The sequence below is a fragment of the [Clostridium] polysaccharolyticum genome (assembly GCF_900111595.1).
Taxonomy (GTDB): Bacteria; Bacillota; Clostridia; order Lachnospirales; family Lachnospiraceae; genus Clostridium_AI; species Clostridium_AI polysaccharolyticum.
Genome location: NZ_FOHN01000018.1, coordinates 1 through 57671, shown reverse-complemented (window position 1 = coordinate 57671; position 57671 = coordinate 1). Strand labels below are relative to the sequence as shown.

The following is a 57671-nucleotide window of genomic DNA, read 5'->3' as shown; positions in this document are numbered from 1 at the left end:
GAATGCAGATATTCAGATGATATGTCTAAAAAGAAATGTGGATCAGGAATTTGAGCAAAGAACAGGCAGTAAAGTAATGACTTGTGATATTACTAACCAGGCAGAAGTGCTAAAAGTTTTTTCATCCATTCGTGAAATGGGTGAAATTAAGGGTGTTGTAATGACGGCTGGAATTATTAAGGATGCTATGCTTCGAGATAAGATATTAGAAGATGCACAAAAAGTAGTCAATACTAAAGTTCAAGGTGTTGAAAATTTAAATATGGCAGTGAAGGATGATAAGATTCAATGCTTCTTTATTCTTTCTTCTATTGCTGGAATTATCGGAAATGTTGGACAAAGTGATTATGCATATGCTAATTCTTATTTGAGTTTTTTTGCAGAAGAGAGAAATAAAAAGGTAATGCAGGGAATAGGGTATGGAGAAACGAAAGCTCTATGCATTCCGCTTATCTCTAATAGTGGCATGTCGATGGAACAGAAGGTAAAAACAAGGGTAGAAAAGAAAACAGGATTGAAAGAGATAAGCAGAAAACTTTTTGAGCAAATTGTGAAAACTGTTTTAAAACAGCATGAAAATAATATGATTGTATGTTATGGTGAAGCGTCGCGCTACGAACAGTTATTTACACTGTTAAAGAGTCAGAAGGAAAAAGGAAAGGGTGTTATGAATCAGAGGAAAAACCACAACATTGAACAGGAAATAAAAGAATTGATAGCTAATATCATTGAAATACCCGTATCAGAAATTGATAATGCTGAAAATCTATTTACATATGGTGTAGATTCTGTTACAGCTTTAGATATTGCAGAAGCGATTGAAGAAAAATATGAACTTGATATTTCTGCGACATTTTTATTTGAGGAGAAATCAGTAAACGAAATCAGTAACTATGTTAGAGAACATATACAGTCTGAGGGAGAGGAAGAAATTGGGAGCCGAGTGAATGAAGCAGTTGTAACGGAAGAACGAAGAATAGAGAAGATTGAAGATGTGCCAACTAATGTTTTATCGGGCAACAAAGATGATATTGCCATTATTGGAGTGTCAGGCAATTATCCGCTTGCAGAAGATGTATACAAGTTAGGAGAGCTTTTAAAAAATGGCATAGATGCCGTTACAAAGATACCAGAAGAACGTTGGAATAACGAGAAATATTATGCAGAAATAAAAGGAGAAGATGGAAAATATTATAGTCAGTATGGAAGTTTTCTGCATAATTATAAACAGTTTGATGCACCATTTTTTAATATATCGTCAGAAGAAGCTTCCAGAATGGATCCACAGGAAAGACTGATGCTGCAAGAATCTTGGAAGTGTATTGAAGATGCGGGATACAAAGTAAGCAGTTTATCGAAAAGCAAAGTTGGTGTATTTATCGGTGCCATGTGGACGATGTATCAGCTTTATGGCTATGAAAATTATAAGCAAGGAGTATATAAATATTCAGATTCTTCACTAGCTTCCATTGCCAATCGAGTTTCCTATCAGTTTAATCTGCAAGGACCAAGTATGACATTGGATACCATGTGCTCTTCTACATTATCAGCATTATATTTAGCCTGTCAGAATCTGATGCTAGGAGAATGCGAATACTGTTTAGTGGGAAGTGTAAACCTTGCATTGCACCCATATAAGTATCTTCAGCTATGCGATAAACAATTCTTATCGGCAGATGGAAAATGCAGAAGCTTTGGTAACGGTGGTGAAGGATATGTTCCAGGAGAAGGTGTAGGAGCGATTCTTTTGAAACCATTGAAAAAGGCTAAGGCTGATGGAGACCATATATATGGTGTTGTAAAGGGGGTTGCACTCAATCATGGAGGTTTTAGTGGAGGTTTCACAGTTCCTAACCCAGAGGCACAGATAAAAGTTATTAAAGAAGCTCTGGAGAAGTCAAAGTTATCGGCAGAACAAGTCAGCTACATAGAAACACATGGAACAGGAACTGCCATTGGCGATCCAATTGAAATAAAAGCACTTGAAAAAGTATATGGAAATAGAGAAAAGGCTTGTTCAATTGGTTCAGTAAAATCCAATTTAGGACATTTAGAGGCAGCAGCTGGCATTTTAAGTATTACAAAAGTACTCCTACAGTTCCAAAATAAGAGTTTGTATCCTTCGCTTCATTCGAAGGAGAAAAATCCACTTATTAATTGGAATAAAATAAAGTTTACAGTACAGCAGGATTGTGAACCATGGAATACAGATGGCAACATTCCAAGGACGGCAGGAATTAGTTCTTTTGGAGCTGGTGGTTCAAATGCACATTTGATATTAGAAGAATATCCACAGACCATAAAACCGCAGCAGATGAATCAGGAAAATCTGATTTTGATATCTGCAAAAACAGAGGAGTCATTGAAAGCCTGGTGTCAGAAATTCCAGACATTCCTAGAAGAAGAAAGAAATCCGATGCTTTCACTAGAGCAAATAGCATATACTTTGCAGACTGGGCGTGAAAGTTGCAGATATAAAATAGCTTTCCTAGTGTCTGATAAGGAAGAACTGAAAGAAAAAATTGAAAAATACTTAAAAAAAGATGAAGTTTCTTATCGCTCCAATGGGCAGCAGGACAATAATATCTGTCAGCTAATGAATGAGGAAGATGCTAGTGAATTTATTAGAAAATTAACAGAAAAGAAGAAATATGAACAGCTCATTATGCTTTGGTTCAATGGGGTCGATATTAATTGGAAACACTTATATAGTGATAGAATCATACAGAAAGCAAGCCTTCCAGCTTATGAATTTGAGAAGAAAGAGTATTGGATTGTGAATGAGGAAACCAGCAAAGAGAAAGCAAGTAAAGAAGTTCAAGAAAATAAGATACAGATAAATGAAAAAACAGAAGAAAAATCTGATTCAGAATTTAGTAAAACAGTGCTAAAAACTATTAATGAATTGCTTGGCACAGAAGAAACTTCAAATGAACTGCTAGAATATACTCTTCTTGAAAATGGATTTAGTTCCATATATGCATTAAAATTGCTAAATCAGATAAATAAGGATTTCCATGTGGAAATAAAATTATTTGAGGTTAAATATGATCCATCAAAGAAAATGAGAGCATTTATAGATGGAATTAATGAGGTATTAGTTCAAAAGACAGGGGATACAAAGAGTCTGGAAAATGTGAAGAAAAACTTAAACTTTACGGGAACTCTATTTCCTGAAAAAGAAAAGAATGAAATGAGGCAAGAAACAGTATTGCTGACAGGTGCAACTGGCAATCTTGGTACTGGAATTTTATATTACTATCTGAAAGAAACAGATAAAAACGTGATTTGCCTTGTAAGAGGAAAAGACCCTGAAGATGGAAAAAACAGAATTCGTGAAGCTATGTCCTGTTACGGTGAGTGTGACGAAGAAGAATGGTCTCGAGTAAAAGTATGTATTGGTGATATTGTGAAAAAAGGTGCTGGATTAGCAAAGGAAGATATGGATTATATTGTAGAGCATACGGATTTAGTATTACATAGTGCAGCATCCACCAATTTAAGCGGAGATTATGAGGAAGTAAAAGAAGTCAATAATACAGGAACTGAGAATATGATTGAACTGTCTTTACAGACAAAAAATAAGTACATGGTATTTTTATCAACCCATATGGTAATTGGAAATCAGTGGTATGAAGAGGAGGATCTTTTCTTTGATGAGCAGATGCTTAATAATGGGCAAAGTTATAAAAATTTCGGTTACCAGAAATCAAAGACTGAATCAGAGATTATGGTTCGTAATGCCTGTGAAAAAGGCTTAAAGTGGATTGTTATGCGAATGGGAAATATCATGGGCAGAAGTACAGATGGAGCATTTCCGCTAAATAGAGGAACTTGCTTATATTATGATATATTGAAGACAGCTGTAAAAATGAAAGCTGCTCTAGATACGGATCTTTTATTTGATGTAACTCCTGTAGATTATGCATGTAGAAGTATTCTTGCTCTTGCAGAATATGGTGATATCTATGATACCTATCATATAAAAAATAAAGATGCTGTTACAATGAATCGGTTATACAAGATGATTGAACATACTGGAAGAACGGTTGAAATTTTAGACGAGGAAAGCTATCAGAAAAAGATTAATAGTGTGACAGACTTTACGTCTATATTTATGGAACTTTCAAAATATAATCCGATATACGGAAAAACTATTAGAACAAGCAGTTTGATTGATAATGATTATACATTGTGCAGATTAGAGGAATATGGAATAGAAAGTCCAGAATTAAATGAAGAGTTAATTAAGACTTATTTAGATTATTGTGATAGCCAGAATTATTTAAAATAAATAAAATGTACTGACTGGAGGTGAATTTTAAAGTACTATTGGCAAAAAAACAACATTAAAATAATTTGAAAAAACATACTAGGAGGAAAAAATGAAAAAATTAAAATTAATATCACCATGTGCTCATAGATTTACAGATAAGGGAAGTGCTAAGTTTCATTTTCCACCATTGAGTCTTGCTGTCTTAGCGGCTAATACGCCAGAAGAATTTGATATTGAGATACTAGATGAAAACTATCAGGATTTAGATTTTAATGACTATTTAGATGCAGATATCATAGGTATCACTTCTATGACTGCTACTGTAAAGAGAGGATATGAAATTGCCGATTTATTTGTAAAACATAATATTCCGGTAATTATGGGTGGACATCATGTATCTGCTTTGCCAGAGGAAGCACTTCAGCATTGTACAACAGTTATTGTTGGTGAAGGAGATTATCTTTGGAGACAAGTTATGGAAGAATTTCTTGCTGGTAAGAATTTAAGAGGTATTTACCAGAGTGATGAAGTAGTTCAATTGGAAAACCTGTCTATACCAAGAGAAGATTTGTATCCAAAGGAAGCAAAATATCTGATTCGTGCCAATACTTATATGACAAGAGGATGTCCTAATAATTGCGTATTCTGTTCTGTTACTTCATTCTCACCAAAATTCAGAAAGCGTCCAGTAGATGAAGTGATTGAGGAAATGAAATATTTAAAAGAACATTTTGTGGATGAAACAAACCGTATTGTATTTAATGACGATAACCCAACGCTTGACCATAATTATGCTAAGGAATTATTTACAAAAATGATACCTTTGGGTTTGAAATGGCAATGCTTTGCAGGTATTGATATTGCTTTTGATGATGAGTTACTGGATTTAATGAAAAAAGCAGGATGTACAGGAGCATTAATTGGATTTGATGCTATGAATATGAAAGATATTGAAAGTATGCATAAATATAGGAACAGAGATGTAAATTATGCACAAATTGTTAAAAAAATTCAAGGGGAATATGGTATTCCAGTAATTGCTGGTGTTGTAGCTGGATTTGATAATGATACAGTAGATACTTTCCAGCATATTATTAATTTCTTAGATGAAACTTTGTGTGCAAACTTAACTTTCAATGTATTGTATCCTTATCCAGGAACACAGTTATATGAACAGTTTAAGAAAGAAAACAGAATTACTTCTTTTGATTGGGATAACTACGTGCTAGATGGTATCAATTTCATACCAAAGAATATGACTCAGGAACAGCTTCATGAGGGATATTTAAAAGTTCTGGAATGGTATTCATCGGACGAACACTTAGAAAGAAAACTGGAGTACGCTAGAAAAACACAGATGGGTGAGATCGGTGCCCTTATGATTAAAGACTGGCACGAAGGTGTTAAGAGAGCATATGAAGAATGTTTACGTGGAGATAATAAAATTAGAAGTTAGGAGAAATGAACATGCGGGAAAAAATTAAAGCATTTATAGAAGAAAATGTCATTTTAGAAGATGTTGAGATTAAAGACTCTGATAATATTTTTGAACTTGGGATTGTAAGTTCATTATTTTCCATGAAACTGATAACATTTCTTGAAAATGAATTTCAGGCAACAATTGAGTATGAAGATATGAAGTTGGAGAATTTTAATTCCATTGATAATATTATTTCATATCTCCAGTCAAAGGAGTCTTGATATGTCAAATGTTGCAATAATGTTTCCAGGGGTTGGAAGCCAGTACAATAATATGGGTAAAGAAATTATAGAGAATCCAATTGCCAAAAATGTTTTTCTTGAAGCTGAGGAAGCTATCGGCTATCCACTTATTGAACTCATAAAAGATGGACAGATTAGCCAGATCAAAGATTCGCAAATACTTCAGCCCCTGTTAATTACATATGGAATTGCATCTTTTAGATTATTACAGGAATATGTTGAGCCCAACATATTCCTGGGACATAGTCTGGGAGAAATAACTGCACTGGTTGCAGCAGGGTATCTGGATTTTAGTCAGGCGGTTATGTATGCAGTTCGTCGAGGACGCTACTATGATAAAGCAAAAGACAAAGGTGAAGTGGCAATTGTACTAGATATAGAAAATGAGGAATTATTAGAATTAGTAAAACAGGCAGGTGCAAATACGGAATTGTATGTTACTGGATATAATACACAAAGACAGTTTCTAGTAGCAGGAACTAAAAAGGGGATTGTACTGTTAGGAAGGCTGTTGTCTAAAACAAAAGCTATGTTTGTTCCTTATAGAGTATTGCCTATGAAAGAAAATATACCAGTTCACTGTAATTTGATGAAAGCGAAAGACGAAGATGTTGTGAAATATGAAGGTGAAATTATGCTTACAGACAAAACAGTAATTTCAAGCGTTAATGCGAAGCCTTATACAAGTACTGAAGAGGTAAGAAATCATTTAGTAATACAGTTATTTCATCCGGTTTTATGGTATCAGGCTATGCAGACAATGGAGGAATTTGAACCTGAATTTATTATAGAGGCAGGTCCTCAGAGGACGTTAAAAGATTTCTATCTTGAAATGAATGTACTGGGAAAAGAACGTGTATTTGCAATGGATATTAATGACGATTTTGAAAACCTGAAGAGTTATCTTAGGTAGTTAGGAGGTTATATGACAGAAATAGGAGTTATTGGTGCAGGTGTAATGGGCTGCGGTATTACCTCTGCGTTTATGAATAATGGATATCATGTGTATTTGATTGAAAAGGATAAGGAAAAATATAAAGATATCGAAGCTAGAATTAAGCAGAATAATGTTTTATTCCGCTTTAATAAAAAAGACATAAAGCCAGGAAAATATGAATTTGTAGAATCTATTGAGGAATTAGCATCTTGCAGCTTTATTATTGAAGCAGTGTCAGAGAAAATGGATGAAAAAGAAAGTGTATACAAAGCTCTTTCTGCAATAAAGAATCAAGAACAGATTATTATATCCAATACATCTTGTGTTCCTATTACAAAGTTAGGGGAAATCTACGGGGCCGCTGAAAAAGTAGTCGGAATTCATTTTATGAATCCAGTGGTCTTAATTGATGCTGTAGAAGTTATTCGAGGGAAAGGGACTTCAGAAGATACATTGGAAAAAGTAAAAGCTTTAATTTCAGATATAAAGAAAGAGTATTTCATTGTAAATGACTGTGCGGGATTTGTATCGAATCGAATTTCACATTTGTATATGAACGAAGCTGCCCATCTTTTTGAAGAAGGAATTGCAGATGCTAGAAGTATTGATGGTGTTTTCAAGAAGTGTTATGGACATAAGAGTGGACCATTAGAAACAGCAGATATTATTGGAATAGATGTTGTTGCGGATTCTCTTGATATTTTATATGAAAATTATAAACAAGATAAATTTAAATGTGCACAGATTCTTAGAAAAATGGTTTTGGAAGGAAAATTAGGAAGAAAATCTGGACAAGGATTTTATAAATATTAAATAGCTATTTTAGAAAACAGGAGAGGAGAAGTTATGGAAAGCTGGAAAGAGAAAGCAAAACTATTCGTAGACGATAACATTATTCCAATAGCACAAAAAATTGATCAAGATGCAAAGATTCCAGAAAAATTAATTGAGAAGCTGGCAAAAGAGGGTTTTCTAGGAATTAATATTAAAGAAGAAAATGGTGGACAAGGATGTACGTATGCTGATATAGCAAGGATAAATGAAGAATTTGGACGTGGATGTTCTTCTGTAAGGACAATTCTTACCGTACATGGGATGGTTGCAGCAGCTTTGGAACGGTGGGGTTCTAAGCAATGTAAAGAAAAGTATCTTCGTGATTTGGCAGAAGGCAAGAAAATTGCAGCGTTTTGTCTAACAGAGCCTGATGCGGGAAGTGATACAGGATCCATTACTAGTATTGCAGAAAAAACAGAAGGCGGATATATTATAAATGCTCATAAAAAATGGATTAGCATGGGTCAACGTGCAGATGTATATTTAGTATTCTGTAAAGTAGGGAAAGCACCTGTAGCATTTCTTGTTGATAGAAAAATTACTAGTGGAATAGATATAAAACCAATTGACAACCTTAACTGCATGCGAGGTGGAGCAATTGCGGAATTGACATTTACGGATTGTTTTGTACCAGAAGAAAATCTGCTTGGTGGCATTGGGTTAGGATTAACACATGTATCCTTAGATAGCCTTCTCTATGGAAGATTTACCATAGCAAGTGGCTGTGTTGGTGCTGCACAGCAATGTCTTGATTTATCATTAAAATACTCAAAAAAACGGAAACAGTTCGGGCAACGTTTATTTCAACATGAATTAGTAAAAAAACTGATTACGGAAATGGTTGTTGATATTCATGCGGCCAGAGCTTTGTGTTATGAAGTTGGAGAAAAAATGGATCAAAAATCTCAAGATGCTGCCATCAATGCATTTATTGCCAAATATTATTGCTCTAAGATGATTATGCGTGTCATTCATAATGCAACACAGGTTTATGGAGCCAATGGACTGGTTTCTGAGAATACAATGGAACGTTTTGCAAGAGACATGCGAGCTGTAGAAATTATTGAAGGAACAAGTGAAATTCATGAAATTATTCTTGCTAATAATGAAATTATGCGTAGGGTGTAAATATGGAAAGTAGAAGTATAAAATGTGTAGTCTGGGATTTGGATAATACTATATGGGATGGAATACTCTTAGAAGACCATAATGTAACATTGAAGGAAAAGATGGTAGAAACGATTAAGGAACTTGATCGAAGAGGAATACTGAATGCAATTGCGAGCCGGAATTTTTATGAAGAAGCATGGGAAAAATTACAGCAGTTTAAAATTGCCCATTATTTTGTTTGTGCAGAAATTAGCATGGAAGGTGCTAAATCACAATCAGTTGCTAATATATCGAAACAGTTAAATCTGGCATTGGATGCATTTGCTTTTATTGACGATCAGGATTTTGAGATAGAAGAAGTAAAAACAGGCTGTCCAGAGGTATTGTGCCTTAAAGCAGATAATCAGCTTTCAATTCTAGACAAAAAAGAATTTATTCCAAGATTTGTTACAGAAGATTCAGCAATGCGTAGAGTTTATTACCAGAATGATGTAAAACGTCAGGAATATGAAAAAGGATTTAAGCGAAATGTTGAGTTTTTACAGAGTCTAAATATGAAAATGATTATTAAAGAAGCAGAGGAAGAGGATTTAAAAAGGGTGGAAGAGTTAACAATTCGAACACATCAGCTGAATTCTACAGGAATTACATATGACTATAATGAATTGATTTCTTTCATTCAGGATGAGAATTATTTACTTCTGGTTTCAGAAATGGAAGATAAGTTTGGAGCGTATGGAAAGATTGGTGTTACACTTATTGAAAAAGGTGAACAGTCATGGCATATAAAGCTTCATCTCATGTCTTGCCGTGTTATGTCAAGAGGTGTTGGAAATGCTGTGTTATGTAATATCATTGAGTATACCAAGAAAAATAACCTAAAACTTTATGCTGATTTCAAAAAAACCAGCAGAAATAAAAACATGTATTTTGCGTATAAACTTCTTGGATTTACAGAAGCACAAGAAAAAGATGATTATGTAAAATTCTATTTTGAATCAAAAGAGACACCACAGATACCTGCTTTTGTAGAAATTGAGTCTGATTTGTAAGTATAGATTTTTGGTAACTAGGAGGGATAAAGTGAAAATATTGTTACTTGGCGGGGCGGGTTTTGTAGGAACTTGTCTTACTCAAAAACTAATTGAAACAGGAGATGATGTCTCAGTAATAGATCTGCAGGCAGATAAGAAGATAGAGGGGACAAAGTATTATGTGTTTGATTGTATGGAACAAGACAGGTTTGTTGAGGTTATAGAAAACACAAAATACGATGTTGTAGTAGACTTTTGCTGTATGGATGTTGCACATATGGAGATGATTCTGCCAATATTGAATGAGACATCCCTTCATTACATTCTGTGTAGTACAGTTTCTGTTTATGACTTCGAAAAGGAATTGATTTATCCGATCAATGAGGATGCAGTAAAAAAGGATAGAGACAGTTTGGAATATGGTGCAGAAAAAGCACAATGTGAAGATATACTGATTGAAGGAGCCAAATCATTCAATTACACCATTATCAGACCGTGTTATATTTACGGGCTTGACTGTCAGAATAATCGTTTTGAATTTATTATTGATAAAATTGTTAAGGAAGAGCCAGTTGTTTTATCACATGAGCCAGAAAGTGTATTTCCATTGCTTCATGTAGAGGATTTGGCAAATGCAATTATCAAGATGAGAAAAAACGAGAATGTCTTTGAACAAGTTGTAAATATTTGTCCAGATGAATTAATTAGTTTGAAAAAATTTGTAAAACTTATTGCATCATATGAAAATAAGAATTATGAACTCATTTTTGATAAAGAGAAGAAGACATTTATTAATAAACTATATGATTTTAGTATTTGTTTTTCTAATGAGAAGTTGAAATGTCTCATTGGCTGGAAACCAGAAATAAAACTATATGATGGTTTTAAACAAGTCTACGAAAGCAGAAAAGATATCATAGGAGAGTGAGAAATGGAAAAAATATGTCAGTGTTTGAAATGTGGATTAAAGAATTGGCATGTTGGTAATAAACCAAAGCTGAAAATAGAACAAGGTGTTTGCGAAATTTGTTCTCAGTCTGGAAACCGTACAATTAGCCAGAGAGATACTAGACCTTTAGATAAATTTTTTCAAAGAAATAAAGGAAAATATGACTATGATTGTATCGTATTATTTACAGGGGGAAGAGACAGCAGTTATAGCCTGAAGTTCTTGAAGGAGCATTATGACTTGAAAATTCTAGCATTGACTTGGGATAATGGTTTTTTTTCTGAAGAACATAGGCGCAATATTGAACAGGTAACAAGAAAACTTGAGATCGATCATCAGTATCTAGATGTTGACTGGCGGTTAATCAGAGAGATTTATCAGAATCGTTTACGCAATTTAGGTCGTTTTTGCAATTGTGTTCCTCTTGTATTCTTGTTTGCGGCCCCATTTATTTTACAGAAAAAAGCACCTGCAGTTGTGTTTTCTACTTCAGTAGCACAGACCATTACTGCTATTACAAAAGAATTTGGCAGTGACTGCAGTGATGAGGTGCTTGCTGAACAATTAGCAATTTGGGGAATTTCCAGTATAGATACATTAGCACAGCAGATGTATGAAATTCTTTGTATAGATCTCCTTGCAGGCGAATATGATAAGGAAATTTTAGATATGCTGAAACCATTTGTACAAGCTTTAGTGCAGTTAAAAAAGAAAGAAGATATTTCTGTAATTACGCCATCCTGCTTTTTTGAATGGAAAGAGAAAGAAATCTGTGATTCATTGGAGGAACTTGGTTGGAAAATTGGAGGTAATAGGGATAGTTTTAATCATTCCAGTTGCATGGCAGAAGAAGTCAAATCATATTTATCCTTTAAGCAGCAGCAAATCAACATGGATGTTTTAGAATTTTCTTATTTACGAAGAAATCAGATTATAACAGAAGAACAGCTTAATAGTCTGCTTATGAAAAGTGGATATACCGATCAGGTGCCAGCTTACTGGAAGGAATTTTTAAAGAAAGTTCAAATATCACAAGAGGAAATGAATGAAATTCTTCAGAGTAAGATTGGTACACGAGGCTACATCGAATTAAATTTAGATACTGCAGAATATTTAGGGTTTGATCATGTGGAAGAATTACAGGAACGAGTAAAGCATCTAATCCAGACGCGGATTTTGATTTAATTAAAAAGGATGAGAATATGGAAAAAGTTACGTTTCATGAAATAAAAGAATTGTTAGAGATTGAGCGGAAAAAGCTAAAGCAGCAGAATTGCGATATATCGGATGTTTTAAAACTGAATTTTGCATTTCCAGCAATGCTCTTTAAAAGTAAGAATATGCAGATTGACAAGGTTTTTCTTCAGAAAATAATTGTTTCTGGTGTGCCTTGTCAAATCATAAGGCATCCAGAAGCTGATTCAAAACGTAAAATTTTATATTTGCATGGAGGTGCATTTGTTTGCGGAAATATAGAAGATTATTTGCATTTCTGTTCAGAGTTAAGCAAACGTACAAAATGTGAAATCGTATTTCCTGAATACAGGCTTGCACCGCAGAATCCATTTCCAGCGGCATCAGATGATTGTTTCGCTGTTTATAACGGGCTGGTACAAAACTGCTCAAATGAAGAAAAGTTATACATTGCGGGTGATTCGGCAGGTGCAACATTGAGTCTGGTTACATTGTTTCAAGTTATGGAACAAAATATAAAGAAACCCGATGCAGTAGTAACCATTTGTGTAAGTGTCGACGAGGAGCGAAATGCAGCATCATGGAAAACAAATCGAGATGTAGATTTTACTTTGGGGATTTTTGCACAGCATTTAGTGCAAGATAAAGGAAGACATTCGGTTTATTTGCAAGGATATTCTCCTAAAGATAAAATGGCTTCTCCTATTCATGGAAATTTCAAAGATTTTCCACCAGTATTAATACAAGTGAGCAATAAAGAGTGTTTAAGAGATGATTCGCTTCTTCTGTATTTGAAAATGTGTGATGCTTTAGTTGATGTGGAACTTGAAGTTTATGATAATGTGCCTCATGTTTGGCATTTGTATACACCGTTTTTGGAGGAAGCAACTGTAGCAATAGATAAGATAGGTGAATTTTTACAGAAAAGAGGTTGATTATGGAAAAGGGTAGATTTAAATTTGACGTCGCATATAATTTTGATGAGCATTTGGCAGAAGAATTGCAGAAAGCAGGCAATGTGCATTGTGTATATGCAAAGCTGAATTCAGATCTTGTTGGTGGGGGAAGACCTTCCTCTGCATTGCCTAATATCAGTATGGAAGAATTGGGAAGGCATATAAAGAAAGTACATGACTGTGGAATGAAATTTAATTATTTGCTTAATACCATGTGTGTTGGAAATCGGGAACTAGAAAAAGAATACTTTGAAGATGTTATAGATTATCTTGATAAGCTATGTAATATGGGAATTGACAGTGTGACGGTGGCCAATCCGTTTATTTCTAATATGGTTAAGCAAAGATTTGGTGATAAATTAGAGATATGTCTTTCTGTAAATGTAAGAGTGAGTTCTCTTCAGCAGATCAAATACTGGGAAGAGTTTGGAATTGATGAAATTACGTTGGATCAAATTGTAAACAGAGACTTTGATGTGTTAGAGAAGATTCTGTTACATACAAAACAAACAGGTACAAGAATTCGTCTGTTTGCTAATAATATTTGCCTTCATGACTGTCCAATGCGTTCATATCATGGATTGGCGAATTCACATGCATCACAGGAAAATCAAAAGGGAAGAGAGCATTTAAACTATTATTACTATAAATGTACAGCAATGAAGGTGAGAGATCCATATAAGCTTATTGCTGCAACATGGATTCGGCCAGATGACTTACCGTATTATTATGAACTTATGGAGAAGACCAGAAATCATAACGTGCTTATAAAACTTGCAGAACGTTCCTCTACCAATGATTACTTGATAAAAATTTTAAATGCTTATAATGATGAACATTATGATGGAAATCTAATGGATATAATTTATCCAATTCAAGGAAAATTTTTGATTCCGCCTAAAAAGGAAAGAGCAAATAGAGAGGATTATTATACTCCTGAAATGATGCAGGAAATAGTAAGTACATTTAATCTAGATTGGTTTAACATTGATAACAGAAAGTTAGATGGATTCTTAGAAGGATTTTTGAAACATAATAATTGCAAGGATAAAATATGTTCCAGTAAAAGTGAAGGCATAAGTTCTTGTACATATTGTTATCAGTGGGCAAAAAAAGCAGTAATCTGTGATGAGGAAAAACAGAAACAGTATTTAAATAATGTAAATGATATTATCAATCGGATGGAAACTGGACAGATGTTCAAGTAATTTAGAACACAAGGATATGACCAGTATAAGCATAGAAAAAATGTAAGTATTTATTGACATCTAACAGAAAATCTGATATTATTTCGTTAGCTAAAATGCGGTGAAGAGAAGGAGTACATATTATATGAATTTCAGAGAAAGGATGTTTGGTGAGAATCCTTATTCCGATAATATGGAAGGTAGTCTCGGAGCAGTGTCGCTGAAAAATGCTGAGTAGGTGGCAACGTTTTTCTCTCGTTACGGGAAGCAATATTATGTAGGTAGTATTGATTGAGTGCAGAAATTTGTTTCTGAAGTTAGGTGGTATCACGGATGTAATCATTCGCCCTAGGTTAATTCCTAGGGTTTTTTTAAATTTTATTTTGCGAGGTAAAAGTATGGAAATTAAAGGAACACAGCTATTTGTTAAGGCATTGAAAGAAGAAGGAGTTGATACATTATTTGCTTATCCAGGTGGAATGGCTATTGATTTATTTGATGCACTCTATGATGCAGAGGGGTTAAATGTTGTTCTTCCTCGCCATGAACAGGGGCTAATTCATGCAGCAGATGGATATGCACGTTCTACAGGGAAAACAGGGGTTTGTCTTGTAACTAGTGGTCCTGGGGCTACGAATCTTGTAACAGGAATTGCAACAGCAAATTATGATAGTGTGCCTTTGGTATGCTTTACTGGACAGGTTATGACAGGGTTAATTGGTAATGATGCGTTCCAGGAAGTTGATATTGTAGGAATTACCCGGAGTATCTGTAAGTATGCAGTTACAGTAAGAGATAGAGAAAGCCTAGGCCCAATTATTAAAAAGGCTTTTTATATAGCAAGAACAGGAAAGCCAGGTCCAGTTGTGGTAGATATACCAAAAGATTTGCAGCAGGCACTTGGAAGTGATTTTTATCCAGATGAAATTAATATAAGAAGTTATAAGCCAAGTATTGATATAAACAGGATGCAGTTAAAAAGGGCATTGACTTGTCTTTATAAAGCAGAGAAGCCAGTTTTTCTTATTGGAGGTGGAGTAAATATTGCTCATGCACAGGAAGAAATGACAAGGCTTTCAGAGATAACAAATATTCCAGTTATTACAACAATAATGGGTCGTGGCGCAATTCCAACTGATCATAAGAACTATGTAGGAAATATAGGGATGCATGGTAATTATGCTTCTAATCATGCTATTAGCGAATGTGATGTTATGTTTTCTATTGGAACGCGTTTTAATGACAGAATCACTGGAAAAATTGAGAAATTTGCTCCAAATGCAAAAATTATACATATAGATATTGATCCGGCTTCTATTTCTCGTACTATAAAAGTAGATATTCCGATTGTTGCAGATGCAAAAATTGCAATAAATGAAATATTAGGTAAGGCAAAACCTATGAAAATAGAGAAATGGACAGAAAAGATTGAAGCATGGAAGAAAGAGTATCCGTTATCCATGGCACAGTATGAAGGAATAACTCCACAAACTGTTATTGATAAGATTAATACTATGTTTGACGATTTAGTAATAGCAACAGATGTTGGCCAGAATCAGTTATGGACCACTCAATATATTGCATTAAATGGTCATAAGCAGCTTTTGACTTCTGGAGGTCTTGGAACAATGGGTTATGGTTTTCCAGCTGCTATAGGTGCACAGATTGGTAATCCAGACCGTTATGTAATTTGTATCAGTGGTGATGGTGGAATGCAGATGAACATACAAGAGTTAGCAACAGCGGTTACTTTGGAAATACCGGTTATTATCTGTGTCTTTAACAATGGATTTTTAGGAAATGTTAGGCAATGGCAGGAGATGTTTTTCAATAAGAGATATTCTAGTACTTGCCTAAGATATCGAAAAGGCTGTGAACGGAAATGTGACTGGTCCTTTAAAGAGTGTCCTCCATATATACCTGACTTTATGCAGCTTGTAAAAAGTTATGGCGCAGAAGGAATTCGTGTATTTAAAGAAGATGAGATAGAGAGTGCATTAAAGGCGGCTAAGGAAAATAGAAAAACTCCAACATTGATTGAGTTTATTATTCAGGAAGAAGAAAATGTACTTCCAATTGTTCCTGGCGGAAAGACTCTGGAAGAAATGATTATGGAATAAATTGAATATTGGGAGCAGGATTATGAAAAAGAGATGGATTTGTTTATTTGTAGAAAATGAAGTAGGCGTATTGGCTAAGATATCTGGATTATTTTCGGCTAAAGCATATAATGTTAGCAGTTTAACGGTAGGGATGACAGAAGATGTTACTATATCAAGAATGACGATTAGCCTGATGAGTGATGATCAGACATTTGAGCAGATTATTAAGCAATTGAATCGAAGTGTTGAAGTTATTAAAGTGATTGATTATACAAATATGCCTATTCATATGGAAGAGTTAATGTATATAAAGGTACTAAAAGTAACGGAAAAGGATAAAGCTGAGATTTTCAGAATTACAAAAGTATTTGAAGTTAAAGTAATTGATATGGGTAAGACAAGTGTTTTGCTAAAGTGTTCGCAGACCGAAGAAAAAAACAATAGTTTGCTTAATTTAATGAAATTAGAGTTTACGAATCGTATTGAAGTAGCAAGAGGAGGAAGTGTTGCAATTGAAGCAATCAATATGCCGGCAGATTAATTTAAAACAAATCAAATGGATTGTGTGTGTTACGTATAAAAGGAATTTGAAGACATAAGTTATATTTCCAATTTCCCCCGCATATATTGTATTAGTGCATATGGAAAGGGGATAGTTATGGACAATTTTGACGTATATAACGATATTTCAGAACGGACAAATGGCGAAATATACATAGGCGTAGTAGGACCTGTCAGAACTGGAAAGTCAACTTTTGTGAAACGCTTTATGGATTTGCTTGTAATTCCTAATATAAGCGATATACATAGTAAAGAGCGGGCAATTGATGAGCTTCCACAAAGTGCTGCCGGAAAGACCATTATGACAACGGAGCCAAAATTCATTCCGAAAGAAGCAGCCAGAATTCAGTTATCGGAAGATAAACAGGTGGATATCCGGCTGATTGACTGTGTAGGCTATATGGTAGATGGAGCCCAAGGCCATATTGAAAACGATCAGGAGCGTATGGTAAAAACGCCTTGGTATGATTATGAAATTCCATTTACAGAAGCAGCAGAAATCGGTACCAAGAAGGTCATTAAAGACCACTCTACCATTGGCTGTGTCATTACAACAGATGGCAGTTTCGGGGATATTCCAAGGGAAGGATATCTTGCAGCGGAAGAAAAGACTATTGATGAATTAAAGAAATTAGGTAAGCCATTTATCGTGTTGTTAAATACAAATCGTCCATATTCTGATGAAACAGCAAGTTTAGTAGAGGAGATGGAAATTGCATATGATGTTTCTGTTGTTCCAATTAACTGCGAGCAGTTAAGAAGAGACGACATTACTCGTATTATGGAACGCATTCTGGAAGCATTTCCAATTGCCCAGATAGATTTCTTTATGCCAAAATGGGTAGAAATGTTATCAGAAAGCCACCCGCTGAAACAGGATCTGATTTGTGGAGTGAAGGAAATTTTAAACCGTATGTCACTAATTAAAGATGTGAATTATGGAAATCTTGCAACAGACAGCAGCTACATTAAACGGATGAAATTAGACGATATTGATATGAAGACGGGACACATTAACGTTTCAGCAGAATTTGATGACCAGTATTATTATCAGATTCTTAGTGAGCTGATTGGAGAACCGATTGCAGGAGAATATGAATTTATCGCTACGATTAAAGAGCTGGCAGCAAAACGGAAAGAGTATGCAAAAGTTGGTGATGCCTGCAGCAATGTCAGAATGACAGGATATGGCGTAGTAACTCCAACAATGGAGGAAATTCATATTGAAGAGCCAGAGATTATCAAACATGGCAATAAGTTTGGCGTGAAGATAAAAGCGACGGCTCCGTCCATTCATATGATTAATGCTAATATTGAGACTGAGATTGCACCTATTGTTGGCAGTGAAGAACAGGCAACGGATTTGATTCGGTACATAAATGAGAGTACAGAAGACAATCCAAGTGGAATCTGGGAAACTAATATTTTTGGAAAGTCCATTCAGCAGCTTGTGGAAGAAGGAATTAACAACAAGGTCAATAAGTTAAATGGAGAAAGCCAGATTAAGTTACAGGAAACCATTCAGAAAGTAATTAACGACAGTAACGGTGGTCTGGTTTGTATTATTATATAGAATGTTTGAAGTCCAGCTGGCATACATAGAGGTGTTGGCTGGGCTATTTGTGTTAAAAAGATTTAGGCAGGGGAATGGAGGCCAGGAAACATATTTGACACAATATTGACAAGGTTAGAAGATATTGATATAATAACCACGTAACAAATGTAACATTTTTGTAATAAACAACGCAGGAAGAATGCGCATTGTAGGAGGAAATGTATGAAAAAGCAGTTATGGGTAATCGGCTTTGCTGGTTTTATGGGAATGAGTCTTTTGGCATTTGCAAAACCAGTGCCAGCTTCGTTGCTTAATGAGGTTTCCGTCGCCAGGGATGATTTATTAACTGAGAAATGTTATTCACCTTCAGAAGAAAAAGAGGCAACTCTTAGGAGTGCAGCTGTTAAATATACAGGATCAAAAGATGGCAGTCCATATTTGTTAAGTGGCTCTAAAGCAAAAGTTACTTCTGTTAATGGAGTGGTGCCAGATGACGAGGATGGACAGGAAGACAAAGCTGAGGTCAATGTGAGTGATCTGATATCGAATTTGAATTATGACAGATTAGGAATTGCAAAAGTTGATAATTGGCTGAATATTCGAGAGAAACCTGATATAGATGCTAAGATAGTTGGAAAATTACCAAAGAATGCAGGATGTAACATATATAGTATCAAAAAGGGCTGGGCGAAGATTAAATCAGGAAAGGTAACTGGTTATGTATCCAGCGAGTACTTAGTGACGGACAAAGAAGCCGAGGAATATGCATTAGAAGTTGCTACAAAAGTTGCCACTGTAAAAGCGGGAACGGTAACATTGAATACACGTTTTGTACCTAGTACAGATTCTGCTAAGTATACATTAGTTCCAGAAGATGAGGAACTGGAAGTGTATCGTGAAGATTTGAAAGAATCTTTTGTGAGAAAATTTGTCGACAAGTATTTTCATGGAGAAGAAGCACAGTATATTGCTGATGTTGATAAAAAAGCAATGTATAGACAGTTAGATAACTGGATGTGTGTTCGCCTTGATAATGAGAGAGTATTTATTTCCAAAGATTTTGTTGATGTTTCTTTCCAGTTAAAGAAAGCGGTTGCGGTAAAAGAACTGTCAGAAAATAAATCTGCTGGTGTTACTTCTGCCCGTGTCAGCATGGTGGAATATGCAAAACAGTTCTTAGGAAACCGTTATGTATGGGGGGGTACAAGCTTAACCAATGGAACAGACTGTTCTGGATTTACAATGAGCATCTATGCACATTATGGTTATGGTCTTCCAAGAACATCTGGAGAACAGGCTAACTATACAAGAAGTGTAAGTTCAGGAGATGTCCGGCCTGGAGATTTATTCTTCTATGGTAAAGGCGGAAACGTAAGCCATGTTGCTATGTATATTGGAAATGGCCTTGTCATTCATGCAAGTAATGAAAGAGATGGTATTAAGATATCTAATGCCTACTACCGTTCTCCAATTAAGATTGGCAGAGTAATTAATGATTAATGTAACGGCTGGCTTTGCAGGAACCGTTTGCAGTTTGATAAAAGAAAAGATCAGTAGCTGAAAGCTGCTGGTCTTTTTTGATAGGAGATTTTATATATCAGTAATTTAATGGCTGTTAATAATTTGCAGCATATGACCTGTAATAGGGGGAGAATAAATTGACAAGCCTGGCTAAGACACATATAATGATCCTTAAGAAAGTTGGAAAGGAAGAAGATATGAAATTTAGTAAAATGAATTACCAGCGTATACAATTGGATGAACTTCGCAACGAAGCAACCCAGATTATGAATCAGTTTGAAGCAGCAGAAAGTGGTGCAGAGCAATTTGAAATACATAAAAAATACTATGCACTAAAAGATGAAGTTGCGACTACCGTAATTATTGCCAGAATAAGACATGATATTGATACAGCAGATGAATTCTATAATCAGGAAAATGATTATTACGACGAAATTCTTCCAGAAATAAAGAACTTAGAAACAACGTATTTGAAGAAAGTATTTGAATCTCCTTACCGTAATGAGTTAGAAGAAAAGATAGGCAAAGTAGCATTTACCAATATGGATCTGAAGTTTCATTCCATTGATGAGAAGATCCTTCCGCTTATGAAACAGGAAAATGCGCTTACTTCTGAATATGCCAATTTAATTGCAGGTGCGAAAATTGACTGGAAGGGAGAAGAACTGAACTTATCCTTGCTTCGTAAATATATGACGGATAGTGACCGTGCTGTCCGTGCTATGGCTTGTAAAAAATACGAACAGTTCTTTCAGGAAAATGGTGAAGAATTAGACCGTATATATGACGAATTAGTAAAAAACCGTACAGAACAGGCTAGGATACTTGGATTTGAGAATTATATTGAGTTAGGATACAACCGTTTTAACCGCAACTGCTACCGTAAAGAAGAAGTAGAAGCATTCCGGAAGCAGATTAAAGAATACTTTGTGCCATTTGCAACAAAGCTCCACATTAAACGTCAGGAACGTCTGGGACTAAATGAATTGTCTTTTATTGATAATGATGTATATTTTAAAGATGGAAATCCTGCGCCAGCTGGAACTCCAGAAGAAATTATGGAAAATGGAAGAAAGATGTATCATGAGCTTTCTAAGGAGACTAAGGAATTCATTGACTTTATGATGGAAAATGAATTGTTTGACGTCCTAGGAAGAAAGACAAAAAAAGCAGGTGGGTACATGGAATTTCTTCCACAGTACAATGCACCATTTGTATTTGCAAACTTTAATGGCACAAGTGGAGATATTGATGTAATTACCCATGAAATGGGACACGCCCTTCAAGGTTATATTTCAGGTAAGGATCCAATTCGTGAACATGCGGATATTACTATGGAAACAGCAGAAATCCATTCCATGTCAATGGAGTTTTTTACAGAGCCTTGGATGAGCCTGTTCTTTGATGAACAGACAGAAGATTATATTCAGTCCCATTTTGAAAGCTGTGCCGTTTTTATTCCTTATGGCTGCATGGTAGATGAGTTCCAGCATCGTGTTTATGAGAAACCAGAGATGACTCCAGCACAACGTCATGGAGTATGGGCAGAGTTAGAAAAAGCATACCGGCCACATCTTTCCTATAAAGGATATCCTTATTTCGAAAAGGGCGGTTTCTGGCAGAAACAGCTTCACATATATGAATTGCCATTCTATTATATTGATTACTGCATTGCCCAGATATGTGCGTTCCAGTATAAAATCTGGATGGATGAGAATTACAAAGAAGCTTGGGAAAGCTACCTGCATTTATGTGAATTATCAGCAAGTGATTACTTTGTAAATCTTGTAGAAGAGGCTGGACTGGAAAATCCTTTTAAAGAAGGCATTGTTAAGAAAATGGTTGGAAAGCTGGAAGAAAAACTGAATTAGAATAAAATTAAAAACCTTTGTTTTGCGGCAAAGGTTTTTTTGGAGCTAATGGAATCAATAATATTTTGGAGGTAAATGGATAAATGATATATACAGTTACTTTAAATCCATCTCTGGATTATGTGGTAGAAATAGACGAGATGAAGCTAGGTGGGATAAATCGTTCTAAAAGTGAACATATGCTTCCTGGTGGAAAAGGAATAAATGTTTCAGTTGTATTAAAGAATCTAGGTGTTCCAAGTGTAGCACTTGGTTTTGTTGCGGGATTTACGGGAGACGAAATCGTGAAAAATGTTTCTGATTTAGGGATAGATGTAGACTTTATTGTTTTAGAAGAGGGAATGTCACGTATTAATGTGAAATTAAAAGCCGCAAAGGAAACAGAAATTAACTGTGCTGGTCCTTATATTTCTCAGGGGAATGTAGAAAAATTGTATGCAAAGCTTGATAAATTACAAGAAGGGGACGTTTTGGTTTTAGCAGGAAGTATTCCGAATTCTGTGCCAGACTTTATCTATCAGGACATTATGATACGTCTTGCCAAAAAGAACGTTATGGTTATTGTGGATGCCACAAAAGATTTGCTTTGCAATGTTTTAGAAAAACACCCATTTTTAATAAAGCCAAACATTCATGAATTAGGGGAGATTTTTGGCGTTGAATTAAAAAACAATGAAGAAATAATTACCTATGGCAAGAAGCTTCAGGAAAGAGGTGCAAAAAATGTACTGATTTCCATGGCAGGAGACGGAGCCATTTTCTTAGGTGAAGATGGAAGTGTATACGAAAGCCCAGCACCAAAAGGTACGGTTGTAAACTCCGTAGGTGCAGGAGACTCTATGGTGGCAGGTTTCCTTGCAGGGTATTTAGAGAAAAAAGAATACCAGCATGCATTTAAAATGGGAATTTCAGCAGGAAGTGCCAGTGCATTTTCTAAAGATTTAGCTACGAAAGAGGAAATACAAAAGGTTTATAATGGTTTATCGTTTGTTTTAGACAGAAAGGATATTATAGGTTAGCAGTTAAAGTTTATGGGAAGAAAAGAAGGTGATCGCCTTCTTTTTGTTTCCCTTGCGTATCTACATGAAATTATGTATAATAAATAGTAATTTTGATTAAGGTGGGGTTCTATGGAAGTTGTAATTGCAATAGCAGTTGTGCTGCTTTTTTTAGTAATTAAGGGAGTATATGACAGCAGGCAGACGAAAAAAATTATTATGATGCAGATAAAAGATGCATGGGGGCAGTACCCGGAAGCAGAACTTACACCAGAACGGATTGATGCAATTCGGACATACTATAATGCAACAATGCGTCCAGGACAGGATGTAGATGACATTACATGGAACGATGCCAATATGGATGAAATATTTGAAATGATAAACAATACCTGCTGTTCTATTGGAGAAGAGTATCTTTATGCAGTATTGCGTAAACTGGAATATAAAAATGAAGTATTAGAAGAACGTGAGAAGTTAATTGCGTATTTTCAAGAACATACAAAAGAGCGTGAATCCGTACAATATGCATTAAGGCAGATGGGAAAGCTTAGAACAATGTCCTTTTATAAGGAACTAAGGCATATTAAGGAAAATATAGAGCGAAAGAAAGTACATGGGATTTACTGTGGAAGGATGGCTGCTTCTATTATATTGCTGGCATTGGCAGTTTTGCAATCCTGGCCAATAGTTCCATTTATTGTTATAACTATTGTATGTTTAGCTGATAATGTTATAAAGTATTACAAAAGAAAAGCGGATATTGAGAACAGCTTTTTTATACTGACACATATATTAAAACTTCTTTATGGAGCGGATTTACTGTTAGAATTAGACTGTGAGGCTATTAATCCTTACCGTTCACAGCTTGAACAGATGGTGAACCAATATTCGTCCTTCAGAAAGAAAGCAAAGTTTATCACAGGCGGCAATAACATGTCGGGAGATTTACTGGATATTATTATGGACTATGTGAGAATGATTTTTCATATGGATCTGATCATGTTCGATTCTATGATAAAAGATTTAGAAAGCAACACAGATGAATTACTAGGCATTTATGAAATAATTGGCAAATTAGATGCTTTTATAGCCATAGCATCTTTCAGGACTTTTTTAAAGGGAGAGTACTGCATTCCGAAACTGTACCAACAGGCAAAACCCAAATTAGATGTGGAAAATATGTACCATCCATTTATAGAGGAGCCAGTTAAGAATTCGATTCACAGCAATTCCTGTCTTTTAGTCACTGGTTCCAATGCATCTGGTAAATCAACTTTTATAAAAACAGCTGCAGTTAACGCCATACTGGCACAGACTATTCACACCTGTACATGCCAGAAATACAGTGCAAGTTTTTTTCAAGTATATTCCTCTATGGCTTTGACAGATAATCTCCTTGGAAAGGAAAGCTATTATATAGTAGAAATCAAATCCCTAAAGAGAATCTTAGACAGTGCCAATGACAGGGTGCCAACATTGTGTTTTGTAGATGAGGTGTTAAGAGGAACCAATACCTTAGAGCGTATTGCAGCATCTTCACGAATTTTAGAATATTTAGCAAGGTTAAATGTACTTTGCTTTGCAGCAACCCATGATATTGAATTAACTTATATATTAGAAAAACATTTTCAGAATTATCATTTCCAGGAAGAAGTAAAAGAGGATCAGGTAGTATTCGATTACCAGCTGCGTCCAGGACGTGCTACATCAAGAAATGCCATTAAGCTTCTAAAAATGATGAATTATCCTATGGAAGTGGTAGAGAAAGCAGGGAATGAAGTCAATCACTTTCTGAATACAGGTTCTTGGAACAATATTTGATTTGGAGGAAATTATGGAGATTAGTATTTATACAGATGGTGCCGCAAGGGGCAATCCGGACGGACCAGGTGGTTATGGGACCATCTTGGTATTTGTAGACAGTAAGGGACAGACTCATATGCGTGAGTATTCCCAGGGATATAAAAAGACAACAAACAACAGAATGGAACTGCTTGCAGTTATCGTGGGCCTTGAAAAGCTTACTAAGCCTTGCAATGTAAAATTGTATTCTGATTCTCAATATGTGGTGAAAGCATTTAATGACCATTGGATTGACGGATGGATTAAGAAAGGCTGGAAGCGTGGGAAAAATGAGCCTGTTAAGAATGTTGATTTGTGGAAACGTTTATTAGAAGCTATGAAACCTCATCAGGTAGAATTCATCTGGGTAAAAGGGCACAATGGCCATGAGATGAATGAACGCTGTGATGTATTAGCAACAGCCGCAGCAGATGGCAGCGATTTATTAGACGATGTGGTACAAGAGTAAGATAAAGCAGGAGGATAGGTTATGACGAAGCTGACACCAATGATGCAACAATATATGGAAACAAAAGAACAGTATAAAGATTGCCTTTTGTTTTATCGACTTGGTGATTTTTATGAAATGTTTTTTGAAGATGCCATTACATGCTCAAAGGAACTGGAAATTACTTTAACGGGAAAGGCATGTGGTCTGGAAGAACGTGCGCCAATGTGCGGAATTCCATACCATGCAGTAGATGGCTATTTAACGAAATTAGTCTCAAAAGGATATAAAGTGGCAATCTGTGAACAGGTGGAAGATCCCAAAATGGCTAAGGGAATTGTGAAACGTGAGGTTGTTCGAATTGTAACTCCAGGTACTAATCTGAGCATGCAGTCTTTAGATGAGTCTAAAAACAATTATCTAATGGGAATTGTGTATATAGATGGCTGTTATGGGCTTTCCGTAGTAGATGTTACAACAGGTGATTATCTGGCAACAGAAGTAGATTCTAACCGTAAATTAATTGATGAAATTAATAAGTTTATGCCTTCTGAAATCATCTGTAATGATGCTTTTTTTATGTCTGGAATTGATATAGAAGATTTAAGAAACCGCTTGCAGATTGCCGTATCTTCACTGGATAGCTGGTATTTTGATGAAGCTTTGTGTGAACGTACTTTGAAAGAACATTTTAAAATCAATACGTTAGATGGTCTTGGATTATCAGAATTTCGTGTTGCAACAGTAGCTTCTGGTGTGGTTCTTCAATATCTGATTGAGATGCAGAAAACTTCACTGGAGCATTTAACAACAATTACTCCTTATATTACAAGCAAGTATATGCTGTTAGACAGTTCCACCAGAAGAAATCTGGAAATTGTGGAAACCTTGAGGGAAAAGCAGAAACGGGGATCTTTGCTATGGGTGCTTGATAAGACCAGGACTGCGATGGGTGCAAGACTGCTTCGTACTTTTATTGAACAGCCTTTAGTAGATGCAGACGAAATCCATGAGCGTCTTGATGCAGTAGAAGAACTGTCCAAGGAGATGATTAGCCGTGAAGAGATTCGGGAGTATTTAGGACCTGTTTATGATTTGGAACGTCTTATAAGCCGTATTTCCTATAAGTCAGCGAATCCAAGAGATTTAATCGCATTTCAGAGTTCCCTAGCAATGCTGCCACCTGTTAAGACGATTATGAATAGCTTTCAGACACCATTTTTAATGAAAATCAATGATTCTCTGGATACGTTAGAAGATGTATGTAAGCTTATTGAAGATGCCATTACAGAAGAACCACCATTGGCAGTCAAAGAAGGCGGAATCATTAAGGAAGGATTCCGAGAAGATGTGGATAAGCTTCGCAAGGCCAAAACAGAAGGAAAGACCTGGCTTGCGGAATTAGAAAATAGAGAGAAAGAAGCTACTGGGATTAAAAATCTGCGTGTGAAATATAACAAAGTATTTGGGTATTATTTGGAAGTCACTAATTCCTATAAAGATTTAGTACCAGATACCTGGACAAGAAAACAGACATTAACCAATGCAGAGCGGTATACGACACCAGAGTTAAAAGAGCTAGAAGATGTCATTTTAGGAGCAGAAGAAAAACTGTATGCTCTTGAATATGATATTTTCTGTGAAATCCGAGATGGAATCGGTGCACAGATAAGACGGATCCAGAATACAGCAAAAGCTATTGCGAACATTGATGTATTTGCATCCCTTTCCACAGTTGCCCAGCAGAACAGTTTTGTAAAACCGGAACTGAACCAGAAAGGAATCATTGACATCAAAAAAGGAAGACATCCAGTAGTAGAAAAGATGTTAGCGAACGATTCTTTTGTAAACAATGACACGTATCTGGATAATGGAGAAAAACGAGTTTCTATTATTACAGGACCGAATATGGCAGGTAAGTCCACTTACATGAGACAGACTGCATTAATCGTTCTTATGGCACAGATCGGAAGCTTTGTTCCAGCAGAATACGCAAACATTGGAATCGTGGACCGTATTTTTACTAGAGTAGGGGCTTCCGATGACCTTGCTTCCGGACAAAGTACCTTCATGGTGGAAATGACAGAAGTAGCCAATATTTTAAGAAATGCCACGAAAAACAGTCTGCTTATTTTAGATGAAATTGGACGTGGAACTAGTACTTTTGATGGCTTGAGTATTGCCTGGGCTGTGGTAGAGCATATTGCCAATCCAAAAATACTTGGAGCAAAGACACTGTTTGCAACACATTATCATGAGCTGACGGAGTTAGAAGGAAAACTAGATGGTGTAAATAATTACTGTATTGCAGTAAAAGAGCAAGGCGATGATATTGTCTTTTTAAGAAAAATAGTTGCAGGCGGTGCAGATAAGAGTTATGGTATACAGGTAGCGAAACTGGCAGGAGTTCCAAAAGAAGTATTAAAACGTGCTAACGAACTTGTAATACAGCTAAGCAATCAGGATATTTCAGAAAATGCCAGAAAGATTGCGGACAGTCATGTGAAAAAGGAAAAACAGGAACAGGAAAACACATCCAAAGAGGTAGAAGGCCAGTTATCCTTCTTTACCATGATGAAGCCAGAAAAACAGGAAAAGAATGAGATTGTTGAAGAAATAGAAAGACTGGATATTACACAGATGACACCAATGGATGCCATGAATGTATTATACCAGCTCCAGAAGAAAGCAAAACAGATAAAATAGAGAGATCTTGTATATTTATATAGAATATACATAAGAAAGGGTTTAGAAAGATAAAGGGGTGAAATAATGGCAAAGATAACATGCTTAGATTCCAGTACCATTAACCAGATTGCAGCAGGAGAGGTTATTGAAAGACCAAGTGCAGTCGTAAAAGAGCTAGTTGAGAATTCCATTGACTCTGGGGCAAAAGCCATTACTGTAGAAATTAAAGATGGCGGGACCAGTCTGATTCGTATTACGGATAATGGATGCGGAATTGAAAAAGAAGAAATTTCCCTTGCATTTATGCGCCATGCCACAAGTAAAATACGATCTGCCGATGACTTGCTAAAAGTTATGAGTCTTGGATTCCGTGGCGAGGCACTTGCCAGTATTGCATCCATTGCTCAAGTAGAAGTGATAACTAAGACACCAGAAGATTTAACGGGTGTCCGTTACCGCATAGAAGGTGGAGAGGAAAAGGGAACCGAAGAAATTGGCTGTCCTGATGGAACAACTTTTCTTGTACGGAATCTTTTTTTCAATACACCAGCCAGAAAGAAATTTTTAAAGTCCAATAATACAGAAACGGGATATATTAATGATCTGGTGGAACGGCTTGCAGTTTCCCATCCGAATATTGCATTTAAGTTTATTAGCAAAAACCAGACCAGGCTTCACACATCTGGTAACGGCAATATGAAAGATATCCTGTACCATATCTATGGAAGGGATATTGCAAAAGAATTACTGCCAATTGAAACACAAGACAATGTTGTAAGGCTCTCTGGCTTTATAGGAAAGCCTGTGGTATCTAGAGGCACGAAAGCATTGATGAATTACTATGTTAATGGGAGATATGTAAAAAGCTTGGTAATTCATAAGGCAATTGAGGAAGCCTACAAGCCATATTCTATGACACACCGTTATCCGTTTACTTCACTTATGATCGAAGTAGCACCAGAATGGATTGATGTAAATGTTCATCCAGCCAAGATGGAAGTACGGTTTCATGACAGTCAGGTAATTTACGAGATTGTTTATAAGGCAATACGTGATGCGTTAAGGGAAACAGAGTTTATACCAGAAGTCACAATTGACGAAACGAAAGCCAAGAAGCCTGAAAATACGGTTGATGTAAGCGTACCAGAACCTTTTGAGAAGCAGAGAATGGCTGATTTTACAGCTTTCCATGCAGACAGGCCACAGCCAGTTAAGGAAGAATACGGTGGAATCAATCAGTTCTTTGCGGCAAGGAAGGAAAGAGGATTTCAAAATGAGGCATCTGGACTTTCTAAAGCGGAGGAAAATCTTTTTGAAGGAAGTCTGGCAGAAACAGTAGAGACCAATAAGAAGCCAGAGCAGGTTTCTTTATTTGAAGGAAAACTGTTAGCACAGGAGAATATTAAGAAGCATCATATTATTGGGCAGCTGTTTAAAACCTACTGGATTGTAGAGTTTGAGGATAAAATGTATCTGATCGACCAGCATGCAGCCCACGAAAAGGTATTGTATGAGAGAAATATGGAAAATCTTAAGAAAAAGACGGGATTGTCCCAGATGGTAAATCCACCGATTATTGTTACGTTATCTCTTCGGGAAGAGATTGTCCTTAAAAATTATCTGGACCGTTTTAAAGAACTAGGTTTTGAAATTGAACCATTCGGAGGAAAAGAGTATGCTATATACGGTGTACCGGCAGACCTTTTAGGACTGGATCAGGAAGATATTTTCCTAGAACTGCTGGATTCTTTTATGGAAGAAAAAACAGAAGCTGCCCCAGATATGATTCTTCATAAAGTAGCCACGATGTCCTGTAAAGCAGCGGTAAAAGGAAATAGTGCCATGACTCTTACAGAAGCCCAAAAGCTGATCGAGGAGCTCTTGACATTGGAAAATCCGTATCATTGTCCACATGGACGGCCAGTCATCGTTTCTATGTCAAAGTATGAGATAGAAAAGAAATTTAAGCGAATTGTGTAGTGGAAAAACTACGTTAGCAGATGTTGAATATTGATAAAAACAAAAGGAAAGAGATGTAGCGAAAGAATGTTAGAGAAGAAGCCATTAGTGATTCTAACTGGACCTACGGCGGCAGGAAAGACAGAATTATCCATTCAGTTAGCAAAAAAAATGAATGGGGAAATCATTTCCGCTGATTCCATGCAGGTCTATAAATATATGGATATAGGTACGGCGAAAATAACCAAGGAAGAAATGCAGGGAGTCCCCCATTATTTAGTAGATGAGTTTGAGCCAGAAGAGGATTTTAACGTGGTGAGATTTCAGACTTATGCAAAAAAATATATGGATGAAATTTATGCAAAAGGAAAGATACCGATTGTTGTAGGAGGAACTGGATTTTATATTCAGGCGCTGCTTTATGACATAGATTTCGATGAAAATGATGCAGATACCCAGTACCGCAAAGAATTGGAACATTTAGCGGAAGAAAAAGGAGCAGAGTATCTTCATGAAATGCTTCAGAAAACAGACGAGAAAGCAGCCAGAGAAATTCATGCCAACAATGTAAAACGGGTGATTCGGGCACTGGAGTTTTACAAGCAGACAGGCAGGAAAATTTCAGAACATAATGAAACGGAACGCCAGAAGGAATCTCCTTATGAATTTGCTTATTTTGTGCTGACCGATGAGAGAAAAATCCTATATGAACGAATTAATCTTCGAGTAGATAAGATGATGGAGGCAGGTTTATTAAAAGAAGTAGAAGCATTAAAGGAAAGAGGACTTAGACGTGATATGGTATCCATGCAGGGGATTGGCTATAAAGAAATATTAGCGTATCTAGACAATGAGTATTCCTACGAGAAAGCGGTGGAGGTACTTAAGCAGGATACAAGGCACTTTGCAAAGCGTCAGCTTACCTGGTTCCGGAGAGAGAAGGAAGTTATCTGGCTAGATAAAAGTGTGATCGGCCGTGATACGGATTCTGTAATGAAAGCAATCGACAGAGAATTAAAAAAACGTCATATTATATAGAAAGAAGCATTCAGAATTATACCAAATGGAGGAAAGACATGAACGAGATGTATAAACAGTCTGGCATACAAGAAAGAGTATATGCCTTTGGAAAAAAAGTTGAGGAAGCATTAAAGGAACGTTTTGAAAAAATTGATGAGACTGCAGAGTATAACCAGCTAAAAGTAATTCAGGCTATGCAGAAAAATAAATTAAGTGACATTCATTTTGCGGCAACAACAGGATATGGATATAACGATTTAGGCCGAGATGTGTTAGAAAGTGTTTACGCAGATATTTTTAAGGCGGAGGCAGCTCTTGTACGTCCACAGATTACTTGTGGTACTCATGCACTGACAGTAGCACTGGCAGCCAATCTTCGTCCGGGAGATGAATTATTGTCACCAGTTGGCAAGCCATATGATACATTGGAAGGCGTAATAGGGATTAAGCCAGATGAAGATGGCAATATTGTGAAAGGTTCTCTTGCAGAGTATAACATTTCATACCGTCAGGTGGATTTGCTGCCAGACGGTGGATTTGATTTGGAAGGCATCAAAAAAGCAATAAATGAGAAAACAAAATTAGTAACCATTCAGCGTTCCAAAGGATATCAGACACGTCCCACTTTATCTGTAGAAAGGATTGGACAGCTAATTGCATTTATAAAAGAAATAAAGCCAGATGTCATCTGTATGGTAGATAACTGTTATGGTGAGTTTGTAGAAAGAATGGAACCAACAGAAGTAGGAGCTGATATATGTGCTGGTTCTTTAATTAAAAATCCAGGAGGAGGGTTAGCACCAATTGGCGGATATATTGTAGGAAAAGAAGAATATATTGAGCAATGTGCATTTCGTCTGACTGCTCCAGGTCTTGGAAAAGAAGTTGGAGCTACTTTAGGGCTAAATCAGTCTCTGTTCCAAGGACTGTTTTTAGCACCATCTGTAACTGCAGGTGCATTAAAAGGAGCAATCTTTGCTGCCAATATTTATGAAAAACTTGGCTTTTCTGTTATTCCAAATGGTACAGAAGAACGTTATGACATCATTCAGGCAGTGACACTTGGAAGTAAGGAAGCTATCGTTGCATTCTGCCGTGGAATTCAGGCAGCAGCACCAGTAGATAGCTTTGTTGTTCCAGAACCTTGGGCAATGCCAGGGTATCATTCCGATGTCATTATGGCGGCAGGTGCATTTGTACAGGGCTCCTCCATTGAGCTAAGTGCGGATGCTCCAATAGAAGAACCTTACGCAGTGTATTTCCAAGGAGGACTAACCTGGTATCATGCAAAACTTGGTATTCTTATGTCTTTACAGAAATTAGCGGAAGACAATCTGGTAACTTTATAAAGACAAAAGCCAATGGAAAATCGCCCTAATAGGGCAGAAATCGTAATATCCGAAATTTTCTAGCTGCTGGTATACAAAACATTGCAGTTGTGTTAAAATGTTCTAAGGGTTTTGATGGTGTATGCTAATAGAAGTAAGGAGGCATATGCAAAACGAACATCGAAAAATAAAAGATTTACCATTGGCTGAACGTCCATATGAAAAATTCCAGCAGTCAGGGCCGGCTGCTTTGACGGATGCAGAGCTTTTATCTGTTATCATTCGTGTTGGCACAAAAGAGCTGCATGTAGTAGAACTTATGAAGGAAGTACTTGCATCAGCAGGAGGAAGCCTGTTTGAACTTAACAGGCTGTCTGCAAAAGATTTAATGAAAATACAAGGAATTGGTCCTGTAAAAGCAGCACAGTTAAAATGCATTATAGAACTGGCAATTCGCTTTTCCAAACAGGAGAGAAAGAATCAGGTACGTTTTCTTCAGCCAAAATCCGTTGCAGGATACTATATGCAGGAATTTCGAGTGAAAGCCCGAGAAGAGCTTCTGCTTATTATGCTTGATACAAAAGGAAAACTGTTACAGGATTCCATAATATCCAGTGGAACAATTAATTATTCCATACTGGATCCAAGGGAAGTATTTGTTACAGCTTTTCAGTATCATGCAGTGCAGATCATTCTGCTGCATAATCATCCAAGCGGAGATCCCACTCCTAGCAAAGAAGATATTTTTGCGACACAAAAAATAAAGCAGGCAGGAGAAATCGTTGGAATTGAACTTATAGATCATATTATTATTGGTGATAATCGTTATATAAGCATGAGGGAAAAAAACTTATTTTAAATAACATAAGATTCCGGAAGGATGGAATTTTAGAAGGAGATAAATATGGCAAAGAAAGTGTTTGGTATAGATTTTGGTACTAGTGTAATTAAAATCTTTAAAAAAGGAGAAGGCATAGTCGTTGACGAAAAAAATGTAGTAGCTACTAAGAAAAAGAAACTGTATGCAGGCGGAAATGATGCGTACGATATGTTTGAGAAAGCACCTGAAAACATTACGGTGTCTTATCCAATGCGTGCAGGTGTTATTGCAGAAATAGAAAATATGCGAATGCTTTTAGATTATTTTGTACAGACAAAATGCTTTAAAAAGGGTGTAAAAAGTGCAGCAGAATTTGTAGTTGCAGTGCCTACAAACATTACAGAAGTAGAGAAACGTGCATTTGATGAATTAGTGCGTAATGCTGTTCCAAAGATAAAAGACGTAGTTTTAATAGAAAAACCGATTGTAGCAGCACTTGGCATTGGATTAGATGTAGTGAGTCCTAGAGGGGTAATGACGGTTGACATTGGAGCTGATACTACTGAGATTGGGATTATTTCCTTAGGTGGCATCGTGTTAAGCAAACTGATTCCTGTTGGCGGAAATAAAATTGATGAGACGATACAGCTTCTGGTAAAGAAAAACCATAACCTTTATATCGGCAGAAAAACTGCTGAGATGATTAAAATGGAATTAGGGAGTGCAGTAGAAGCAGAAGAAACAGCTATGAAAGTATTTGGACGTGATGTAGTTACTGGTCTTCCAAAACAGCAGGAAATTGATTCATCCCTAGTATGCAGTGCAGTCAGGGAACATTTATATACAATTGTAGATGCGATCAAAATGATTCTTGAACATACTCCACCAGAGATTACGTCTGATATTATTGACTCAGGCATTTTCCTGACTGGAGGTTCCGCAAAAATTAAAGAATTAGATAAGCTTATTTCAGAAGAAACGGATTTAATGGTAAATGTCAGTGAAGATTGTGAAAATTCCGTAGCGAGAGGTCTTGGTGTAGTAATGGATGATGATGGCCTTTTAGGACAGCTTCATCATTAATCAGTAATTTTTAAGTAGCAGATGGGAGTTAGGATGAGACGAAGATTTAATTTTTCAATAAAACCAAAATATATTTTTATTGCATGTGCAGCCCTCTGTGCAGGTGGGATGATTTTTACTTATGCAGATAATCAGAATCTGTCCTCTGTTCGTACTGTATTTGGTGATATTGTAACTCCAATGCAAAGTGGAGTGAATCAGGTTGGAAACTGGATTAGCGAAAAGACGGAAGTTTTTACAAGCATGAAAAAGCTGATTGCAGAAAACAAAGAACTTCAGAACAGAGTGGATACATTATCAAGCCAGAACAAAATTCTTCAGCTTGATCAGTATGAATTAAGCAACTTGCGTGAGCTTTATAAACTGGATAAAAAATATACAGAATATCCGAAAGTTGCAGCGAGAGTCATAACAAAAGATGGTGGGAACTGGTATAACATTTTTAAAATTGACAAAGGAACCAATGATGGAATAAAAAAAGGCATGAATGTTATGGCTGGTGATGGCCTAGTAGGAATTATAACAGAAGCAGGACATAACTGGGCATCGGTTCGGGCGATTATAGATGACAGAAGCAGTGTCAGCGGCATGGTAATGAAAACCAATGACAAATGTATTATAAATGGCAATCTGGAAATGCTGGATAGTGGCTATATCGAAATTGACAACATAACAAAAGATTCGGGCATAAAGAAAGGCTATGAAGTAGTAACATCCCGCATCAGTCCTAATTTTCTGCCGGGTATTCTGATTGGGACAGTTGCATCTGTCAGTACAGATGAGACAAATCTTAGAAAAACAGGAAAATTAATTACGGCCGTTGATTTTGATAAACTGGATACCGTTCTGGTAATTACTACTTTAAAAGAAAAAGAGTATTAAATTGTAGCGAGAGGGTAGGTCATGAAACGTTTTTTAATTTACATCTTTCTGACAATTATCTGTTTTTTGTTTCAGACAACATTATTTCAATGGCTGGAACTGGCAGATATTGTCCCAAACATTTTATTAATACTGGTAATTTCCATTGGATATATGAGGGGAATCAATGAGGCGATGTTTTTAGGAATATTATGTGGGTTATGCATTGATCTTATGTATGGAAATTATATCGGATTTTATGCCCTGCTTTATCTGGTAATTGGATTCTTTAGTGGATGTACCAGCTATTTTTATGAACAGGATGACTATACTATGCCAATTGTATTAATTGGTATAGGAGATCTGGTGTACGGAATCTTATTTTATAGTTTATCTTTTTTATTACGTGCACGTTTGAACATTTTTTATTATTTCAGAAGAATTATGATACCGGAAATTATTTATACAGTCATTGCTGGAATTATTTTTTATAAGCTGCTTCACAGTTTAAATGGCTTTTTGAACAAAGTGGAAAAAAAGGAGGAATAATATGCTGGAAGTGATTTTTGATGAAATAAAGCGTATTGCGAAATCCAGGCTTTTTCCAATTATGATTCTATTTGGAATTCTTTTTGTAATTCTTCTTCAGCGAATGTTTGTTTTGCAAGTAGTGAATGGTGAAAAGTACAAAGAGACCACAGAGATAGATACGAAAAAGACGATTGATTTAAAAGCACCACGTGGAATCATTTACGACAGAAATGGCGTAGCGTTAGCATACAATGAATTATCCTATGTTTTACAGATAGAAGATAGTAACGAATTAAAGAATGATGAAGAAAAAAATGAAATGATTTATAACTTGATTCATTATGTGGAAGGCTTGAATACAACGATTAACTATGACTTTCCCATGAAATACGATGGGAAAGGAAGGATACAGTTTACGGTTGAGGGGAATTCATTAAAGCGATTCAAGGTTAATGCATATTCCAGAAAGAATATGGATGACTTAACAGACGAAATTGAAAAAGCAGATGCGAAAGAAGTGTTTGATTATCTAATCAAGCAGTTTAAAATCAGCGAAACTTATTCCGCTGATGATACATTGAAAATTATGTCTATACGATATATACTTTATATAAACCGCTATAATAAAAAGAGGGATGACTACATTCCGATTACTCTTGCAGCCAATTTATCCGAGAAGCTCATTGCGACTTTAAAGGAGAACAGAGCGGAACTTCCTGGTGTGGAAATTGTAGAAGAAACAAAAAGAGTTTATAAAGACAGCCAGTATTATGCATCCATATTAGGTTATACAGGTACTATTTCCCAAGAGGTGTTACAGGAAAAAGAGGCTGATGGAGATACCTATTATTCTTTTTCGGATCAGATTGGAAAATCTGGCATGGAAGAGAAATATGAAGAGGAACTTAGAGGCGTGAAAGGAAGCCAGACTGTATCGAAGAATTCAGCTGGAAATGTTACTGGAATTTTAAAAACGGTACAGCCAAAACCAGGGAAAGATTTATATCTGACCATTGATTCGGAATTGCAGAAAGCCAGTTATATTTTATTGGAAAAAGAATTAACAGCAGTATTGCTAGAAAGAATCTGGAATAGCAAAAGTTATGGATCAAAGGGAAAATCATCGGATGATATTATGATTCCGATATATGATGTTTACTTTGCACTTCTGGATAACAATGTTATTGATATCGATCATTTTAATGCAGAGGATGCAACAGAGCTTGAAAAAAGCGTATATTCCAAATACGTGACAGAACAGAAACGTGTAATTGGTTCCTTAAAGTCCAAAATGGCTTATCAGAACCATTTCACAGGAAACAGTTTATCCAGTTCCATGTCTTCTTATATGGAACAGATTTATCAGAGTCTTAAGAAGGAAGGAGTACTTCTGACAAAGGAATTTGATAAAGAAGATGAAACCTATAAAAAGTACGTGGATGGCAAAACAGGACTGAATTCCTTTCTGGTATACGCCCTGGAAAAAAACTGGATTAACCTGTCATCTCTAAGTGTTGGCGATAACTATTTTAATACGGAAGAATTATATGAAAAATTATTAGACTATACATTTAAATTGTTGAAAAATGATTCAGACTTTAGTAAGCTTATTTATTATAATATGATAAACAGTTTCCAGTTAAGTGGAAGGGATGTTTGTCTGCTGTTGTTTGATCAGGGGGTTTTAAAGAAAAATGAGACTAGCATAAGCAGTCTTAAAAATGGCACGGTTTCAGCTTACAGCTTTATTCGTGATAAAATTAAAAAATTAGAGATCACCCCTGCACAGCTAGCATTAGAACCATGTTCGGGATCTGTAATTATCACAGATCCGGATACAGGAGATACATTAGCCTGTGTAACGTATCCAAGTTATGATAACAACAGGCTAGCCAATACCGTAGACTCAAAGTATTTTAGCTTACTGCAGTCCTATAAGTCGAAGCCGTTTTTAAATCGTGCTTCCAAACAGCTTATAGCACCAGGTTCTACGTTTAAAACATTTTCTTCTATTGTGGCATTGAAAGAAGGAGTCATTACTCCGGAAACCAGAATTACGGATCGTGTAATTTTCACAAGCATTCATCCGAGTCCATCCTGCTGGAGTAAATATACACATGGATCCATTAATGTTTCGGATGCTATCGGTGTATCCTGTAACTATTTTTACTATACCTGTGGATTTAACATGAGTAAGGATAGCCATGGAGAATTTGTACCAAATATTGGATTGAAAAAAATTCAGAAATATGCAAAAGAATTTGGATTAACTGACAAATCTGGACTGGAGATGTCGGAAGATGCTCCAGCAATATCAAATCGAGATCCAGTACGTTCTATGATTGGACAAGGCGACAACCTGTTTGCACCTGTGCAGTTAGCAAGGTGGGTAACCACCATTGCAAATAACGGAACCAGTCATCAGCTTACATTGATTGATAAAGTTGCAGATAAAAATGGAAAAAGCAAAAAGAAGGCCAAAGAAAAAGAAGAACAGGATGCGAAAAAACTGGATGTGTCAGATTCTTACTGGAGTGCTGTAAAACTGGGAATGAATAAGGTAGTAAATGGCCCTCACAGCAGTATTGACCAGTATTTTAAGGGACTGGATGTTACAGTTGCAGGAAAAACAGGAACTTCCCAGATTACCAAGAAAGTTCCAAACAATGCGCTTTTTATATCATTTGCGCCATATGAGAAACCAGAAATTACAACAACAGTTGTAATTCCCAATGGATATACATCTGCCAATGCCGCCCAGACTGCAAGTAAAATTTACGAATATTATTTTGCAAAAACAAAGAAAGAAAAAACAGCGATTCTAAAAGGCGACATTAATAAAGCTGGAAGCTCACATTCTCGAACAGATTAAGGGGGTTAAGATGAATAATTCAGTCATCATTAAAGGTACAAAATCAGGAATTATAGTTGTGCTGGATTCCAGCATAGATTATGAAGATTTAAAAGAAATAGTAGCAAAGAAGTTCAAAGAGTCAGCCAAGTTTTTAGGAAATGCCTCTATGGCATTGACCTTTGAGGGACGCGAATTAACAAACGGCCAGCAAAGAGAACTGCTTGATATCATTAATGAGAACTCAGATTTACACATTGTCTGTGTGGTAGATACAGATAAAGAGAAAGAAGAAATACTGTCTAGAAGCCTTAATGACAGGCTTATGGCATTGCAGTCCAATACGGGACAGTTTTACAAAGGAAATCTTCGTTCAGGACAGGTGCTGGAAGTAGAATCCAGTATTATTGTAATTGGCGATGTGAACAATGGAGCAAAAGTGGTATCGAAAGGAAACATTGTTATTTTGGGAGCTTTAAAAGGGAATGCTTTTGCAGGAGCAGCTGGAAATTCCAACGCTTTTGTTGTGGCTCTGGATATGGAACCAGTTCAAATCCGGATTGCAGATACCATAGGAAGAGCGCCAGATAAAAAAAGCAAAAACGTGGTGAAAGAACCTAAAATTGCATTTGTTGACGAGGGAAATATTTATATTGAAACACTAAATAAAAGTGTTCTAAATGATATTCAGTTATAAAAAAATAAGACAAGCAGAAGATATGCAAAAAAGATATGGAGGACTAAGAGTATGGGAGAAGTAATAGTTATTACATCTGGTAAGGGCGGCGTTGGTAAAACAACGACTACTGCGAATGTAGGTACAGGACTGGCAAAGTTAGGAAAAAAGGTGGTATTAATTGATACAGACATAGGTCTTCGTAACCTTGATGTCGTTATGGGATTAGAGAACCGGATTGTTTACAATTTAGTTGATGTTGTGGAAGGAAACTGCAGAATTAAGCAGGCTCTTATCAAAGACAAGAGATATCCAAACCTATATCTGCTGCCATCGGCTCAGACACGTGATAAAACAGCTGTTTCGCCAGAACAGATGAAGAAACTTGCGGCAGAATTAAGAGAAGAATTTGATTACATTTTAATGGATTGCCCAGCTGGAATCGAGCAAGGCTTCCAGAATGCAATTGCAGGTGCAGACAGTGCGTTAGTGGTAACGACTCCTGAGGTTTCTGCAGTACGAGACGCAGACAGGATTATTGGACTACTAGAAGCCAATGAAATCAAAAGCACACACCTGATTGTAAACCGTTTACGTTCTGACATGGTAAAACGTGGAGACATGATGTCTAGTGATGACGTTGTGGAAATTTTAGCAGTAGACTTAATCGGTGTTGTACCAGACGATGAAAAAATTGTTGTATCTACAAACCAGGGTGAACCTTTAGTTGGTGACGAAAGTTTAGCAGGACAAGCATATATGAACATTTGCCGCCGTGTTATGGGAGAAGAAGTACCATTGTTAGACTTACATGGCAAGAATGGATTATTTACTAAACTTGCATCAATATTCAAAAAGTAATAGGAGGATCATCTATGGGTTTTGCAGATTTTTTTAAGAAAAGATCATCAGGGAATGTTGCAAAGGACAGATTAAAATTAGTATTGGTATCAGATAGAGCAAACTGTTCTCCTGAAATCATGGAACAGATTAAAAATGATATTATTAAGGTAATATCAAAATATGTGGAGATAGATGCTGAAGGGCTGGATATTAAAATAACGCAGACAGAATCAGACGGGGACAATGGTACTGTTCCCGCACTGTTTGCAAATATCCCAATTAAGGATCTGAAAGCTCCGAAAAAATAAGGATGAAAAAACATGTTTCAATTCAAACAGTATGACTGGAAGAAACTGAATGTTTCATTAGTTATTGTAATTATGATATTGTGCTTATGCAGTACAGTACTTGTTCGTTGTGCTGCACCAGTACAATTCAAAAGCAGCTATTTTAAAGGACAGTTTGTAACCATGGCCGCAGGTCTGCTGGTGATGGCTATGGTGTCGTTAATTGATTATCACTTTATATGCAGATTTGTTCCTGTTTATTATGTAATAGGTACCATAATGGTTTTTGCCACAAAGCATAAACCATTTGGTACGGATTTAGGTACAGGTTCCTGGCGCTGGCTAAAAATCGGAGTGAATTTCCAGCCTTCCGAAATTGTTAAAATAATTCTGATTTTAACATTAACAGTGTATTTTGAAAGACGCCGGGACAAAATGGATCGATTTACAACCTTCTTTTTAGGTGGTATTATTATGGCATTGCCAACATTTTTCATAATGATACAATCTGATTTGTCTTCTAGTCTGGTTATGATTTTTATTTTCGCAATGATGGTTTTTGCGGCAGGGCTGGATTACAAAATTGTTGGGACTGTACTAACGGTTATCGTTCCATTAGTTGCAGCAATGTTCTGGTATATTCAGCAGCCTGGACAGAAACTGCTTCGCGGCTATCAGTATAAACGGATTGCTGCATGGCTTGATCCAGAGTCTTACAAGCTTGGTGAAGCATATCAGCAGCTTCACTCAATTCAGGCAATTGGCTCGGGACAGCTGCTGGGGAAATTATTTACAGACCCTGCAGCTGAGAGACATTATCCATTTTATGTGGATGTTACAGAAAGTGATTTTATCTTTACTGTAATGGGTGAAGAACTCGGTTTTATTGGATGCTGTGTAATTTTGGCATTATTGGCAATAGTTATAATAAAGTGTTTACGCACAGCAAAGGCAGCAAAAGATTTTCAAGGCAGGATTATTGCCATGGGGATTGCTTCCATGTTTATGTTTCAGGTATTTGCAAATGTAGGTGTAGCAACACTTCTATTACCAAACACGGGACTGCCGCTGCCATTTATCAGCAGAGGTTTAAGTTCAGCCTTAAGTTCTATGATAGGGATTGGTATCATTTTGAATATCGGATTACAGTCCCGATATGGCTCCCGAAGTGGATTTTCAATGAGTGATTATGACCAAAGGGGGAATTTTTAATGAATATTGGATTGATTGCACATGATGCAAAGAAAAAATTAATGCAGAATTTCTGCATTGCTTACAGAGGGATTCTTAGTAAGCATGATATTTATGCGACAGGTACAACAGGCAGATTAATTGAAGAAGTAACAAATTTATCAATTCATAAGTATCTGGCGGGCCATCTTGGCGGTGAACAGCAGTTAGGTGCTCAGATTGAGCATAATGAAATTGATTTAGTAATCTTTTTAAGAGATCCATTAACAAAGAAATCCCATGAGCCAGATGTGAATAATGTTTTTCAGCTTTGCGATACACACAATATTCCACTGGCAACCAATCTTGCAACAGCGGAGCTGTTAATTAAGGCACTAGACCGTGGTGATTTAGACTGGAGAGAAATTTTAAAAGCTTAGTAAGGTGAACACATGAAAAAAAGGTTTTTTGCAGCTGCTGTAACCGTGTGTCTGCTTCTTGGTGGATGCGCAGGCAACAAAGTCATGATTCCCTATAGCAGTGACACAAATAGCATGACACTTGCAGAATTAGACAAAGGTGGCGAGAGTCAGCTGTTTGCTGCTGACCTAAGCGTAATCCCTTTGGGAGATGACAAAGGAGCCGATGCAAAGTTAACAGCAGAAAGCGTATTATTGATAGATTCTACGGATAATAAAGTGGTCTATGCAGATAACATTTATCAGAAAATGTATCCTGCAAGCATAACAAAGATAGTGACAGCATTAGTGGCGTTAAAAAACAGTGACTTAGAGGATATTGTTACCATTTCCCATAATGCTGCAAATATAAAAGAGCCTGGTGCGAAACTCTGCGGATTCAAAGAAGGCTGTACCATTACTATGAGAGAACTGCTTACTGCTTTTCTTGTATACTCTGGCAATGATGCGGGAGTTGCAATTGCAGAACATATTGCAGGCAGCGTTGATAAATTTGCAGAAATGATGAATGAAGAAGCGAAAGAAACTGGTGCAACCCATTCTCATTTTGTAAATCCACACGGTTTGCACGATGACAATCATTATACAACGGCTTATGACATTTATCTGTTTTTTAATGAATTAGTAAAAAACTATGGTTCCTTTGTGGATATTATCAGTCAGGGAATTGTAAAAATTGAATACAAAGGTCCAGATGGCTCTTATGCCAGCCGTACCTTCTCTAGCACAGACAGATATTTAGTAGGGACACAGACAGCACCAGAAGGTGTTACTGTGATTGGAGGAAAGACGGGAACGACAGGTTTAGCTGGTTCGTGTCTGGTTTTATACAGTGAAGGAGAAAATACACATAAATATATTTCGGTTATCCTAAAAGCAGATACAGGGGATGCGTTATTTTTGCAAATGAATGAGCTGCTCAGCAAAATAAGCCAGTCTTAAAAGGCAGTTTTACAGGAAAAGGAAGAGATAGATTCCTTCATATTTTTGGTTATTTTACACATATAATATATTGTTTTAGATAATAGATTTTAATAGCCAAAAAGCAAAAGGAGGAGCATAAATGGTACAAATTATTGCGGGTGAAACAGGTAAAGGGAAAACAAAGGAATTATTAAGAATGGTAAACGATGAGGTAAGGACCATTAGTGGAAGAATTGTTTATCTAGACAAAACCAGTAAACATATGTATGAACTTAGTAATAAGATCAGACTGGTAAATGTGAAAGACTATTTGACTGTAAGCAGTGCAGAATTTTTAGGTTTCATATCTGGAATTGTTTCGCAGGATAATGACATTGAGAAGATTTATATTGACAGTTTTTTAAAGGTTGCCTGTGTTGACATGGTGGACTTGGAAACGGTTTTGAAAAAGATTGATGAACGCTCTAATGCTTTCAAAGTAGACTTTATTCTTAGTATATCTCTTGAAAAAGAACAGCTTCCTCCAGTTTATCAGAAGTCAGTGGTTATGACATTATAAAATTTATCATTATAAAATTTATATCTGAAAACGAAAAAATATCTCCAGCCATTTAGTTGGTTAGAGATATTTTTTCATGTCTGTTATAAAAAGCATCATTTTTTTAGTGATCATCAGCAGCAATCAGGCGGCCAAAGAAACTTAGAGCGTATAATCCGCTAATTCCTACTAATGCATAGATAACTCTGGATAGCCAGGTCATTTCTCCGAATAAAACACTTACTAAGTTAAAATCCAGGAATCCAATAAGTCCCCAGTTAATTGCACCAATAATAACTAGAATTAATGTAATACAATCGATAACTTTCATAGTTATGCCTCCTTAATCATGGTACTTTTAGTTTTACCAAAACTTAATTTTATATACAAAATTTAAAATAGGTCTTTTAAAATAATGGTAAAACAAGTATAATGTATTTTGATATATGAGGAGGTTTTTTTTTTGAGTAGAAAAAATAGAAACGTCGTAAAGTATAGGAGGCCAATTCGTTTAAATGTTGGTACTGTAATTTTTCTATTTATTTTTATTTACTTGGTCATTATCGTTTTTTCTTATTTTTCCAGTAATCGTAGTTCAGTCTATGAGGTAGTACAGAAACATATCGCTGATAATAATACCTGTCAGGGAATTATATTAAGAAAAGAAAAGGTACAAACCAGCAGCACTGCAGGATACATTAGCTTCTATGTAAAAGATGGAGACAGAGTGTCAAGGAAGGCCAATGTGTATTCTGTTGATGAAAGCGGTAAAATATACGATACCCTGGTTGCCAATGAGGCAGACCAGAAATTAGCATCAGAAGATAATACAAAAGTGCGTAATTATCTAAAAGCTTTTCAAAAGAGTTTCCGTTATAGTGATTATAGCACTGTAACAGATCTGAGATGTAACATTGATAAAATAATTTTAGACTTTTCTCATTTAGCACTTTCAGATGCCATGCAGAAACTTGTGAAGAATTCAGGGGAAACTTCTTCGTTTCAGTTAGTTTCATCGAAGACAAGTGGAATTTTCAGTTCCACCATTGATGGCTTTGAGTCCTTAAAAGAGGAAGATATCTCAAAGAAGACATTTGAAAAGAAAGCAGAGAACAGGACAGTTTCTTATGATACAGCTCTTACAGAGGGGACACCAGTCTACAAGCTCATTACCAATGAGTCCTGGTCTATCGTTTTGAATTTAAGCAAAGAACAATACAAAAAACTTGCAGAAAAGGAAGAAAATGCAAAAGGTACTCCAATGGTTACTATCCGTTTTGTAAAAGATGGATTTAAACAGACTGTTCCATTTAAGACGTTTACAAAAGGTGACGGATATTTTGCAACACTTTTCTTGCAAAAATACATGATATCATACTTAAATGAACGCTTTATTGATGTAGAATTAATATTAAATTCTGCGGAAGGCTTAAAGATTCCAAAGACAGCACTTTTAGAGAAGGAGTTCTACAAGGTGCCAATTGATTATTTTACTACTGCAGGTGAGAATAACGCTTCTGGTCTGGTAAAGAAAGTATACCGCCAGTCAGGTGATGTTAAATATGAGTTTGTTGAAACCGGTTTAGTAGCAAAAGTGGATGAAGATTATGCATACATAGAGAAATCCGGTTTTGATTCTGGTATTATTATTCAGAATCCGAAGACGCAGGAAGAATATACTATTGGAGAAACTGGAACTTTAAAAGGTGTGTATAATGTAAACAAGGGATACTGCATATTTAAACAGGTGGAGATTTTATACGAAAATGATGAGTATTGTATTGTAAGCGACAAGACCTATAATGGATTGTCTAATTACGATCACATTTTGTTAAATTCAGAAAATGCATCAGAGGAAGAAATTATCAAATAACTATCAAATCCAGTTAGATACAGGTTTAAGCCAGAAAGACAGAAAACAAAGGAGTTGATTGCATGATTCATGAGAACTTGGTAAAAGTGGAAGAACGTGTAGCAAAAGCTTGTGAACGGGCAGGCAGAAAAAGAGAAGAAGTAACTTTGATTGCAGTAAGCAAAACAAAACCGGTGGATGATGTGAAAGAAGCCATGAAGGATGGCATCATTGATTTTGGTGAAAATAAAGTGCAGGAAATAATGGATAAATATGAGGCAATTCCAGAGAAGCTGAACTGGCATATGATTGGCCATTTACAGAGGAATAAGGTAAAATATATTGTGGACAAGGTATGCTTGATTCATTCTGTGGATTCTTTGCGTTTGGCAATTCAGATTGATGAAGAGGCAAAGAAAAAGAATCTGGTATGTCCTATTCTGATTGAAGTAAATGCTGCAGGAGAAGATACGAAGTTTGGAGTTTCGGTACAAGAAACGGAGCCGTTGATTCAGGAAATTGCAAAGCTGTCTAATGTTAAAATCAAAGGACTTATGACAATTGCACCTTTTGTAGAAGATGCAGAGGAAAACAGGGTGCATTTTCAAGCATTGAAAAAATTATCAGTTGACATTAAAAGGAAAAACATTGATAATGTAGATATGAGCATTCTGTCAATGGGAATGACAGGAGATTATGAAGTGGCAATAGAAGAAGGTGCAACAATGATACGTGTTGGCACAGGCATATTTGGAAATAGAAATTATAGTATATAGGAGTTTGAGTGAAATATGGCTAATATGATTAAAAATTTTCTTGGCTACTTTAAGTTAGACGAAGAAGAGGATGATTACGAAGATTATATGGATGAAATGGATGATAAGGAACGTAGTCGAATGGAACGTGAGCGTATCCGCGAACTGGAGCGTGCACAGAAAAAAGATTCTTTTTCGGAGCGTAAGTTAAACAGGAGACCAAAAGAAGTGGATGTACCTGATTTTGCGGAGAGCCGTCGTGATAAATCCTTGCGGGCAGACAGAACTTCTAATAATAAAATTGTGCCGATTCGGACAACAGCTAAAGGATTAGAAGTTTGCATTATGAAACCGTCTACCTTTGAAGATTCTCAGGAAATCTGTGATATGCTGCTTACAGGAAGAGCAGTAGTAGTGAATCTGGAAGGGTTCGACCCGGATGTAGCACAGCGGATTATGGACTTTATTTCAGGTGCAGTGTATGCAATAGGTGGAAAACTGCATCAGATTTCAAGATATATTTTTATTTTTTCCCCAGATAATATTGATATATCAGGAGATTATTTGGATCTTGTACCAGTTGATGGTTTAGGCGTTCCAACGATTAATAAGGAGTTTTAAATGGATGATGCAATGAGAAACTTGTTTAGCAGGTTTCTCATTGTTTGCATTAAAGTATGGAGAACAGAGAGGCTGGCTGATGATACAGGAAAAGGAAGAAAAATTTTTAAAAAACAGGCTGAAAGAATTGGCAAATATAGCAGAGAAAAGGGGAGTTCCGCTTTTTACAGATTTTCTGAATCTAAATGAACAAAGTATTCTTCATACAATGGAAAAAGAACTTAACTTTGTTCGCATTACCTCATTTGGAGGATACGAACTGGCAGAGAGACGCTTATTTTGTTTTACGGGAAAAGATTCTTATTATGAAGAATCTGGACAGAATGGAGAAAATAAGGAAGCGGGAAGTACATTTCCTTTGTGTGTTATTAAGATTTCTGTAAGAAATGAAAAGTTTAGCGATAAGCTTACCCATAGAGATTATCTGGGAGCTATTTTAAATTTGGGGATAGATCGCTCAAAAACAGGAGACATATTGGTTGACTTTCCTAATGCTTATGCGTTTTGCAAAGAAGAAACTGCTGAATTTATTACAGCAAATTTAAAAAAAATAAAACATACCCAAGTAGAATGCAATATAGTAGAACTTCAGGATTTTCCTATTCAGCAAAAATGTGAAGAGATTCGGAAATCCGTAGCTTCCATTAGGCTGGATGCCATTATAGCTGCAGCATTTGGAGGTTCTAGAAGCAGTTTAAGTAATCTGATAACAGGAGAAAAAGTGTATGTGAATGGAAAACTGGTTTGTTCAAACAGTTATGAATTACACCAGGGAGACATTGTTTCCGTACGGGGATATGGAAAGTTTCGTTTCCGGGAGATGCAATCTCAGACAAAAAAGGGACGAATTTATGTACTTTTAAAAAAATATATTTAGGAGGATATATAGAATGCTTACACCAATTGAGATTCAAGGAATTACTTTTAAGACAGGAAGAGGGTATAAAAAGGATGATGTAGATTCCTTTATGAAGGCATTACACCATGACTATGAGATCATGTATAAAGAGAATATGGAGCTGAAAGAAAAAGTTTCTGCTTTAAATGATGGTCTTAAATATTATAAGAATTTAGAAAAAACCCTTCAAAAGGCACTTGTTTTAGCTGAAAAGACATCTGAAGAAACGAAAGCCGCTGCACAAAAACATGCAGAGACAACAGAAAAAGAAGCTAAGTTAAAAGCGGATAAAATCATTTATGATGCAAAACAGGAACTAGGAACGATTGAAGCAAAAATCCAGGAACTTTTACAGAATTTTGAAATCTATAAACTGCAGTTTAAGCAGATTGTAACATCGCAGATGGATTTGTTAAATAGCAATGCCTTTGATATTAAAAAGAAAGAACAGGCTTTGTCAGAAGAACTAGAAAAAAAAGAAACTGCCGCAGCACAAAAGCAGCCGGTTTCTGTAAAAGAGGATATCAATCAGGTTGAAAAAGCAGAATTGAAAGAAGAGGCAGAAGAAACAAAAAAAGAAGTAAAGGAAAAACAGAAACCTCAGAAGAAGGAAGAAATAAAAAGAGAAATTAGAAAAGAAGACACTGCACGTAAAATTGTCCGTTCCGGAAACAGCGATTTAGACATTCAAAGGGAATTAGCAAGTTCTATTGAAGCTCTTGAAAAAGAGGAGAAAGAAATGAAAGAACAGGATGAACCAGACGCTAAAGAGATACAGAAAAAAAACATAAAAGAAACTGCAGCTGTGCAGGAAATAAAAAAAGAAGCAAAGGAAGAAAAGAGAGAGGATTTAGACTCTCTAGATACACAGACAGATATGGAAATTAAGATGCTGCAAAAACTTCTAAATGAAATCAGAAGAGGAAGTGATGCAGAAGCGAGTGACAAGGATATGGATTTTGAATATGTAAATGCCGATAGCAATGATTAATAAACACAATGGAGGACAAAAATGAATAAGGTTTTAACGGTTAGTGATAAAGGAAAAGAAATATATAATATTTATTACGAGAAAGACTTTTCCGGTTTAGGGGAGATACTTGCGAAGTTTGATTTAAAAAAACGTAAAATCTGTATTGTATCGGATACGAATGTTGCAGAATATTATTTAGAAGAAGTGGAAGCAAAGCTGAAAGAGTGTGCAGGCTTTGTAACTAGTTATGTCTTTCCTGCAGGGGAAGCTTCTAAGAACATTGATACGGTTCAATTAGTTTATGAACATCTGATATTAAATCATTTTGACCGGAATGATATGTTAGTTGCCTTAGGTGGTGGTGTAGTAGGTGATTTAACAGGTTTCACAGCAGCTACTTATTTACGAGGAATCCGTTTTATCCAGATTCCTACTTCTTTGCTTGCTATGGTAGATAGCAGTGTAGGTGGAAAAACAGGTGTGGATTTTATGTGTTATAAAAACATGGTGGGAGCATTTCATCAGCCATCCGCTGTTTATATGAATATTTCAGCTCTGCGTACCTTGACAGAGGAGCATTACTATAATGGATTTGCAGAAATTGTAAAGTATGGCATGATTCAAGATGCAGAATTTCTGTCCTGGATTACAGAACATCTAGGAGAAATCTATCAGCATGAGGAAGCCATTCTTCAGGAAACCGTTTATAAATCATGCATGTTTAAGCGGGATATTGTGCAGAGAGATGCCACAGAAAAAGGCGAACGTGCATTATTAAATTATGGACATACGATTGGACATTCCATAGAGAAAAACAGTAATTTTTCACTTTTACATGGACAATGTGTGGCTTTAGGAATGGCAGCGGCACTCTATATGAATGTAAAGCGGGGGAATGTGATGGAACAGGAACTTTCCGCTTTTGAAAATCTTTTAGAAGTATTAAAGCTTCCAACAAAGCTAAAAGATATGGATGTAGAAAAGATTATTGACGGTACGAAAAATGATAAAAAAATGGAGGCAGGTTCCATTAAATTTATTCTGTTAGAGTGTATCGGAAAAGGATATATCGACAATACTGTAACAGATGAAGAGATGCGGGATGCAATCAATTATCTAATGAATAAGAAAGGCAATTAAGGATTTCAAAATGAAATATGTAAAGGGTATTTTAGGTATAGTTTTTCTTGTACTTCTTGATCAGCTGACAAAGCACTGGGCTGCAGTTACGCTTAGAGGAAAAGAACCTGTCGTTGTCTGGAAAGGTGTTTTTGAACTACGATATCTGGAAAATAGAGGAATTGCTTTTGGACTTTTTCAAAATAAAACAATAGTATTTGTTGTTTTTACAATTGTGATTTTAGCTGTTTTAGGTTATTATTATTATCGTATCCCTGCAATTAAGAAAATGATACCATTGCAAGTAGCTATGGTTTTTCTTGGAGCAGGAGCAGCAGGAAACTTAATGGATAGAATCATAAAGAACTACGTAATTGATTTTTTATATTTCAGTTTGATTGATTTCCCAATATTTAACGTAGCGGACTGTTATGTAACCGTTTCACTGATTGGGCTTGTTTGTCTGATATTATTTTATTATAAAGAAGAGGATTTAAATTTTCATGCAAAATGAAAAAATGGAAGAATTGGAACAGGATATTTTGGAATTTGTGGTTGAAGAAGAAAAAAGCCAGTCAAGAATCGATAAATATTTAAGCGAATGTATGGCAGAAAGTTCCCGTTCTTATATTCAGAAGCTAATAAAAGATGGTAATGTGACCATTGCAGGAAAATCAGTTAAGGCAAATTATAAAGTAAACCGGAATGATGAGATACAGGTAGTTATACCAGAACCAGAAGAGCCGGATATTCTTCCAGAAAATATACCATTGGATATTTTATACGAAGATTCAGATATTATTGTGATTAATAAAGGAAAGGGAATGGTTGTGCATCCTGCGGCAGGACATTATTCTGGAACAGTTGTAAATGGCCTTTTGTATCATTGTAAGGATGAATTATCTGGAATTAATGGGGTTATGAGGCCAGGTATTGTACATCGGATTGACATGAATACCACAGGGGTAATTGTCATATGTAAAAACGATAAGGCACATAACTGCATTGCAGAACAGCTAAAGGAACACTCCATTACCAGGGAATACCATGCTATTGTGCATAATCATTTTTCAGAACCTAAGGGAAAAGTCGATGCACCTATCGGCAGACATCCCGTAGAACGAAAAAAGATGGCTGTCAATTATAAAAACGGGAAAAATGCAGTAACACACTATGAAGTGATACAGAATCTAAAGCAGAATTTTTCTTATATAAAGTGTCATTTAGAGACAGGCAGAACGCATCAGATTCGTGTGCATATGGCTAGTATTCAGCACCCATTGCTTGGAGATGATGTATATGGACCGAAAAAATCCATTTATCAGCTGGAAGGCCAGACGTTACATGCTAAGACACTTGGATTCCTGCACCCAGCCACAAAAGAGTATGTGGAGTTTTCCGCTCCATTACCAGAGTACTTTTCTGAGCTGATAAGGAAACTTAGTTAAAATAATGCCCTGCATTGGCTAATCTGCTATTGTAGGGTATTTTAAATGCAATCGAAAAAACAGGGAGAAGAAGGAAAAATGAAACATGTAAAACAGAAATTGAAATGGTTCGTAACGGGAGCCGTAGTATGCATAGGTATATTAAGCTGTAAGAGTGTTACAGTAAATGCAGCGGCAGCTGAGTATGGGCTTTTAGTAGGAAATTCCAGTGGACATTATACATACTATGACTTAAACGGCGGCAAAACAACCCAGAGAATTGAAAAATCATCTGGAAAAGTCATGGTTCCAGTTAAAAAAGTAAGCTCCTATATGTCAGTGTTATCCTATGAATATAATTGGGAGCAGAATAAGGCAGCTATTAAAAACAAAAAGAATGGAAAGAAAATAGTACTTACGAAGAATTCACAGTATGCCTATATGTATGCCAGCAAAAATGCAAAGGTAAAAAAAGTGAAACTTTCTGCAAAATCTTATATTTCATCAGGAAGCGGTGCATTAATGGCAGATGTGAAAGTATTCCGTTATGTGTTTCCAAAAGCTGCAGGATATTCTTTTATTTCCACTGGGGATTCAGAAGGAAAAAAGAAAATCAGCCAAGCATATTATAATTCCCCGAATTTAAAAAGCATTATTGTTTACAATCCTTATAAAGCAGTAACTTCACTGCCGAAAGCAGATACAGTAAGTTTTAAAAGCGCAAACGAGTTATCTAGTATCGTTAGATTGACGATACCAGAAGGATATTCTTTAGCACAGATTGCAGATTTAACAGTGAAAAAAGGAGTCTGTCAGTCAACAAAAGCATTTATAAAGGCTGCGAATGCAGTAATGCCTTCCTCTTACTGGTTTTTAAAAGATGTTAAGAAAACATCCGCACGCTGTTTCTATTTAGAGGGGTATTTGTATCCAAGTACCTATGAGTTTTACCGAAATACAGCACCAGAAGATGTTCTTGCAAAAATTTTAAAGAATACAGGGAACCAGTTGACAAAAGCTCAGGAAGCAAGAGCCAAGGAACTAGGATATACTTTGGATCAGGTGCTTGCAATTGCTTCTATCATTGAAAAAGAAGTTTCAATAAGCACAGAGCAGGCGAATGTCTCATCTGTGTTACACAACCGTCTGAGTTCTTCCGAAAAACTTCAGTGTGATGCTACCATTAATTATGTAGAGCACTACATAAAACCTTATATAACAGGAAACAAGGACCGTTATAACGTATATTACAATACTTACAAATGTAAAGCATTGCCAAGTGGACCAATCTGCAATCCTGGAAAAAAGGCAATTCAGGCAGCCTTATATCCAAATAATACAAATTATTTGTTTTTCTGTTCCAGCAAAAAGGGGAAATATTATTATTCAGAGACCTACAAAGAGCATCAAGCAATTTGGGAAGAAATTAAAAATGGGTTAAAATAGACAATAATATTATGTTTGTAGTTTGATTATATGTAAAATATGCTGTGAAAGTCAGTGTTTATCTGGATTGACACAAATACTTTACATAGATTTTACAAAACGGTGTAGTAGATTTAACAATTCTCTTTTACAATTAATTTAACAAATTGCGGAATGAGGTGACATATGTTCTTGAAATAGAGAACATAACTATATGGAAATATCAAATGTATTTGCCCTATTAGGTGGACTAGCTTTATTTATATTTGGAATGAACCTGATGGGTGATGGCTTAAAGCAGATGGCAGGTTCATACCTGAAAAAGATTCTGGAGAAACTTACAGCCAGCCGTTTTATTGCAATGTTAGTAGGAGCTGGCTTAACTGCATTAATTCAAAGTTCCAATGCCATGTGTGTTATGGTAGTAGGGTTTGTAAATGCAGGAGTTATGCAGCTTGAACGTTCTGTTGGTGTTTTGATGGGTGCCAAAATTGGTACAACCATGACAGGCCAGTTAATTGCCTTTAACATTACAGAAATTGCTCCAGTTATTGCTTTTATAGGTGTGGCACTTACGATGTTTTCTAAAAAGAAAAAAGTAAAATGCCTCGGTCAGATTATTACAAGTTTGGGCGTGCTTTTTATCGGTTTAGGAAAAATGAGTGAAGCCATGAAGCCATTAAGAGATGTTCAGTGGTTTAGGGATATTCTTGCTGGCCTGTCAAATCCTATTTTAGCTGTTTTGGTTGGTATTGTTTTTACTGTTATCATACAGAGTGCCTCTGCCTCTGTTGGTGTGCTGCAGGTAATGGCAGCCAGTGGAATTATTAGTTTCCAGCATGCATTCTTTGTTATGATGGGCATGAACATCGGTGCAAGTGTTGCCCCAGCAATTGCGTCAATCGGTGGCAGAAAAGATGCAAAGCGAGTTGCATTAATTGTGGTATTATTCGAAAGCATTGGCATGATGCTGTTCTTAATATTAGCACAGTTTACCCCTATTATAGATTTAGTGGCAGGTACGGCCCATGACCCAAGCAGGCAGCTTGCTAACGCAAATACAATTTTCAACTGTACAACAGTAGCAGTGCTGCTTCCATTTGCTGCACATTTGGCAAAACTGTCTAAGATGATTATCCCAGGAGAAGATGAACAGGAACAATGCAAGCTGAAATTCATCAATGAAGCAGGCTACCGTTCTTGTCCTGTTTTAGTGGAACAGATTGATGCAGAAGTCAAACGTATGATTGATTTAGTAAAAATTAATTTAGATCGTGCAACAAAGACATACTTTGCGGATAAGCCTTTTGATCCGGATGAGTTTAATAATATAGAAGAGACAATAGATTTTCTTAACCGTGGCATTACGGATGCACTGATTCGTGCAAGTGCAATGGAAACCACAGATGAAGAAGCAAAGCATGTAGGTAACCTGTTCCATGTTATTAGTGATTTGGAACGTATTGGTGACCATGCAGAAAACTTATTAGGTTATGCAAATCGTTTTCTGGAAGAGAGTTTAACGGTATCTGATGAGGCAAAGAGACAATTGGATGTATTGGTGAAGAACGTGTATCGCATTTATGAAGAAGCTTGTGAACATCTGTATCATCCAGAGCAAATACGTTACGACCAGATTTATCAGCTGGAAGATCAGATTGATAACATTGTAGAAGATATGAAAGTAGATAATATCAGGCGTTTAAACGAGTCTATATGTAAATCACAGGAAGGTCTTATTTTTGTTGAAACATTAGTTGATTTAGAACGTATTTCCGATCATTGTCTCAATATTGCACAGGCATCCAGAATACGTTATCATCATACTGTAACAAGGGCTGAGGCTCTTGAGCCTATACGTGTAGTACAGTAATTTTTATAAAAGATAAAGAGGAATAGTTAAGAGTGGCTATTGCTCTTTTTTTTAGTATTCCGTTATAATAAAAGAGGAATCATAAAAAACAATAACAAAAAGATAAAAGATAAAGGAAGTGTTTGTATGAAGAATAAGGGGAAATACATAATTGGCGGTGCAGCGATAGCAGGTGCTGCTTTGTTTTTAAGAAGGAAAATGGAAGTGCATGAAATGAGGAAAAAGTATAATTTTTTAGATGAAATTCCAGATAAAGATCTATCCAAATTGCCAGTATTTTTATGTAATCCCATTGGATTTCGTTTGTTTAATGTCTTTATGACAGGAGGTAAAGGTAAATTTGTAAAGGGTGTGAAAAGAACGACAGTTCAGATTCAAACTTTTGACAATGAAATAATTGATTCGTATCTGTATGAACCAGAAGGAACAGAAAATGAAACTCTTCCATGTCTTTTATATTTACATGGTGGAGGGTTCTACGTGGACTACTTACCTACCTATCATAAAATTGCAGCCAATTATGCTAAATATGCAAACTGCAGAGTGATTTCTGTACGATATAGAACTCTAACGAAAGTTAAATTTGAAACTGCCTTAAAGGACTGTTATAAAGGTTTTTTATGGGTGTATGAGAATGCAGGACGTCTGAATATTGATAAAGAGCATATTGCAGTAGGTGGTGATAGTGCGGGGGGGACTTTTGCGGCTGCATTAGCACATTATACCAGAGATCAGAAGGGACCTAAATTTTGTTATCAGATGTTAATTTATCCAGCGACTGATCTTTCTATGTCAAGTGAGTCAATGAAACGTTTTACAGATACTCCAGGATGGAACGCTGAGTGTGATAGAAGGATTTTCAAGTATATTAAGCCTCAGCTTAATGCTGAGCTTCGTCCTTATCTTAGCCTAGTGGAACAGACAAACTTTGAAGACTTGTGCAATGCTTATGTAGAAGTGGAAGAGTATGACTGTTTGCATGACGAGGGAGAATTATACGCTTCTATATTGGAAGAACATGGGTATGATGTTTATTTCAATGATATGAAGAGAACATTTCATGCATATGATCAGAATCAGGAACTGGAAGTTACGAAGAAAACTATGAAGTTAAGATGCGAATTATTACGAAAGGCGTTTGAAACAGAATAAAATTATCATTACAGTATGTTTTAAGATTTATCCCTTTCGTAAAAAGTATTTGAAAAGCGCATTGAAATACGATACAATGAAGTGGAAATGGAACAGTAAGAAAGAGAGTGTAAGAATGGAATTTATAAGGATCGACGATAATACAGTTCGTTGTATTGTAAATGAAGATGACATGAGAGAATATGACGTTGAATTAGATGATTTTCTTAAAAATAGAAGTAAAGTTCAGGAATTTCTTCATACTATAGTAGAGAGAGCTTCTGACGAAGTTGGCTATGAGCCAAAGGATGGTTTATTAGCTATGCAGATTATGATGTTGCCTAAAAATCGTCTTGCAATTACATTTTCCGAAAAAATGGATGAGAAAGACGATCTGGGAGATATCATTCAGCAGCTGGCAGGAGCAACTATAGAAAAAGTTTCATCATTAAAGGAATTGTTTGAACAGGAAGTGGAAGAGAAGAAAATCCAGCCAGTTGTAAATGAGAAGAAAAAATCAGTGAATGTTCAAATGCAGATATATGTATTTGATAAAATGAATGATTTTGAAGAGTTCTCTTGTATTATACCAGACAAGCTTACCGTAAAAAGCAGTTTATATAAAGATGAAAAGAAAAATCAGTATTATGCTATTTTAGAAAAGGGAAGGCTGTCTAAAGTAAATTACAGCTCTATTTGTACAATGGCATCCGAATATGGAAGGTTTGTTTCTGAAAAGGAAGACAGAAGAGCTTTTGTTGAAGAACATTTTAGCTGTTTGATTTTGAATCGAGCTATCAAAGTTATAAAGAAAATTAATAAGGTTGATTTTTAGTGCAAAGTCAGCCTTATTATTTTATTTATGTAGTGACTGATTCGGAGACGGGAGTGAAAATGTAAGGAGGAGAATTATAGTGGAAGGAATTTTGGGAAAGAATAAGCAGTTAATCTTATCTGCAAAAAATATGATTTTAGAGGTATTGTTAAATCAATATAAAGTACAGGATTTAGATTGTGGGGAATTTGCCAGCCTGACTATACAGAATATGAAGTTTCATGTGAAGAGTTATGCGGTAGAGAAACTTGGACATCTTGTATTAATGGATACAAGCGGGACAAAAGGCTTACAGATGCTTTCGGGTGTGGTAAATCCTTATTATAAGAATCTGCCAATGCTGTCATTTGATTGTATGTATATAGAAGAAAGAAGAAGTATATTAATAGAGCTTTATGACTTGGTAGAAGAAAAAGAACCTATTTATTTGAATTATATAGAAAAGTTTAAAGAGCTTCAGAAACAGTATGAATGGGAAGATATGGAACTAAACGAAAGCTGGTATGATGATCTCCGTTCTGTTTGTATGTCGAAGGCTGTTGGAGCTGAAGAAGAGAAAGTATCGGCTGTTTTAAAAGAATTTCTAAGCTTGTATGTGGAAATGGAGCAGAAACTGTGCTGTTTATCGGAAAATCGGATGGAAATAAAGCAGAGTATCACACAAGATTATGTAAATAAGCTAATTGAGGCAGGTGGTCCATCAACCAATATGTTCAAAGCAGCTTTAGGAACAGAAAAGATGAAACAGTTTTATGATAACGTCTTTTTTTGTACAAAAGCTGATTATAAGAATAGAGAAAGGGAACTTAATAAAAAAGATATTGACAACTATAAAGATGTCTGTTATACTAACCCAAGTCGACAGCAAAATGTTTAAATAGTAAAACATTTAAATAAAAAATGAAAGAAAAAACTTGTTGACAGGCATCGAAAGATGTGATAAGATATAAAACGTCGCTGAGAGGAAAAGAGAAAATCCTGCAGCCAAGAACATTGATAACTGAACAGTGAAACAACCTTGAAAATTCAGAGAATAAATTTGTTCCAAAACTTTGGTTCTGGAACGCGAACAGCATCTGAGAGGATGCACCTATATAGTAAATGAATTCTGGAAACAAAAAGCCAAGCTTTTCGTTCTGGAAGGATAGAAACTTTTATTGAGAGTTTGATCCTGGCTCAGGATGAACGCTGGCGGCGTGCTTAACACATGCAAGTCGAACGAAGCACTTGAATGGATTCCTTCGGGAGGAAGTTCTTGTGACTGAGTGGCGGACGGGTGAGTAACGCGTGGGTAACCTGCCTCATACAGGGGGATAACAGCTGGAAACGGCTGCTAATACCGCATAACCCGATAGGGCCGCATGGCCCGGACGGAAAAGAATTATCGGTATGAGATGGACCCGCGTCTGATTAGCTAGTTGGAGGGGTAACGGCCCACCAAGGCGACGATCAGTAGCCGGCTTGAGAGAGTGACCGGCCACATTGGGACTGAGACACGGCCCAAACTCCTACGGGAGGCAGCAGTGGGGAATATTGCACAATGGGGGAAACCCTGATGCAGCGACGCCGCGTGAGTGAAGAAGTATTTCGGTATGTAAAGCTCT

At 36.2% G+C, this 57671-nt stretch carries 49 protein-coding genes, 1 rRNA gene and 1 other annotated feature (1 of these 51 running past the window's edge); of the genes, 49 read left to right on the top strand and 1 reads right to left on the bottom strand.

All coding sequences use genetic code 11. The features are described 5' to 3' along the window. The 35 genes from BMY85_RS11275 to BMY85_RS11105 all read left to right on the top strand — a co-directional run. Positions 1 to 4294, top strand: partial view of a beta-ketoacyl synthase N-terminal-like domain-containing protein gene (locus BMY85_RS11275; RefSeq protein WP_092478382.1) — the 3' portion only. It extends 3392 nt beyond the left edge of the window; 4294 of the gene's 7686 nt are visible here — the last part of the coding sequence; its start codon lies off the left edge, out of view; it ends in the stop codon at positions 4292 to 4294. A 91-nt stretch (positions 4295 to 4385) separates the two neighbouring features. After that, positions 4386 to 5732: a B12-binding domain-containing radical SAM protein gene (locus tag BMY85_RS11270; protein ID WP_092478381.1), complete on the top strand. Its 1347-nt coding sequence runs from the start codon at positions 4386 to 4388 to the stop codon at positions 5730 to 5732. Positions 5733 to 5743: 11 nt separating this feature from the next. Then, positions 5744 to 5977, top strand: a complete 234-nt coding sequence (locus BMY85_RS11265) for an acyl carrier protein (RefSeq protein ID WP_242939731.1) — start codon at positions 5744 to 5746, stop codon at positions 5975 to 5977. Between the two features lies 1 nt (position 5978). Next, a complete protein-coding gene (locus tag BMY85_RS11260) occupies positions 5979 to 6911 on the top strand; it encodes an ACP S-malonyltransferase (RefSeq protein WP_092478379.1) in 933 nt (310 codons plus the stop codon). A 12-nt stretch (positions 6912 to 6923) separates the two neighbouring features. Next, positions 6924 to 7748, top strand: coding sequence for a 3-hydroxyacyl-CoA dehydrogenase family protein (locus tag BMY85_RS11255; protein WP_092478378.1), 825 nt, complete (start codon positions 6924 to 6926; stop codon positions 7746 to 7748). Between the two features lie 33 nt (positions 7749 to 7781). Beyond that, positions 7782 to 8897 carry an acyl-CoA dehydrogenase family protein gene (locus BMY85_RS11250; protein ID WP_092478377.1) on the top strand — a complete coding sequence of 372 codons (1116 nt, stop codon included), beginning with the start codon at positions 7782 to 7784 and terminating at the stop codon, positions 8895 to 8897. Positions 8898 to 8899: 2 nt separating this feature from the next. Beyond that, entirely contained in the window at positions 8900 to 9931 is a 1032-nt protein-coding gene (locus BMY85_RS11245; RefSeq protein ID WP_092478376.1) for an HAD-IIIC family phosphatase, read from the top strand. A gap of 31 nt (positions 9932 to 9962) precedes the next feature. Beyond that, positions 9963 to 10841 (top strand): NAD-dependent epimerase/dehydratase family protein, encoded by an 879-nt coding sequence (locus BMY85_RS11240; RefSeq protein WP_177180762.1) that lies wholly within the window; start codon positions 9963 to 9965, stop codon positions 10839 to 10841. Between the two features lie 3 nt (positions 10842 to 10844). Further along, positions 10845 to 12047, top strand: coding sequence for an adenine nucleotide alpha hydrolase family protein (locus tag BMY85_RS11235; RefSeq protein WP_092478374.1), 1203 nt, complete (start codon positions 10845 to 10847; stop codon positions 12045 to 12047). 17 nt (positions 12048 to 12064) lie between these two features. Further along, positions 12065 to 12991 (top strand): alpha/beta hydrolase, encoded by a 927-nt coding sequence (locus BMY85_RS11230; RefSeq protein ID WP_092478373.1) that lies wholly within the window; start codon positions 12065 to 12067, stop codon positions 12989 to 12991. A 2-nt stretch (positions 12992 to 12993) separates the two neighbouring features. Continuing rightward, on the top strand, positions 12994 to 14220 hold the full coding sequence (locus BMY85_RS11225) for a U32 family peptidase (RefSeq protein WP_092478372.1): 1227 nt from the start codon (positions 12994 to 12996) through the stop codon (positions 14218 to 14220). A gap of 91 nt (positions 14221 to 14311) precedes the next feature. Further along, positions 14312 to 14553 (top strand) — a binding site (T-box leader). Positions 14554 to 14597: 44 nt separating this feature from the next. Continuing rightward, a complete protein-coding gene (ilvB, locus tag BMY85_RS11220; RefSeq protein WP_092478371.1) occupies positions 14598 to 16319 on the top strand; it encodes a biosynthetic-type acetolactate synthase large subunit in 1722 nt (573 codons plus the stop codon). 22 nt (positions 16320 to 16341) lie between these two features. After that, a complete protein-coding gene (ilvN, locus tag BMY85_RS11215) occupies positions 16342 to 16842 on the top strand; it encodes an acetolactate synthase small subunit (RefSeq protein ID WP_092478370.1) in 501 nt (166 codons plus the stop codon). Between the two features lie 117 nt (positions 16843 to 16959). Further along, positions 16960 to 18435, top strand: a complete 1476-nt coding sequence (gene spoIVA / locus BMY85_RS11210; RefSeq protein ID WP_092478369.1) for a stage IV sporulation protein A — start codon at positions 16960 to 16962, stop codon at positions 18433 to 18435. Positions 18436 to 18639: 204 nt separating this feature from the next. After that, positions 18640 to 19917 carry a C40 family peptidase gene (locus BMY85_RS11205; protein WP_092478368.1) on the top strand — a complete coding sequence of 426 codons (1278 nt, stop codon included), beginning with the start codon at positions 18640 to 18642 and terminating at the stop codon, positions 19915 to 19917. 218 nt (positions 19918 to 20135) lie between these two features. Then, positions 20136 to 21809, top strand: a complete 1674-nt coding sequence (locus BMY85_RS11200; protein WP_092478386.1) for a M3 family oligoendopeptidase — start codon at positions 20136 to 20138, stop codon at positions 21807 to 21809. An 83-nt stretch (positions 21810 to 21892) separates the two neighbouring features. Further along, positions 21893 to 22828, top strand: a complete 936-nt coding sequence (gene pfkB / locus BMY85_RS11195; protein WP_092478367.1) for a 1-phosphofructokinase — start codon at positions 21893 to 21895, stop codon at positions 22826 to 22828. A 111-nt stretch (positions 22829 to 22939) separates the two neighbouring features. Beyond that, complete coding sequence (locus tag BMY85_RS11190) at positions 22940 to 24631, top strand: MutS-related protein (RefSeq protein ID WP_092478366.1); 1692 nt, start codon at positions 22940 to 22942, stop codon at positions 24629 to 24631. A 13-nt stretch (positions 24632 to 24644) separates the two neighbouring features. Beyond that, the gene (gene rnhA / locus BMY85_RS11185; RefSeq protein WP_092478365.1) at positions 24645 to 25121 is read left to right on the top strand and encodes a ribonuclease HI; all 477 of its coding nucleotides are present in this window, start codon (positions 24645 to 24647) and stop codon (positions 25119 to 25121) included. 21 nt (positions 25122 to 25142) lie between these two features. Then, positions 25143 to 27806: a DNA mismatch repair protein MutS gene (gene mutS, locus BMY85_RS11180; protein ID WP_092478364.1), complete on the top strand. Its 2664-nt coding sequence runs from the start codon at positions 25143 to 25145 to the stop codon at positions 27804 to 27806. A gap of 66 nt (positions 27807 to 27872) precedes the next feature. After that, on the top strand, positions 27873 to 29768 hold the full coding sequence (gene mutL, locus BMY85_RS11175; protein WP_092478363.1) for a DNA mismatch repair endonuclease MutL: 1896 nt from the start codon (positions 27873 to 27875) through the stop codon (positions 29766 to 29768). A 66-nt stretch (positions 29769 to 29834) separates the two neighbouring features. Beyond that, positions 29835 to 30785, top strand: a complete 951-nt coding sequence (gene miaA / locus BMY85_RS11170) for a tRNA (adenosine(37)-N6)-dimethylallyltransferase MiaA (RefSeq protein WP_092478385.1) — start codon at positions 29835 to 29837, stop codon at positions 30783 to 30785. Between the two features lie 38 nt (positions 30786 to 30823). Next, on the top strand, positions 30824 to 32116 hold the full coding sequence (locus tag BMY85_RS11165; protein WP_092478362.1) for a methionine gamma-lyase family protein: 1293 nt from the start codon (positions 30824 to 30826) through the stop codon (positions 32114 to 32116). Positions 32117 to 32261: 145 nt separating this feature from the next. Continuing rightward, positions 32262 to 32954 (top strand): RadC family protein, encoded by a 693-nt coding sequence (gene radC, locus BMY85_RS11160; RefSeq protein ID WP_092478361.1) that lies wholly within the window; start codon positions 32262 to 32264, stop codon positions 32952 to 32954. A 45-nt stretch (positions 32955 to 32999) separates the two neighbouring features. After that, positions 33000 to 33998 (top strand): rod shape-determining protein, encoded by a 999-nt coding sequence (locus tag BMY85_RS11155; RefSeq protein ID WP_092478360.1) that lies wholly within the window; start codon positions 33000 to 33002, stop codon positions 33996 to 33998. A gap of 33 nt (positions 33999 to 34031) precedes the next feature. Beyond that, positions 34032 to 34880, top strand: a complete 849-nt coding sequence (gene mreC, locus BMY85_RS11150) for a rod shape-determining protein MreC (protein WP_177180761.1) — start codon at positions 34032 to 34034, stop codon at positions 34878 to 34880. 21 nt (positions 34881 to 34901) lie between these two features. Continuing rightward, a complete protein-coding gene (gene mreD, locus BMY85_RS11145) occupies positions 34902 to 35408 on the top strand; it encodes a rod shape-determining protein MreD (protein ID WP_092478358.1) in 507 nt (168 codons plus the stop codon). 1 nt (position 35409) lies between these two features. Continuing rightward, positions 35410 to 38262: a penicillin-binding transpeptidase domain-containing protein gene (locus BMY85_RS11140; RefSeq protein WP_092478357.1), complete on the top strand. Its 2853-nt coding sequence runs from the start codon at positions 35410 to 35412 to the stop codon at positions 38260 to 38262. A 10-nt stretch (positions 38263 to 38272) separates the two neighbouring features. Further along, on the top strand, positions 38273 to 38938 hold the full coding sequence (gene minC / locus BMY85_RS11135; protein ID WP_092478356.1) for a septum site-determining protein MinC: 666 nt from the start codon (positions 38273 to 38275) through the stop codon (positions 38936 to 38938). A gap of 51 nt (positions 38939 to 38989) precedes the next feature. After that, positions 38990 to 39778 carry a septum site-determining protein MinD gene (gene minD, locus BMY85_RS11130; protein ID WP_092478355.1) on the top strand — a complete coding sequence of 263 codons (789 nt, stop codon included), beginning with the start codon at positions 38990 to 38992 and terminating at the stop codon, positions 39776 to 39778. A 14-nt stretch (positions 39779 to 39792) separates the two neighbouring features. Then, positions 39793 to 40068 carry a cell division topological specificity factor MinE gene (gene minE / locus BMY85_RS11125; RefSeq protein ID WP_092478354.1) on the top strand — a complete coding sequence of 92 codons (276 nt, stop codon included), beginning with the start codon at positions 39793 to 39795 and terminating at the stop codon, positions 40066 to 40068. Between the two features lie 12 nt (positions 40069 to 40080). Continuing rightward, on the top strand, positions 40081 to 41259 hold the full coding sequence (locus BMY85_RS11120; protein ID WP_092478353.1) for an FtsW/RodA/SpoVE family cell cycle protein: 1179 nt from the start codon (positions 40081 to 40083) through the stop codon (positions 41257 to 41259). After that, positions 41259 to 41657 (top strand): methylglyoxal synthase, encoded by a 399-nt coding sequence (gene mgsA / locus BMY85_RS11115; protein WP_092478352.1) that lies wholly within the window; start codon positions 41259 to 41261, stop codon positions 41655 to 41657. The genes BMY85_RS11120 and mgsA overlap by 1 nt, the downstream gene beginning before the upstream one ends. Positions 41658 to 41669: 12 nt before the next feature. After that, positions 41670 to 42638 carry a D-alanyl-D-alanine carboxypeptidase family protein gene (locus tag BMY85_RS11110; protein WP_092478351.1) on the top strand — a complete coding sequence of 323 codons (969 nt, stop codon included), beginning with the start codon at positions 41670 to 41672 and terminating at the stop codon, positions 42636 to 42638. A gap of 121 nt (positions 42639 to 42759) precedes the next feature. Then, positions 42760 to 43179: a twitching motility protein PilT gene (locus BMY85_RS11105; protein WP_092478350.1), complete on the top strand. Its 420-nt coding sequence runs from the start codon at positions 42760 to 42762 to the stop codon at positions 43177 to 43179. Positions 43180 to 43282: 103 nt separating this feature from the next. Here BMY85_RS11105 and BMY85_RS11100 read toward each other — a convergent pair whose 3' ends face one another. Next, positions 43283 to 43489: a DUF378 domain-containing protein gene (locus BMY85_RS11100; RefSeq protein WP_092478349.1), complete on the bottom strand. Its 207-nt coding sequence runs from the start codon at positions 43487 to 43489 to the stop codon at positions 43283 to 43285. Between the two features lie 132 nt (positions 43490 to 43621). Here BMY85_RS11100 and BMY85_RS11095 point away from each other — a divergent pair, with 132 nt between their 5' ends. The 14 genes from BMY85_RS11095 to BMY85_RS11030 all read left to right on the top strand — a co-directional run. Further along, a complete protein-coding gene (locus BMY85_RS11095; RefSeq protein WP_092478348.1) occupies positions 43622 to 45031 on the top strand; it encodes an HlyD family efflux transporter periplasmic adaptor subunit in 1410 nt (469 codons plus the stop codon). Positions 45032 to 45093: 62 nt separating this feature from the next. Beyond that, the gene (locus BMY85_RS11090; RefSeq protein ID WP_092478347.1) at positions 45094 to 45786 is read left to right on the top strand and encodes a YggS family pyridoxal phosphate-dependent enzyme; all 693 of its coding nucleotides are present in this window, start codon (positions 45094 to 45096) and stop codon (positions 45784 to 45786) included. Positions 45787 to 45801: 15 nt separating this feature from the next. Continuing rightward, the gene (locus BMY85_RS11085) at positions 45802 to 46386 is read left to right on the top strand and encodes a cell division protein SepF (RefSeq protein WP_092478346.1); all 585 of its coding nucleotides are present in this window, start codon (positions 45802 to 45804) and stop codon (positions 46384 to 46386) included. A gap of 40 nt (positions 46387 to 46426) precedes the next feature. Beyond that, a complete protein-coding gene (locus tag BMY85_RS11080) occupies positions 46427 to 47263 on the top strand; it encodes a YlmH family RNA-binding protein (RefSeq protein WP_092478345.1) in 837 nt (278 codons plus the stop codon). 13 nt (positions 47264 to 47276) lie between these two features. Then, complete coding sequence (locus BMY85_RS11075; protein WP_092478344.1) at positions 47277 to 48275, top strand: DivIVA domain-containing protein; 999 nt, start codon at positions 47277 to 47279, stop codon at positions 48273 to 48275. A gap of 21 nt (positions 48276 to 48296) precedes the next feature. Continuing rightward, positions 48297 to 49397, top strand: coding sequence for a 3-dehydroquinate synthase (gene aroB / locus BMY85_RS11070; RefSeq protein WP_092478343.1), 1101 nt, complete (start codon positions 48297 to 48299; stop codon positions 49395 to 49397). Between the two features lie 10 nt (positions 49398 to 49407). Then, on the top strand, positions 49408 to 49890 hold the full coding sequence (lspA, locus tag BMY85_RS11065; protein ID WP_092478342.1) for a signal peptidase II: 483 nt from the start codon (positions 49408 to 49410) through the stop codon (positions 49888 to 49890). Continuing rightward, entirely contained in the window at positions 49880 to 50824 is a 945-nt protein-coding gene (locus BMY85_RS11060; RefSeq protein WP_330387274.1) for an RluA family pseudouridine synthase, read from the top strand. Before lspA ends, BMY85_RS11060 begins: the two co-directional genes overlap by 11 nt. Before the next feature lie 78 nt (positions 50825 to 50902). Next, positions 50903 to 52249 carry an endolytic transglycosylase MltG gene (mltG, locus tag BMY85_RS11055; protein WP_177180760.1) on the top strand — a complete coding sequence of 449 codons (1347 nt, stop codon included), beginning with the start codon at positions 50903 to 50905 and terminating at the stop codon, positions 52247 to 52249. A 193-nt stretch (positions 52250 to 52442) separates the two neighbouring features. Next, positions 52443 to 54101 carry a Na/Pi cotransporter family protein gene (locus BMY85_RS11050; protein ID WP_092478340.1) on the top strand — a complete coding sequence of 553 codons (1659 nt, stop codon included), beginning with the start codon at positions 52443 to 52445 and terminating at the stop codon, positions 54099 to 54101. 126 nt (positions 54102 to 54227) lie between these two features. Then, positions 54228 to 55253 (top strand): alpha/beta hydrolase, encoded by a 1026-nt coding sequence (locus tag BMY85_RS11045; RefSeq protein WP_092478339.1) that lies wholly within the window; start codon positions 54228 to 54230, stop codon positions 55251 to 55253. Between the two features lie 115 nt (positions 55254 to 55368). Beyond that, the gene (locus tag BMY85_RS11040) at positions 55369 to 56067 is read left to right on the top strand and encodes an adaptor protein MecA (protein WP_177180759.1); all 699 of its coding nucleotides are present in this window, start codon (positions 55369 to 55371) and stop codon (positions 56065 to 56067) included. 79 nt (positions 56068 to 56146) lie between these two features. Continuing rightward, positions 56147 to 56944, top strand: a complete 798-nt coding sequence (locus BMY85_RS11035) for a hypothetical protein (RefSeq protein WP_092478337.1) — start codon at positions 56147 to 56149, stop codon at positions 56942 to 56944. A gap of 276 nt (positions 56945 to 57220) precedes the next feature. Further along, positions 57221 to 57671 (top strand): 16S ribosomal RNA (locus tag BMY85_RS11030); the annotation flags it as partial.

Coding starts and splice junctions, on each gene's coding strand:
- minC (WP_092478356.1), top strand. CDS start 38,273: ATGAATAATTCAGTCATCATTAAAGGTACAAAATCAGGAATTATAGTT.
- minD (WP_092478355.1), top strand. CDS start 38,990: ATGGGAGAAGTAATAGTTATTACATCTGGTAAGGGCGGCGTTGGTAAA.
- BMY85_RS11250 (WP_092478377.1), top strand. CDS start 7,782: ATGGAAAGCTGGAAAGAGAAAGCAAAACTATTCGTAGACGATAACATT.
- mreD (WP_092478358.1), top strand. CDS start 34,902: ATGAAACGTTTTTTAATTTACATCTTTCTGACAATTATCTGTTTTTTG.
- BMY85_RS11165 (WP_092478362.1), top strand. CDS start 30,824: ATGAACGAGATGTATAAACAGTCTGGCATACAAGAAAGAGTATATGCC.
- mutS (WP_092478364.1), top strand. CDS start 25,143: ATGACGAAGCTGACACCAATGATGCAACAATATATGGAAACAAAAGAA.
- BMY85_RS11110 (WP_092478351.1), top strand. CDS start 41,670: ATGAAAAAAAGGTTTTTTGCAGCTGCTGTAACCGTGTGTCTGCTTCTT.
- BMY85_RS11270 (WP_092478381.1), top strand. CDS start 4,386: ATGAAAAAATTAAAATTAATATCACCATGTGCTCATAGATTTACAGAT.
- rnhA (WP_092478365.1), top strand. CDS start 24,645: ATGGAGATTAGTATTTATACAGATGGTGCCGCAAGGGGCAATCCGGAC.
- radC (WP_092478361.1), top strand. CDS start 32,262: ATGCAAAACGAACATCGAAAAATAAAAGATTTACCATTGGCTGAACGT.
- BMY85_RS11100 (WP_092478349.1), bottom strand. CDS start 43,489: ATGAAAGTTATCGATTGTATTACATTAATTCTAGTTATTATTGGTGCA.
- mgsA (WP_092478352.1), top strand. CDS start 41,259: ATGAATATTGGATTGATTGCACATGATGCAAAGAAAAAATTAATGCAG.
- pfkB (WP_092478367.1), top strand. CDS start 21,893: ATGATATATACAGTTACTTTAAATCCATCTCTGGATTATGTGGTAGAA.
- BMY85_RS11200 (WP_092478386.1), top strand. CDS start 20,136: ATGAAATTTAGTAAAATGAATTACCAGCGTATACAATTGGATGAACTT.
- BMY85_RS11105 (WP_092478350.1), top strand. CDS start 42,760: ATGGTACAAATTATTGCGGGTGAAACAGGTAAAGGGAAAACAAAGGAA.
- ilvN (WP_092478370.1), top strand. CDS start 16,342: ATGAAAAAGAGATGGATTTGTTTATTTGTAGAAAATGAAGTAGGCGTA.
- lspA (WP_092478342.1), top strand. CDS start 49,408: ATGAAATATGTAAAGGGTATTTTAGGTATAGTTTTTCTTGTACTTCTT.
- spoIVA (WP_092478369.1), top strand. CDS start 16,960: ATGGACAATTTTGACGTATATAACGATATTTCAGAACGGACAAATGGC.
- BMY85_RS11255 (WP_092478378.1), top strand. CDS start 6,924: ATGACAGAAATAGGAGTTATTGGTGCAGGTGTAATGGGCTGCGGTATT.
- mreC (WP_177180761.1), top strand. CDS start 34,032: ATGAGACGAAGATTTAATTTTTCAATAAAACCAAAATATATTTTTATT.
- BMY85_RS11090 (WP_092478347.1), top strand. CDS start 45,094: ATGATTCATGAGAACTTGGTAAAAGTGGAAGAACGTGTAGCAAAAGCT.
- ilvB (WP_092478371.1), top strand. CDS start 14,598: ATGGAAATTAAAGGAACACAGCTATTTGTTAAGGCATTGAAAGAAGAA.
- BMY85_RS11050 (WP_092478340.1), top strand. CDS start 52,443: ATGGAAATATCAAATGTATTTGCCCTATTAGGTGGACTAGCTTTATTT.
- BMY85_RS11230 (WP_092478373.1), top strand. CDS start 12,065: ATGGAAAAAGTTACGTTTCATGAAATAAAAGAATTGTTAGAGATTGAG.
- minE (WP_092478354.1), top strand. CDS start 39,793: ATGGGTTTTGCAGATTTTTTTAAGAAAAGATCATCAGGGAATGTTGCA.
- BMY85_RS11190 (WP_092478366.1), top strand. CDS start 22,940: ATGGAAGTTGTAATTGCAATAGCAGTTGTGCTGCTTTTTTTAGTAATT.
- BMY85_RS11265 (WP_242939731.1), top strand. CDS start 5,744: ATGCGGGAAAAAATTAAAGCATTTATAGAAGAAAATGTCATTTTAGAA.
- BMY85_RS11245 (WP_092478376.1), top strand. CDS start 8,900: ATGGAAAGTAGAAGTATAAAATGTGTAGTCTGGGATTTGGATAATACT.
- BMY85_RS11060 (WP_330387274.1), top strand. CDS start 49,880: ATGCAAAATGAAAAAATGGAAGAATTGGAACAGGATATTTTGGAATTT.
- BMY85_RS11205 (WP_092478368.1), top strand. CDS start 18,640: ATGAAAAAGCAGTTATGGGTAATCGGCTTTGCTGGTTTTATGGGAATG.
- BMY85_RS11040 (WP_177180759.1), top strand. CDS start 55,369: ATGGAATTTATAAGGATCGACGATAATACAGTTCGTTGTATTGTAAAT.
- BMY85_RS11120 (WP_092478353.1), top strand. CDS start 40,081: ATGTTTCAATTCAAACAGTATGACTGGAAGAAACTGAATGTTTCATTA.
- mltG (WP_177180760.1), top strand. CDS start 50,903: ATGAAACATGTAAAACAGAAATTGAAATGGTTCGTAACGGGAGCCGTA.
- BMY85_RS11140 (WP_092478357.1), top strand. CDS start 35,410: ATGCTGGAAGTGATTTTTGATGAAATAAAGCGTATTGCGAAATCCAGG.
- BMY85_RS11075 (WP_092478344.1), top strand. CDS start 47,277: ATGCTTACACCAATTGAGATTCAAGGAATTACTTTTAAGACAGGAAGA.
- BMY85_RS11155 (WP_092478360.1), top strand. CDS start 33,000: ATGGCAAAGAAAGTGTTTGGTATAGATTTTGGTACTAGTGTAATTAAA.
- BMY85_RS11260 (WP_092478379.1), top strand. CDS start 5,979: ATGTCAAATGTTGCAATAATGTTTCCAGGGGTTGGAAGCCAGTACAAT.
- BMY85_RS11235 (WP_092478374.1), top strand. CDS start 10,845: ATGGAAAAAATATGTCAGTGTTTGAAATGTGGATTAAAGAATTGGCAT.
- BMY85_RS11085 (WP_092478346.1), top strand. CDS start 45,802: ATGGCTAATATGATTAAAAATTTTCTTGGCTACTTTAAGTTAGACGAA.
- BMY85_RS11225 (WP_092478372.1), top strand. CDS start 12,994: ATGGAAAAGGGTAGATTTAAATTTGACGTCGCATATAATTTTGATGAG.
- mutL (WP_092478363.1), top strand. CDS start 27,873: ATGGCAAAGATAACATGCTTAGATTCCAGTACCATTAACCAGATTGCA.
- miaA (WP_092478385.1), top strand. CDS start 29,835: ATGTTAGAGAAGAAGCCATTAGTGATTCTAACTGGACCTACGGCGGCA.
- BMY85_RS11045 (WP_092478339.1), top strand. CDS start 54,228: ATGAAGAATAAGGGGAAATACATAATTGGCGGTGCAGCGATAGCAGGT.
- aroB (WP_092478343.1), top strand. CDS start 48,297: ATGAATAAGGTTTTAACGGTTAGTGATAAAGGAAAAGAAATATATAAT.